This is a genomic window from Xanthomonas sp. NCPPB 4037, from assembly GCF_041475695.2.
Lineage (GTDB): Bacteria > Pseudomonadota > Gammaproteobacteria > Xanthomonadales > Xanthomonadaceae > Xanthomonas > Xanthomonas campestris.
Window position 1 is genome coordinate 797,329 of record NZ_CM191261.1, and the last position, 57,069, is coordinate 854,397.

50 protein-coding genes and 1 other RNA gene (1 of these 51 only partly in view) are annotated in these 57,069 nt (G+C 62.1%); 29 read left to right on the top strand and 22 right to left on the bottom strand.

The genetic code is table 11. The features are described from left to right. Positions 1–121: 121 nt before the first annotated feature. On the bottom strand, positions 122–1,255 hold the full coding sequence (locus ACCQ01_RS03570; RefSeq protein WP_115000054.1) for a PilT/PilU family type 4a pilus ATPase: 1,134 nt from the start codon (positions 1,253–1,255) through the stop codon (positions 122–124). A 98-nt stretch (positions 1,256–1,353) separates the two neighbouring features. On the opposite strand from ACCQ01_RS03570, the gene ACCQ01_RS03575 reads away from it, so the two are divergent. The 14 genes from ACCQ01_RS03575 to ACCQ01_RS03640 all read left to right on the top strand — a co-directional run bounded on the left by ACCQ01_RS03575 (position 1,354) and on the right by ACCQ01_RS03640 (position 17,496). Then, complete coding sequence (locus tag ACCQ01_RS03575) at positions 1,354–1,737, top strand: DUF4398 domain-containing protein (RefSeq protein ID WP_011035838.1); 384 nt, start codon at positions 1,354–1,356, stop codon at positions 1,735–1,737. Beyond that, on the top strand, positions 1,734–2,624 hold the full coding sequence (locus ACCQ01_RS03580; RefSeq protein ID WP_228431474.1) for a coiled-coil domain-containing protein: 891 nt from the start codon (positions 1,734–1,736) through the stop codon (positions 2,622–2,624). The genes ACCQ01_RS03575 and ACCQ01_RS03580 overlap by 4 nt, the downstream gene beginning before the upstream one ends. A gap of 341 nt (positions 2,625–2,965) precedes the next feature. Further along, positions 2,966–3,184, top strand: a complete 219-nt coding sequence (locus ACCQ01_RS03585; RefSeq protein WP_019237985.1) for an HP1242/YdcH family protein — start codon at positions 2,966–2,968, stop codon at positions 3,182–3,184. A gap of 231 nt (positions 3,185–3,415) precedes the next feature. Continuing rightward, entirely contained in the window at positions 3,416–4,786 is a 1,371-nt protein-coding gene (locus ACCQ01_RS03590; RefSeq protein ID WP_011035841.1) for a pyridoxal-phosphate dependent enzyme, read from the top strand. A 93-nt stretch (positions 4,787–4,879) separates the two neighbouring features. Beyond that, a complete protein-coding gene (locus ACCQ01_RS03595; RefSeq protein WP_228431475.1) occupies positions 4,880–6,079 on the top strand; it encodes a cystathionine gamma-synthase in 1,200 nt (399 codons plus the stop codon). Further along, complete coding sequence (locus ACCQ01_RS03600; RefSeq protein ID WP_372358855.1) at positions 6,076–7,455, top strand: glycosyltransferase family 4 protein; 1,380 nt, start codon at positions 6,076–6,078, stop codon at positions 7,453–7,455. The genes ACCQ01_RS03595 and ACCQ01_RS03600 overlap by 4 nt, the downstream gene beginning before the upstream one ends. A 92-nt stretch (positions 7,456–7,547) precedes the next feature. Beyond that, positions 7,548–8,333, top strand: coding sequence for an ABC transporter permease (locus tag ACCQ01_RS03605; RefSeq protein ID WP_043922091.1), 786 nt, complete (start codon positions 7,548–7,550; stop codon positions 8,331–8,333). Then, positions 8,330–9,616 (top strand): ABC transporter ATP-binding protein, encoded by a 1,287-nt coding sequence (locus ACCQ01_RS03610; protein WP_228431477.1) that lies wholly within the window; start codon positions 8,330–8,332, stop codon positions 9,614–9,616. The genes ACCQ01_RS03605 and ACCQ01_RS03610 overlap by 4 nt, the downstream gene beginning before the upstream one ends. 39 nt (positions 9,617–9,655) lie before the next feature. Further along, positions 9,656–11,944 carry a methyltransferase domain-containing protein gene (locus tag ACCQ01_RS03615; protein ID WP_228431478.1) on the top strand — a complete coding sequence of 763 codons (2,289 nt, stop codon included), beginning with the start codon at positions 9,656–9,658 and terminating at the stop codon, positions 11,942–11,944. A 49-nt stretch (positions 11,945–11,993) separates the two neighbouring features. Further along, complete coding sequence (locus tag ACCQ01_RS03620; protein WP_228431479.1) at positions 11,994–13,055, top strand: glycosyltransferase family 4 protein; 1,062 nt, start codon at positions 11,994–11,996, stop codon at positions 13,053–13,055. Between the two features lie 20 nt (positions 13,056–13,075). Then, positions 13,076–14,824, top strand: coding sequence for a glycosyltransferase (locus ACCQ01_RS03625; protein WP_228431625.1), 1,749 nt, complete (start codon positions 13,076–13,078; stop codon positions 14,822–14,824). Positions 14,825–14,871: 47 nt separating this feature from the next. Further along, positions 14,872–15,459: a glycosyltransferase gene (locus tag ACCQ01_RS03630; RefSeq protein ID WP_228431480.1), complete on the top strand. Its 588-nt coding sequence runs from the start codon at positions 14,872–14,874 to the stop codon at positions 15,457–15,459. A 77-nt stretch (positions 15,460–15,536) separates the two neighbouring features. After that, positions 15,537–16,571, top strand: a complete 1,035-nt coding sequence (gmd, locus tag ACCQ01_RS03635; RefSeq protein ID WP_228431481.1) for a GDP-mannose 4,6-dehydratase — start codon at positions 15,537–15,539, stop codon at positions 16,569–16,571. Continuing rightward, positions 16,555–17,496 carry an NAD-dependent epimerase/dehydratase family protein gene (locus tag ACCQ01_RS03640; protein ID WP_228431482.1) on the top strand — a complete coding sequence of 314 codons (942 nt, stop codon included), beginning with the start codon at positions 16,555–16,557 and terminating at the stop codon, positions 17,494–17,496. Before gmd ends, ACCQ01_RS03640 begins: the two co-directional genes overlap by 17 nt. An 899-nt stretch (positions 17,497–18,395) precedes the next feature. Here ACCQ01_RS03640 and ACCQ01_RS03645 read toward each other — a convergent pair. The 6 genes from ACCQ01_RS03645 to ACCQ01_RS03670 form a co-directional block, all read right to left on the bottom strand. Beyond that, positions 18,396–20,576 carry a hypothetical protein gene (locus ACCQ01_RS03645; RefSeq protein ID WP_228431483.1) on the bottom strand — a complete coding sequence of 727 codons (2,181 nt, stop codon included), beginning with the start codon at positions 20,574–20,576 and terminating at the stop codon, positions 18,396–18,398. 40 nt (positions 20,577–20,616) lie between these two features. Further along, positions 20,617–21,033 (bottom strand): GtrA family protein, encoded by a 417-nt coding sequence (locus tag ACCQ01_RS03650; protein ID WP_228431484.1) that lies wholly within the window; start codon positions 21,031–21,033, stop codon positions 20,617–20,619. Further along, positions 21,030–21,980 (bottom strand): glycosyltransferase family 2 protein, encoded by a 951-nt coding sequence (locus ACCQ01_RS03655; protein ID WP_228431485.1) that lies wholly within the window; start codon positions 21,978–21,980, stop codon positions 21,030–21,032. Before ACCQ01_RS03655 ends, ACCQ01_RS03650 begins: the two co-directional genes overlap by 4 nt. After that, positions 21,970–22,668 carry an NAD-dependent epimerase/dehydratase family protein gene (locus ACCQ01_RS03660; RefSeq protein ID WP_228431486.1) on the bottom strand — a complete coding sequence of 233 codons (699 nt, stop codon included), beginning with the start codon at positions 22,666–22,668 and terminating at the stop codon, positions 21,970–21,972. Before ACCQ01_RS03660 ends, ACCQ01_RS03655 begins: the two co-directional genes overlap by 11 nt. 206 nt (positions 22,669–22,874) lie before the next feature. Beyond that, entirely contained in the window at positions 22,875–23,819 is a 945-nt protein-coding gene (locus tag ACCQ01_RS03665) for an electron transfer flavoprotein subunit alpha/FixB family protein (protein WP_228431487.1), read from the bottom strand. Further along, positions 23,819–24,565 (bottom strand): electron transfer flavoprotein subunit beta/FixA family protein, encoded by a 747-nt coding sequence (locus tag ACCQ01_RS03670; protein ID WP_228431488.1) that lies wholly within the window; start codon positions 24,563–24,565, stop codon positions 23,819–23,821. The genes ACCQ01_RS03665 and ACCQ01_RS03670 overlap by 1 nt, the downstream gene beginning before the upstream one ends. A 229-nt stretch (positions 24,566–24,794) precedes the next feature. Here ACCQ01_RS03670 and rfbB point away from each other — a divergent pair, with 229 nt between their 5' ends. From rfbB to rfbD, 4 genes are all read left to right on the top strand, one after another. Beyond that, positions 24,795–25,850: a dTDP-glucose 4,6-dehydratase gene (gene rfbB, locus ACCQ01_RS03675; protein ID WP_228431489.1), complete on the top strand. Its 1,056-nt coding sequence runs from the start codon at positions 24,795–24,797 to the stop codon at positions 25,848–25,850. 63 nt (positions 25,851–25,913) lie between these two features. Then, positions 25,914–26,801: a glucose-1-phosphate thymidylyltransferase RfbA gene (gene rfbA / locus ACCQ01_RS03680; protein WP_228431490.1), complete on the top strand. Its 888-nt coding sequence runs from the start codon at positions 25,914–25,916 to the stop codon at positions 26,799–26,801. Continuing rightward, positions 26,798–27,355, top strand: coding sequence for a dTDP-4-dehydrorhamnose 3,5-epimerase (gene rfbC / locus ACCQ01_RS03685; RefSeq protein WP_228431491.1), 558 nt, complete (start codon positions 26,798–26,800; stop codon positions 27,353–27,355). Before rfbA ends, rfbC begins: the two co-directional genes overlap by 4 nt. Next, positions 27,352–28,287, top strand: coding sequence for a dTDP-4-dehydrorhamnose reductase (rfbD, locus tag ACCQ01_RS03690; RefSeq protein ID WP_228431492.1), 936 nt, complete (start codon positions 27,352–27,354; stop codon positions 28,285–28,287). Before rfbC ends, rfbD begins: the two co-directional genes overlap by 4 nt. 65 nt (positions 28,288–28,352) lie before the next feature. Here the strand turns inward: rfbD and ACCQ01_RS03695 are convergent, their stop codons facing one another. Beyond that, entirely contained in the window at positions 28,353–29,756 is a 1,404-nt protein-coding gene (locus ACCQ01_RS03695) for a mannose-1-phosphate guanylyltransferase/mannose-6-phosphate isomerase (protein ID WP_115555349.1), read from the bottom strand. A 47-nt stretch (positions 29,757–29,803) separates the two neighbouring features. After that, positions 29,804–31,150: a phosphohexomutase domain-containing protein gene (locus tag ACCQ01_RS03700; RefSeq protein WP_228431493.1), complete on the bottom strand. Its 1,347-nt coding sequence runs from the start codon at positions 31,148–31,150 to the stop codon at positions 29,804–29,806. Positions 31,151–31,284: 134 nt separating this feature from the next. On the opposite strand from ACCQ01_RS03700, the gene ACCQ01_RS03705 reads away from it, so the two are divergent. Both ACCQ01_RS03705 and ACCQ01_RS03710 read left to right on the top strand, forming a co-directional pair. Beyond that, positions 31,285–32,013 (top strand): CoA transferase subunit A, encoded by a 729-nt coding sequence (locus tag ACCQ01_RS03705; RefSeq protein ID WP_115000098.1) that lies wholly within the window; start codon positions 31,285–31,287, stop codon positions 32,011–32,013. Next, a complete protein-coding gene (locus tag ACCQ01_RS03710) occupies positions 32,013–32,645 on the top strand; it encodes a CoA transferase subunit B (protein ID WP_228431494.1) in 633 nt (210 codons plus the stop codon). The genes ACCQ01_RS03705 and ACCQ01_RS03710 overlap by 1 nt, the downstream gene beginning before the upstream one ends. Positions 32,646–32,677: 32 nt before the next feature. Here ACCQ01_RS03710 and ACCQ01_RS03715 read toward each other — a convergent pair whose 3' ends face one another. Both ACCQ01_RS03715 and ACCQ01_RS03720 read right to left on the bottom strand, forming a co-directional pair. After that, positions 32,678–35,503 (bottom strand): rhamnan synthesis F family protein, encoded by a 2,826-nt coding sequence (locus ACCQ01_RS03715; protein WP_228431495.1) that lies wholly within the window; start codon positions 35,501–35,503, stop codon positions 32,678–32,680. 22 nt (positions 35,504–35,525) lie between these two features. Continuing rightward, entirely contained in the window at positions 35,526–37,175 is a 1,650-nt protein-coding gene (locus tag ACCQ01_RS03720; protein WP_228431496.1) for an electron transfer flavoprotein-ubiquinone oxidoreductase, read from the bottom strand. 125 nt (positions 37,176–37,300) lie between these two features. Here ACCQ01_RS03720 and ACCQ01_RS03725 point away from each other — a divergent pair, with 125 nt between their 5' ends. Further along, positions 37,301–37,894, top strand: coding sequence for an alpha-ketoglutarate-dependent dioxygenase AlkB family protein (locus ACCQ01_RS03725; RefSeq protein ID WP_228431497.1), 594 nt, complete (start codon positions 37,301–37,303; stop codon positions 37,892–37,894). A gap of 535 nt (positions 37,895–38,429) precedes the next feature. Continuing rightward, positions 38,430–38,505: non-coding RNA, sX9 sRNA (locus ACCQ01_RS03730), on the top strand. A 22-nt stretch (positions 38,506–38,527) separates the two neighbouring features. Here ACCQ01_RS03730 and ACCQ01_RS03735 read toward each other — a convergent pair. From ACCQ01_RS03735 to ACCQ01_RS03750, 4 genes are all read right to left on the bottom strand, one after another. Next, positions 38,528–39,172, bottom strand: a complete 645-nt coding sequence (locus tag ACCQ01_RS03735) for an ABC-type transport auxiliary lipoprotein family protein (protein ID WP_115576465.1) — start codon at positions 39,170–39,172, stop codon at positions 38,528–38,530. Beyond that, a complete protein-coding gene (locus tag ACCQ01_RS03740; RefSeq protein WP_228431498.1) occupies positions 39,169–40,095 on the bottom strand; it encodes an MlaD family protein in 927 nt (308 codons plus the stop codon). The genes ACCQ01_RS03735 and ACCQ01_RS03740 overlap by 4 nt, the downstream gene beginning before the upstream one ends. Before the next feature lie 2 nt (positions 40,096–40,097). Then, on the bottom strand, positions 40,098–40,934 hold the full coding sequence (locus ACCQ01_RS03745; RefSeq protein ID WP_076036444.1) for an ABC transporter ATP-binding protein: 837 nt from the start codon (positions 40,932–40,934) through the stop codon (positions 40,098–40,100). A gap of 82 nt (positions 40,935–41,016) precedes the next feature. Beyond that, positions 41,017–42,129: an MlaE family ABC transporter permease gene (locus ACCQ01_RS03750; protein ID WP_103702055.1), complete on the bottom strand. Its 1,113-nt coding sequence runs from the start codon at positions 42,127–42,129 to the stop codon at positions 41,017–41,019. A gap of 165 nt (positions 42,130–42,294) precedes the next feature. Between ACCQ01_RS03750 and ACCQ01_RS03755 the strand changes: the two genes are divergently transcribed. Then, complete coding sequence (locus ACCQ01_RS03755) at positions 42,295–43,554, top strand: threonine/serine exporter family protein (RefSeq protein WP_228431499.1); 1,260 nt, start codon at positions 42,295–42,297, stop codon at positions 43,552–43,554. Positions 43,555–43,616: 62 nt separating this feature from the next. Here ACCQ01_RS03755 and ACCQ01_RS03760 read toward each other — a convergent pair whose 3' ends face one another. The 3 genes from ACCQ01_RS03760 to ACCQ01_RS03770 all read right to left on the bottom strand — a co-directional run bounded on the left by ACCQ01_RS03760 (position 43,617) and on the right by ACCQ01_RS03770 (position 46,568). Next, positions 43,617–44,084 (bottom strand): H-NS histone family protein, encoded by a 468-nt coding sequence (locus ACCQ01_RS03760; RefSeq protein ID WP_011035880.1) that lies wholly within the window; start codon positions 44,082–44,084, stop codon positions 43,617–43,619. Positions 44,085–44,361: 277 nt separating this feature from the next. Beyond that, complete coding sequence (locus ACCQ01_RS03765) at positions 44,362–46,056, bottom strand: proline--tRNA ligase (protein WP_228431500.1); 1,695 nt, start codon at positions 46,054–46,056, stop codon at positions 44,362–44,364. Between the two features lie 113 nt (positions 46,057–46,169). Continuing rightward, entirely contained in the window at positions 46,170–46,568 is a 399-nt protein-coding gene (locus ACCQ01_RS03770; protein WP_161963211.1) for a DUF4124 domain-containing protein, read from the bottom strand. A gap of 135 nt (positions 46,569–46,703) precedes the next feature. On the opposite strand from ACCQ01_RS03770, the gene pssA reads away from it, so the two are divergent. The 6 genes from pssA (at position 46,704) to ACCQ01_RS03800 (ending at position 51,969) form a co-directional block, all read left to right on the top strand. Next, positions 46,704–47,477, top strand: a complete 774-nt coding sequence (gene pssA / locus ACCQ01_RS03775; RefSeq protein WP_042596438.1) for a CDP-diacylglycerol--serine O-phosphatidyltransferase — start codon at positions 46,704–46,706, stop codon at positions 47,475–47,477. Then, positions 47,474–47,941 (top strand): alanine acetyltransferase, encoded by a 468-nt coding sequence (locus tag ACCQ01_RS03780; RefSeq protein WP_228431501.1) that lies wholly within the window; start codon positions 47,474–47,476, stop codon positions 47,939–47,941. The genes pssA and ACCQ01_RS03780 overlap by 4 nt, the downstream gene beginning before the upstream one ends. Then, positions 47,938–48,420, top strand: a complete 483-nt coding sequence (gene rimI / locus ACCQ01_RS03785) for a ribosomal protein S18-alanine N-acetyltransferase (protein ID WP_042596436.1) — start codon at positions 47,938–47,940, stop codon at positions 48,418–48,420. The genes ACCQ01_RS03780 and rimI overlap by 4 nt, the downstream gene beginning before the upstream one ends. A 687-nt stretch (positions 48,421–49,107) precedes the next feature. Beyond that, positions 49,108–50,241: a pectate lyase family protein gene (locus ACCQ01_RS03790; protein ID WP_228431502.1), complete on the top strand. Its 1,134-nt coding sequence runs from the start codon at positions 49,108–49,110 to the stop codon at positions 50,239–50,241. Positions 50,242–50,477: 236 nt separating this feature from the next. Further along, positions 50,478–51,617, top strand: a complete 1,140-nt coding sequence (locus ACCQ01_RS03795) for a pectate lyase family protein (protein ID WP_228431503.1) — start codon at positions 50,478–50,480, stop codon at positions 51,615–51,617. Positions 51,618–51,813: 196 nt separating this feature from the next. Continuing rightward, on the top strand, positions 51,814–51,969 hold the full coding sequence (locus tag ACCQ01_RS03800) for a hypothetical protein (protein WP_228431504.1): 156 nt from the start codon (positions 51,814–51,816) through the stop codon (positions 51,967–51,969). A gap of 161 nt (positions 51,970–52,130) precedes the next feature. Here the strand turns inward: ACCQ01_RS03800 and ACCQ01_RS03805 are convergent, their stop codons facing one another. The 4 genes from ACCQ01_RS03805 to ACCQ01_RS03820 form a co-directional block, all read right to left on the bottom strand. After that, the gene (locus ACCQ01_RS03805) at positions 52,131–54,965 is read right to left on the bottom strand and encodes a valine--tRNA ligase (RefSeq protein ID WP_228431505.1); all 2,835 of its coding nucleotides are present in this window, start codon (positions 54,963–54,965) and stop codon (positions 52,131–52,133) included. Between the two features lie 208 nt (positions 54,966–55,173). Then, a complete protein-coding gene (locus ACCQ01_RS03810; protein WP_103702043.1) occupies positions 55,174–55,599 on the bottom strand; it encodes a DNA polymerase III subunit chi in 426 nt (141 codons plus the stop codon). A 7-nt stretch (positions 55,600–55,606) separates the two neighbouring features. Further along, a complete protein-coding gene (locus tag ACCQ01_RS03815; protein WP_228431506.1) occupies positions 55,607–55,969 on the bottom strand; it encodes a hypothetical protein in 363 nt (120 codons plus the stop codon). After that, positions 55,969–57,069, bottom strand: partial view of a leucyl aminopeptidase gene (locus tag ACCQ01_RS03820; protein ID WP_228431507.1) — the 3' portion only. Its footprint extends 372 nt past the window's final position; the window shows 1,101 of its 1,473 coding nt (coding positions 373–1,473); its start codon lies beyond the right edge, outside the window — the gene reads right to left on this strand; its stop codon occupies positions 55,969–55,971. Before ACCQ01_RS03820 ends, ACCQ01_RS03815 begins: the two co-directional genes overlap by 1 nt.

Genomic DNA, 57,069 nt, shown 5'->3' on the forward strand with positions numbered 1-57,069 from the left:
ACCGCGCCCTCGACCGACCAGGCGTTTTGCTCTGGACTTCTCACTGCATCCAGCAAGATGCGACCAATAAAACCACTGCGCTCACCGCCAGGCAGGCGCACGCTACATTTTGTTGGTCGTTCTAAATAAACCCATGGCTGATCTTCGGCGCCGAGGCCGACTCGTAGTCGGCATACGGATCGTGCTCGCCGGAGCCGCCTTCGGAAAGACGGAATTTCAGCGCCAGGCCGTCGCGCGAGTCGGCCGCGCGCAGCGCTTCCTCCTGCTCGATCTCGCCGGTCTTGACCATCCGGAACAGGCACTGGTCGAAGGTCTGCATGCCTTCTTCCAGCGACTCCTCCATTGCCTGCTTGACCTCGTGCACCTGCCCGCGACGTAGCAGGTCGCGGATCATCGGCGTGTTGAGCAGCACCTCGGTGGCCGGGCGGCGGCGCCCGTCCAGGCCTTTGACCAGGCGCTGGGACACCACCGCGCGCAAATTCAGCGCCAGGTTCATCAGCACGTTCTTGTGCGCACTTTCCGGGAAGAAGTTGAGGATGCGCTCGATGGTCTGGTCGGCGTTGTTGGAGTGCAGCGTCGCCAGGCACAGGTGACCGGTTTCGGCGAAGGCGATCGCCGCCTCCATGGTTTCGGCGTCCAGGATCTCGCCGATCAGGATCACGTCGGGCGCCTCGCGCATCGCGTTCTTCAGCGCGCTCTGGAAGGCGTGCGTGTCCAGGCCCACCTCGCGCTGGTTCACGATCGACATCTTGTGCTTGTGCAGGTACTCGATCGGGTCCTCGATGGTGAGGATGTGCCCGGTCGTGGTGCTGTTGCGGTGGTCGATCATCGAGGCCAGCGAGGTCGACTTGCCCGAGCCGGTCGAACCAACCACCAGCACCAGCCCGCGCGGGGTCATGATGACGTCCTTGAGCACCTGCGGCAGGTTGAGCTCCTCGATGCTCGGGATCCGGCTGCGGATGGCACGGATCACCATGCCCACTTCGCCGCGCTGCTTGAACACGTTCACGCGGAAGCGCCCGGCGTCGGGCAGGGCGATGGCCATGTTGAGTTCCAGCTCGCGCTCGAACTGCGGCACCTGGCCTTCGTCCATCAATGAGTAAGCGATTTTCTTGACCATCCCCGGCGGCAACCCCGTATTGCCGAGCGGGTAAAGCTTGCCTTCGATCTTGATGTACACCGGCGCGCCGGTGGTCAAGAACATGTCCGAGGCATTCTTTTCGGTCATCAGCTTCAGGAAGTAGCCGATATCCATGCGCAATGGTTCCCCAACAAACAGCAGCGTCTCGTTGCAAGTCCGCCGCAGGCTTCCGACAATGGCCGTGCTCGAGACTTCTCGCTACGGCTCCCCTAATGACGGCTAGCTTCGCATACTTGCGGCGATCCCTGTATGGCATCGCCTGTTTCATGGTTCTCTCCGCTCCCGCCGCCGCCCAGGTGGCGCCGGAGCTCACTGCCGCCGAACAGGCCGTGCAACGCGCCACCCAGGCCGATGCCGACCAATACGCCCCTGATCTGGTCAATCTGGCCCGCCAGGAACTGATGCAGGCCCAGCAGGCGCAACTGGACAAGCGCCAGCGCAAGCAGGTGCCACAGATCGCCCTGCGCGCCGCCGCCGATGCCGACCTGGCCAAGGCACGCAGCGAAGAGGCGGTGGTCAGCGCCCAGCTGGAGCAACGCCGCAAGGAAGTGGCGCAACTGCAGAACAGCCTCAACACCGGGGAGGGCGGCCGATGAAACTGCGTCCCTTCCTCTATATCGGTGTGCTGAGCCTGGCCACGCTGCCGTCGCTGGCGATGGCGGCCAAGGACGACCCGCAGGCCGATGCGCTCAACCGCCGGCTGGCTGTGTTGCAGAACGGTCCGCAGACCAGTGACCTGGCCCGCTACGAGCGCCTGCAGGCGCAACAGACCGTGGCGGCCCTGGCCGAAGCCAAGCGCCGCGACCGCGATGAGCTGGTGTTCCTGGCCGACCGCCGGGTCGAGATTGCCGAGCTCACCGCCCGCACCGCACTGGCCCGGCGCGAGCTGGACCGTCTGGAAGGCACCCGCAACGACTTGCTGATCGAAGCCAGCCGTCGCGATGCCTCCCGCGCCCGGCAGGAGGCCGAACGCCTGCGGGTGCAGGCGCAGATCCAGGCCGAGGAAGCCGAGCGCATGCGCCAGGCGGCCGAGCAGGAAACCCTGGCGCGCCAGGATGCCGAGCTGGCCCTGACCAGCGTGGCCGGCAAGCAGACCGCCAAGCTCAACGCGGCCCAGCAAAAGGCCCTGCAGCTCGCCCACGAAGAGGCCGAACTGGTGGCCGGGGCCAAGCTGCCGTCGTCCAAGGTCGATGGCCGCGGCGAAGTGTTCTCGCTCGGCAGCGACGCCTTTGGCGGCAAGACGGCTCTGGCCGGTGCCGGGTCCGGGCAGGCCAAAGCCCTGGCCGAGTACCTGCAGATCGGCAAGAAGGGCCGGGTCACCATCGTCGGCTACGACAGCGACGCGGCCACGGCCAAGAAGCGTGCCGAAGCGCTTCGCGATGCCCTGGTCGCCGGTGGCGTTGCCGCCGCGCGCTTGCAGGTCAGTGGCACCAAGGGCGCCGCCAGCAAGTCGCGTGCGGCTGAGGTCGTTGTGCTGCCGTAGGCCAAGTGGTTGAAGTTAAGGTCTTTTAACCGGCGGATGACGCCCGGTTGAACCGCGGTCACTGATTGACGCGGGGAACGGCAAAAGCAGCCGTTTCGGCCTTGAACGCCCCCCGCGACCGGCGTAGGGTCGTACCTCCAGGCAGCAACTCCGCCGCCTGGAAAAGTACGGAGGGCCGGGCCAGTGACGCAGAGGCACGCAGCGACGCAACACGGTGGAATGGTTGGTGGTGGTTCCGCCCATTTGTCGGCCTTTGCAACGCGTTGGTCTTCCATCCCCAAGCTGCGCCCCGTGCCTTCGCTGGCCGGGGCGTTCTTGTTTTAAGTGAAGGAGGTAACGCCATGTTCGAAGGGCAACCGCAGACCGAAATCGACGCATTGATGAAGTCCGATCCCGAGTTCAAGCAGCTCTACCAACGGCACAAGCTCTTGAACAAGAAATGCATGGATGCCGAACTCGGGGTGCTCCCGATCGACGACGTGACCTTAGGCCAGATGAAACGCGAGAAATTGCAGGCCAAAGAGAAACTCACCCGGATGTACGACCAACTCACGCACTGATCCTCTCCCACCGCTAAGAACAAGTTCACCGTCGCGGGCGGTGGCGGCCTCCTCGTCGGCTTGCCACCGTCCGCGTCGCCTTTTCTGGCAGCCGCTCGTTGCAGGGCAGGGCGTCGGATTTACACCCGTGTTCATCGGCGCGCTCAATCGCTTTCTGCCTGAATGAGCATTCCCCGGCGGTTCGTCGGATAATGACCGGTCTAGCCCGCGCGGCGCAGCGACGATATCCCGATGGCGATCCATTCCTCCGTACTCGAACTGATTGGCAATACGCCGATCGTCAAGGCCCAGCGCCTGGACACCGGTGTCTGCGAACTGTTCCTCAAGCTGGAGGCATCCAATCCGGGCGGCTCGATCAAGGACCGCATCGGCTTGTCGATGATCGAAGCGGCCGAGCAGCGCGGCGACCTGAAGCCCGGCGCCACCCTGGTGGAAGGCACGGCCGGCAACACTGGCCTGGGCCTGGCGCTGGTCGCGCAGCAGAAGGGCTACCGCTTGATCCTGGTGGTGCCGGACAAGATGAGCCGCGAGAAGATCTTCAATCTCAAGGCGATGGGCGCCGATGTGGTGCTGACCCGCTCGGACGTGGCCAAGGGGCACCCGGAGTATTACCAGGACCTGGCCGCCAAGATCGCCTCGGAGACCCCGGGCGCCTACTTCATCAATCAGTTCGGCAACCCGGACAACCCGGCCGCGCATGAGTTCGGTACCGGGCCGGAAATCCTGGCGCAGATGGATGGCCAGCTGGACGCGATCGTGTTCGGCTGCGGCAGCTCCGGCACCATGACCGGCCTGTCGCGCGCCTTCGCCACCGCTTCGCCGCAGACCGAGCTGGTGCTGGCCGATCCGGTGGGCTCGATCCTGACCCAGTACATCGAAGAGGGTACGGTGAGCGAGAAGTCTGGCAGCTGGTTGGTCGAAGGCATCGGCGAGGACTTCCTGCCGGATATCTCCGATTTCTCGCGGGTCAAGAAGGCCTATTCGATCAGCGATGCGGAAAGCTTCCACACCGCGCGCGAGCTGCTGGCCAAGGAGGGCATCCTCGGCGGCTCGTCCACTGGCACGCTGCTGGCCGCAGCGCTGAAGTACTGCCGCGAGCAGACCACGCCCAAGCGCGTGCTGGTGTTCGTCTGCGATACCGGCAACAAGTACCTGTCGAAGATGTACAACGACTACTGGATGCTGGACAACGGCTTCCTGGAGCGCGAACAACACGGCGACCTGCGTGACCTGATCCTGCGCCCGTACAACAAGCGCGACACCGTGGTGGTGGGTCCCAAGGACCTGCTGACCACCGCCTACCAGCGCATGAAGCTGTACGACGTCTCGCAGTTGCCGGTGATCGATAATGGCGAGCTGGTCGGCATCGTCGATGAGAGCGATGTGCTGCTGCATGTGTATGGCGACGAAGCACGGTTCCGCGACCCGATCTCCACTGCAATGGTCAGCAAGCTCGACCGTCTGGACGTGGCCTCGCCGATCGAAGCGCTGCTGCCGGTGTTCGATCGCGGCCAGGTCGCCATCGTCATGGACGGCAACCAGTTCCTGGGCCTGATTACCCGTATCGACCTGCTCAACTACCTGCGCCGCCGCGTGCAGTAATGCGTGCCGCCGCCGTGCGTGCTCGCATGAGACGCACGGCATGGGCCATTCAGGCCTGCTTGCTACAATCCGCCACTTTTTCCGGGAACCTCCATGTCCAACCGCACCGCAAACAGCCACGATGGCGAGCGCGCGCTGTCGCTCGCAACGCTGGCGATCCATGGTGGACAGTCGCCGGACCCCAGCACCGGGGCGGTGATGCCACCGATCTACGCGACGTCCACCTATGCGCAGTCCAGCCCGGGCGAGCATCAGGGCTTTGAGTACTCGCGGACCCACAACCCCACGCGTTTTGCCTACGAACGCTGTGTTGCCGTGCTGGAAGGCGGCACCCGCGGGTTTGCCTTCGCCTCCGGCATGGCCGCGACCTCCACGGTGATGGAATTGCTGGACGCCGGCAGCCACGTGGTGGCGACCGATGACCTGTACGGCGGCTCGTTCCGCCTGTTCGAGCGTGTGCGTCGCCGCACCGCCGGCCTGGACTTCAGTTTCGTCGACCTCACCGACCCGGCCGCGTTCGAGGCCGCGATCCGCCCGATCACCAAGATGGTCTGGATCGAAACCCCGACCAACCCGATGCTCAAGCTGATCGACATCGCCGCCATTGCGGCGATCGCGCGCAAGCACGGCCTGCTGGTGGTGGTGGACAACACCTTCGCCTCGCCGATGCTGCAGCGCCCGCTGGAGCTGGGCGCCGACCTGGTGGTGCATTCGGCCACCAAATACCTCAACGGCCACTCGGACATGGTGGGCGGCATCGCCGTGGTCGGCGAAAACGCCGACCTCGCCGAACAGATGGCCTTCCTGCAGAACTCGATCGGCGGCGTACAAGGCCCGTTCGACAGCTTCCTGGCCCTGCGCGGGCTCAAGACCCTGCCGCTGCGCATGCGCGCGCACTGCGAAAACGCGCTGGCCCTGGCGCAGTGGCTGGAGACCCACCCGGCGATCGAAAAAGTGATCTACCCAGGCCTGGCCTCGCACCCGCAGCACGCACTCGCCAAGCAGCAGATGTCCGGCTTCGGCGGCATCGTCTCGATCGTCCTCAAGGGCGGCTTCGAGGCAGCCAAGCGTTTCTGCGAAAAGACCGAACTGTTCACCCTGGCCGAATCGCTGGGCGGCGTGGAAAGTTTGGTCAATCATCCCGCCGTCATGACCCATGCCTCAATTCCCGTGGCCCGCCGCGAACAGCTTGGCATCAGCGATGCGCTGGTGCGGCTGAGTGTGGGGGTTGAGGATGTGGGGGATTTGCGGGGGGATTTGGAGCGTGCCCTTGAGGCGTCTCGTTCTTCATGACTGCGTCGCCGCAACGACAGGACGTGTTCGCGTATTGGCGGAGCGGGCTGGCCGGCCTTCGCCTGCAGTCGTGGGTACGCCAACAGTCCTGGTTGCAGCGTATCTATCGCGTTTTCCCGCAGCGTTGGCGCGACCGCGTCTCTTCCACGCTGTCAGCCCGCTCTTTGGTTCAAACGCGGTTTCAGCGCACCGCCGCCTGGGAGCTGCGCGCGAAAGGCGCTGACGCTTCCTTGCCGATGGACGCTGATTTTTCCGTCACCCGGATTCCATCGGTGGGGATCAACATTGTCGGCTATCTCCGTGGCGAATTCGGGCTGGCGGAGAGCGCAAGGATGTATGCACGTGCGCTGATCAGCGCGGGCGTTCCCCTGTCGTTGTATGACCTGGACATGGGGCTTGCGCACTCCTGGGACGACCGGAGTCTGGATGGTCTCATCGACCAGCGCATGCCGCACCAGGTCACCGTCGTCTTCGTCAACCCCGACTACCTCCAAGCCGCGTTCGAGAAGATCGGCCGGGCCCACATGGACGGGCATTACGTCATTGCGTGCTGGTTCTGGGAGCTTGAAGTGATTCCGCCAAGTTGGCTGAGTGCCATTGCGCTGGTGGACGAGATCATGGTGGCCTCACGATTCATCGAGGATGCGTTCCGCAGCGTGACCGACAAACCGATCATGCGACTTCCGCTGCCGCTGTCTGACCAGCCTGATAGCGGCTTGCAGAGACAGGACTTCGGGCTGGACCCGCAAACCTTCGTCTTTCTTTTCACTTTTGATTTCCACTCCTTCGTGGCCAGGAAAAATCCCCAGGCCGTGGTCAATGCATTCAGGCATGCGTTTCCCGACGATCGCAACGATGTGCGTCTGGTCGTGAAGTCGAGCAATGGGCACATGTACCCCGAACAGATGGCGGAACTCCTGAGCCTGGTCGCGGCTGACAAGCGGATTCTGCTGCGGGACGAGGTGATCGACAGGAGGCATGTGCGCGCGCTGCAGCGATGCTGTGACGTATATGTATCGCTGCATCGGGCCGAAGGCTTCGGGTTGGGGCTTGCCGAGTGCATGTCACTCGGTAAGCCGGTCATTGCAACGGGCTGGTCGGGCAACATGGAGTTCATGACGGACAGCAACTCCTGCCTCGTAGACTACGACCTGGTGCCGGTTGCGGGGCGATATCCGGAGTCGGATGGCGCGCGCTGGGCAGAGCCGAGCATCGCATCTGCCGCAGCTGCGATGCGTCGGCTTGCGGACGACCCGTTACAGGCGCGGCGGCTGGGCGAAGCAGCCAGGGCCGATATCTGCACAAGGCTTGCTCCCCGAAGCGTAGCGGAGCACCTGCTGGCAAGGGCTGCGAAGGTGGTCGCGTCAACGCACTGACGGCGACTGGTTTTGTCGATCCTGTGATGTAGCGATATGGGTACCCCGCTTCACCAAGGTAGTGAACACTTTCAGAGGTAGCAACGTTGGACATGATCCGGTCCGTATGGGCCTTCCGATACTTCATCCTGTCGTCGATCAGGAATGACCTGCGTCTGCGCTTCCTGCGCAGCAAACTCGGCGCATTGTGGATGATCATCCACCCGCTCATGCAGGTGCTGATCTTTGCGACGATTCTTTCCGAGGTGCTGGCCGCGAAGCTGCCAGGCGTCAATAACAAGTTTGCTTACGCCCTGTATCTGATGGCCGGAACGCTTTGCTGGACCCTGTTTGCCGAATGCATTGGCAAGTGTGTTTCATTGTTCGTGGATAACGGCAATCTGATGAAGAAGCAGGCCTTCCCGCGGATATGTCTCCCACTCATTGCTGGCGGCACCGTCATGGTGAACAACCTGCTGCTGTTCCTGGCAATCATCATCGTGTTCGCGATTCTGGGGCACACCTTGGGCCCGCAGGCAGCCTGGCTGCCGTTGCTGATGCTGCTGACGTTGGCTTTCGCGATGTCGATCGGATTGCTGCTCGGCGTCTTAAATGTCTTCGTGCGTGACATCGGGCAGGTCGTGCCGGTCGTTCTGCAGGCAATGTTCTGGGTGACGCCTATCGTTTACACCATCGATATCCTTCCCGCGCAGACCCAGGAACTCTTCAAGCTCAATCCGCTGTTCCCGCTTGTCAGCGCTTATCAGGGAGTACTTCTTTACGGGCGTTCCCCGGAGTGGATCGAGCTTGTCCCGCTCATGCTGGCGACCCTCGTCCTGTGTGTCCTGTCGTTGGTCGTTTTTCGCCGCGCGAGTGCCGAAATGGTGGATGCCCTATGAGCCCTGTGTTGATGGTTGAGGGGCTTGGGAAGTCCTACCGTGTCTGGGGTAGCGAGTGGCTACGCGCTGCCAGCTGGTTCGGGTTGAAGGTCAAGCCGCGAGAGGAGCACTGGGTTCTGCGGAATGTCGGGTTTTCGGTCGCTCCGGGTGAGTCGATCGGGATCATGGGGCGCAATGGTGCCGGAAAGAGCACATTGCTCAAGCTGATCACCGGTACCTCGCAACCTACCGAAGGACGCATCATCCGGCATGGCCGTATCGCCGCGATTCTCGAGCTCGGCATGGGTTTCAATCCGGACCTGAGTGGCCGGGAGAATGCCAGACATTCTGCCGGGCTCATGGGTTACACATTGGAACAAATCGACAAGGTATTGCCCGAGATACAGGAGTTTGCCGAGATCGGAGAGTACTTCGATGAGCCGGTACGCACCTACTCAAGCGGTATGCAGGTGCGCGTCGCGTTTGCGGTGGCCACCGCATTTCGGCCCGATGTACTCATCGTCGACGAAGCATTGTCGGTGGGCGATGCGTATTTTCAGGCGAAGTGCTTCAAGCGCATCCAGTCTTACAAGGACGAGGGCATGACGCTCATCCTCGTCAGTCACGCGGTCGGAGATGTCGTCAAACACTGCGATCGTGCCATTTTGATCAAGGACGGTAGCGTGCATGCCGATGGGCCCTCGCGTGAGGTCTCCAACCTTTATCTGGACGAGTTGTTCGGCAAGAAGCCTGCATCGCTTCAGGTACAGGCCGACGATGCACCAGGCCAGATGCACGCTGGCGATGAGGATATCTTTCATACGCGCCCTTACTACAATGCCGGTGAACATCGCTGGGGGCAGGGCGGTGCGCGAATACTCGATTATGTCGTTGTCAGCGGCGGGGAGGAGTTTCCTGCTCGCGTAGAGAGCGGTGCCAGGACGGTGTTTTACGTCAAGATCACCTTCGATCAGGATTTTGACAGTGTAGTGCCCGGGTTTTTGATTAAAACCCTCGAGGGTCTATTCCTCTACGGCACCAACTCCTTCCTTTCCAGTGAGGGGCGGTCCGGGATTTCGGTAAAAGCGGGACAGGTCATCGTCTGCAAGTTCAGCATGCCTCTCGACCTCAATGAAGCGAACTATCTGGTCTCGCTCGGCATTTCCAGTGGTGACCCGCTTGTGGAATTGACGCCGCTGGATCGTCGTTACGACGCCATCGTGCTGAACGTCGCAAGAGGGATGCAATTCTGGGGGATGATGGACCTCAAGGCCGATTTCGAAATCGTAGAAGCGTTGTCATGACGGCGTCAGGATCTACCATCACATCAGAGAACATCAGTCATGACTGAAACAATGCATCTTGGCGCGCGCGTGGCCGCTCTTCCTGAGAAATATCAGCCGATTTTCGGACACCCCGAGCTTTCGGAGGGAAGTTCGCGCGGCTGCGAAGACAGGTTTGTGCTGATTCGCGAATGTGCGCAAAGGCTCCAGGGAGAGCTTGGTCGCCCACTGCGGGTGCTGGATCTCGGCTGCGCCCAGGGATTTTTTTCATTGAGCCTGGCGGCCGAGGGGCATCAGGTCCACGGTGTGGATTTTCTGGATCTCAATGTCGATGTGTGTCAGGCGTTGGCCCAGGAGCACCCGACGTTCGCTGCGTCATTCGAGCACGGGACCGTGGAAGATGTTATCGCGCGGCTTGATCCAGACCAGTACGACCTTGTCCTGGGGCTGAGTGTCTTCCATCATCTTGTGCATTCCCAGGGAATTGCGCGGGTGGCGGGATTATGCCGCAAGCTCTCCGAGGTCACCGACGCCGGGATCTTCGAGCTGGCATTGCGTGAGGAACCCCTGTATTGGGGGCCGTCGCTGCCGCACGACCCCGCAGAGTTGTTGACCGATTATGCTTTCACCAGATTGCTGGCGAGGCAGGCAACTCACTTGTCTTCTATTTCCAGGCCGCTGTACTTTGCCAGCAGCAAGTTCTGGTACGTGGGCGAGGCTGTCGGCAGGTTCAGTTCCTGGTCGGGCGAGTCGCATGCCTATGGACGCGGAACGCACCAGTACAGCAGGCGCTATTATTTCGGCGACAAGGTGTTCGTCAAGAAAATGACGATGGGCATCGGTGGGCGCGCCGAAATCAATTGGCAGGAATTCAATAACGAGGTCGAGTTTCTCAGAAATCCTCCTGCATCGTATCCCGTACCACGGCTGATTGCGGCCTTGGACGATGCATCGGATTTGTTCCTCGTCAGGGAGATGTCCAGCGGACGCCTGCTTTCGGAGTTGATCGACGACGGCTCGCCCTACGATCCGGACAAAGTAGTGTCCGAATTGCTTGAGCAATTGGTAATGCTCGAGCGCGTGGGTCTTTATCACAATGACGTGCGTTGCTGGAATGTTCTGATTTCGCAGGAAGGCAAGGCCATTCTGATCGACTACGGCGCCATTTCTGCCGAAGCCACCGATTGCTCCTGGCTTGGCGACTTGTTGTTGTCCTTCCTGATTACGATCAAGGAGATCCTGCAACGTCGCATTGTTCCGGCCAGTCCCGGTCGGGAGCCGGCTTTGGACTTCATGACGCTTCCTCCTCGTTATCGCAATGCCTTCATCCAGGCATTTGGGGGAGACCAGGCACGCTGGACGTTTGCAGAGCTGCAAGAGTGCCTGGCGCGCTCTGAACCGGTTGCATTGCATGCGCCCGAGTGGACATCGCTTTACAGCCACATGCAACAGGCGTTGCTGAGCTACAACACGCGCCTTGGCGCCCTCTATACGCAGAACGAGCATGACCGTGTTGAGCTTGCGGCACGCGCATCCTTGATTGAGCGCCTGCAGGTGGGTGCTCAGCAGGCCCAGGACAAACTTGCAACCCTTCAGCTGGAAGCAGAGACGGCCGATAACCGCTACCGCGATCTGGAAAAGGTGAGTAGCGAACTGCAGGAGTGGGCAAAAGATCTGGAAAAGCGCACTGCCGAAGCCGAGGACAGGGAGAAACAGCTCAACAAGGGCATGGCCGATCGGGAGGCCGAGAACGCAAGGCTCGTCTCGCAGATTTCGGTGCTCGAGTCCGAGCTGGAAGAGCGTCAACGCGTTCGTGAACTGTCGGAACTGCTTGCCGCTGACCTCAGTCGACTGGTCGAAGAGCGCGATGGTATGCAGGTCAGCATGTCGGAGATGGAGCGCGTCAACACGCAGCAGCAGTCAACCATCGACGAACTGCAGGCGAAAATTGTTTCTCTGGTTCAGCGCGTCAATAGGTCGGAGACTGCCGGCGCCGCGGACGCACGCAGGGTGAAGGAGCTGCAGCTGGATCTGTCCCATCGCTTGCAGGCCCTCGAGGACGCACGTAGCCGCATTCGTGAACTTGAGTTGGCAGTGGATATGCTGGAGGGCCAGATCGGAGAGCTTCATACGAGCCGCTCATGGCGTGTGACAGCACCTTTGAGATGGGTCACCATGAAGGTGACCAAGCGTGGCGGACCTCTCGTGGTTCATGCACCGCAGCGGCTGGAGCGCACAGAGCCTGTGCTTGCGGAGGATGAGGTGGTAACGCCCGCCGATGTGGCCATCGACAAGCAGCTGGCAGCGCTGGATCAGTTGGGTAGCCGGATCAGGAAATCGAAGAAATAAGGACAGGGATTGCCATGTACCGGCAAGGACATCATGAAGGGGAATGTAAGTGAAGAGAGTTATTGTGCTTGGCGCGCAAGTGCCGTTTGTCAGAGGCGGTGCGGAGCTGCTCAACGAAGAGCTTGTCAAGCAGATCAATCTGTGGGGAAAGCAGCGCCAGGTCGTCGCAGAACTGGTGCAGCTACCCTATAAGTGGTATCCAGAAACAGAAATTCTGTCTTCCATGCTGGCATGGAGGTTATTGAATTTGAACGAAAGCAATGGGCAGAAAATCGATCTGTGCATTTGCACCAAGTACCCGACGTATGCGGCCTCGCATACCAACAAGGCGCTTTGGCTGGTGCATCAGCATCGAGTGCTTTATGACCTGGAACGCACGCGCTTCGATCAGCCCCACCTGACCGCGAAGGATTCGGCGGTGCGTGACGCCCTGCGGGCGTCCGATCGGGAGCTGCTGGCGGAGATCGAGCCTCGGTATACCATTTCTCAAACAGTTACCGATCGGCTGCAGCAATACAGCGGTCTGGGCTCGGAGGTTCTCTATCCGCCGTCCAAGCTGGCGCCATTCATCACCTCGGGAGACTACGGCGACTACGTGCTGTGTATCGGTCGTCTTGAGGTGATGAAGCGTCCCGACCTGCTGATCCGGGCCGCGAAGCATGTCCCCCATGCCAAGGTTGTCATCGCCGGAACCGGTGCCAGCGAGTATGCCCTCTCTCTGGCACCGCTGATCCGCGAGCTGGGCCTGACGGATCGCGTCGAGCTTGCAGGTTTCGTGGAAGACGAGAAGCTGCTTGAGCTGATTGCCAACTGCCGTGCGGTCTTCTACTCGCCGGTGGATGAGGATTACGGTTTTGCGACGCTGGAAAGCTTCGCCGCCTACAAGCCGGTCATTACGGTGAACGATAGCGGTGAGGTTGGCAGGATCGTCGAGTCCACCGGTAGCGGTTGGGTCACAAGTCCTACACCGGAGGCGATCGCTGAAAGCCTGCTCGATTGTTATGCGAAAGGACCGGCGCAACTGCGTGCATTGGCTGAGGCTGGTCAGCACATGAGTACTTCCATTACCTGGGATCGCGTGATAAGCAATCTGGTGGAGAGCCGGCTTTGAGTACGCCGTTTCGCGTCGCGATGGTCGGGCCGCATCCTCCCGAGCGCTCAGGCATTGCAGAGTACACGGCAGGCCTGTCGAACCTGCTGCGAGATCAAGGGCTGCAGGTCGATGCGATTGCCCATGCCGATCTCGTTAGCCTCGGGGTGAACGACACCGTCCGCAGACTGCGTGAAGCGGATGCGATCGTTTACCAGATGGGTAACCATCCAGCATTCCATGGATGGATGCTTCCGTTGATGGCGGCAGCGCCGGGAATCGTGCATCTGCACGACCTTGTATTGCATCATATGGCTGCTGGAGTTCTGAACGAGGAAGGCCGCCTTCTCAACGGCGACTATTTCAATCTGCTGGAAAAGTGGTATTCCAGCACTGATGTCAGAACCGCCAAACTGGCGCTTCGTAGCGGATCGCCTGTCTGGAATCGCGAAGATGTGGTGCGTTTCCCGCTGCATCAAGTGGCTACCAAGCTGGCCATTGAGGTAGTGGTGCACTCCCGATATGCAGCCGATCAAATCGACAAGGACTTTCCCTGGCTCCCAGTGACGGTGGTGCCGCAGTTGTACCCGACGGTTGCTCAGCATCGCATACGTGGCAATCTGCGCACCATCGCGTTGCTGGGCGGTGGGCATACGAATCGTCGCTTCGATTGGATTGTGCAGGCGCTGTCGGCGATCGACTACGAGCTGAATGGCCCGATTACGTTGGAAATCGCTGGGCAGGTAGAGGCAGCCGTACTCGATCAGCTGGAGGGTATTGCAGGTCTGCGCAACGTGCAGCTAATCAATCATGGTCATCTCGACGACGATCAGTTCAGTAAGGTATTCGAGCGTGCGGATCTGATGATTGCCCTGCGCCAGCCAACGATGGGCGAGGCTTCGGCTGTCGTATGCAAAGCGATGCAGGCGGGCCTCCCCGTCATCGTATCGGATCACGGTTGGTATGCAGAGCTGCCCGCTTCGGTAAAAAAAGTCGCGCCGGATGAAGGATGCCCGGACGCTCTGGCAGCGTTGCTGCGTCAATTGACGCTCGACCCTGCAACCTATGCCGCTTGGGCCGAAGAGTGTTCCGATGCATCAGGACGGCTGGCGCTTGATCCTTATGCCGCCGCTGAAGGATATGCGCGGCTGCTGAGACGCCATCGGATTGTTTCGGATTTCAAGGACTGTGTGGCTGATGCGGTCGCAAGCCTGAAGGTCGACATCGATTCTCCGCTTGCCGAGGAGCTGCATCGAATCGACGCGCTGAGCAGCCTGCGCGGGGATCGCTGGGTTAACCCAGCCCTGGCAGCATTGAAGGATCAGGAGCTGGATTCGCATGCGCGTGTGGTTGGGGCAACAGTGGGACCCTATCCCTACAGTGAGCCGTTGCCGGAAGAGGCCTTTCAGGGGCAGGCTGCTGTTGCTGAGCAGGAGGTGCTGGTTGCCGAGCCGTCCAGCATAATCTCCTTGCGTGTCGAATTGACCAACAACAGCGAATACTCCTGGTTCAGTCCGCTCGGTCACGCATTGCGGCCGTTCGGCATTTATCTTGGACACTTCTGGGTTAATGCCGAAACACCGACGGCGGTAGCCGAACAACCTCGCCATTTTATTCACGATGCGGTCGCGCCGATGTCTTCTGCAGTTCACGATTTCACAGTCCGTGCTCCGGCAGTCGCAGGTGACTACTACCTGGAGATTGATCTAGTCCAGGAGTCGGTCTGCTGGTTCAAAAGCCGTGGCTTTTCACCGGCCCGACTTCTCATTCGAGTAGAAGCCGCTCAATAATGAGCGGCGTGCTCATCCATCACAGGTCCTTATCCATGAAAAATAGTATGAAATCTCCTGTTTCCTTCGGCTCCGTTGCCGTCCTGGCAACGGTGATTGCTTTCACCGGCTGCTCGAAGGCCCCGGAGGCAGAACAGCCAGTGAAGGCCGAACCCCAGCAGGCTGCCCAGACCACCGAAGCAGGCGGCATGTCGACTCCGTTGACGCAAGAGCAGGTTGGCGCACGCTACGCAATTGCCTCGGAGCCGGTACTGGCCAATAACGGCGAGCTGGTACGGGTTGCAGTGTCTGTCACCAATTCGGGCAAGGTCGCCATCAACTCAAAGGGCACACTGCCGGTCAATCTCGCCATCTCCCTGGTGGATGATTCCGGCAATGTCTCGAACCGGGACTTCCTGCGCGCTCCGCTTCCTGCCGAGGGCATTCCGGCGGGTGGCTCCGCTGAAGTGGTCGCAGATGTGCCCAGCCAGGCAGTGATTGGGAAAACGCTGCGATTCGGCCTCGTCCAGGAATCGGTGGCGTGGTACAGCGACTTCAAGGTGGATTCGCTCGATTATGGCCCTCTGACTTCGTGCCAGGACCAGGGCAAGGAAACGGTTTGTGGTGCGGGCGGAAAGCCTTTGGCCACGCGCTGAGACTCAATGATCATCGGAACGAGCCGCGTTCAATCTCGGCTTGATTCCGGAACTTATAAGTAACCAAGAGAGGGATGATGAAAACTGCGTTGATTACCGGCATTTCCGGCCAAGACGGTGCCTACCTGGCCCAGCTGTTGTTGGATAAGGGCTACCGCGTGTTCGGTACATACCGCCGTACCAGTTCGGTCAATTTCTGGCGGATCGAAGAGGTGGGAATTGCAAATCACCCTAATTTACACCTGATCGAGTACGACCTTACCGACCTCGGTTCGAGTATCCGTATGCTCGAAAGCACGGGCGCCACCGAGGTTTACAATCTGGCGGCTCAAAGTTTCGTGGGCGTATCGTTCGATCAGCCGACGACGACCGCGCACATCACCGGCATCGGCCCGGTCCACCTGCTGGAAGCCATTCGGCAGGTGAACAAGGACATCCGGTTTTACCAGGCCTCGACATCGGAAATGTTCGGCAAGGTGCAGGCGGTCCCGCAGATCGAAAGCACGCCGTTCTATCCTCGCAGCCCTTATGGCGTTGCCAAGCTGTACGCGCATTGGATGACGGTCAATTACCGTGAGAGCTATGGCATCTTCGGCTCCAGCGGGATTCTGTTCAACCATGAAAGCCCGCTGCGTGGCCGCGAATTTGTAACACGCAAGATCACCGACTCGGTAGCCAAGATCAAACTTGGACGCTTGGAATGCCTGGAGCTGGGCAATCTGGATGCCAAGCGCGATTGGGGTTTTGCGCGCGAGTACGTGGAGGGGATGTGGCGCATGCTTCAGGCCGATGAGCCAGATACCTTTGTTCTGGCGACAAATCGCACGGAAACCGTCCGTGATTTTGTCAGCATGGCTTTCAAGGGGTCCGGAATTGACGTCGAATTCCGCGGCAAAGATGCAGATGAAACTGCAGTGGATGTCGCTACCGGCAAGGTGGTGATGCGCATCAATGCGAAATTCCACCGTCCCGCAGAAGTGGATCTGTTGATCGGCGATCCCGAGAAGGCAACGCGCGTCCTCGGCTGGAAGCCTGAAACCACGCTGGAGCAGCTCTGCCAGATGATGGTCGAGGCCGATCTCAAGAGGAACGCGCATGGCTTCTCGTTCTGATCTGAACGGTAAGCGGGTTCTAGTCACTGGCGCGTCCGGTTTCACCGGCCGCTATGTGGCTGATGAGCTAAAAAATCTAGGCTGCGAAGTACTGGGGCTTGGCGGCTCTGATCACTCCGCACCGGACTGGGCTAGCGGCCTGGCCTCTGTCGACCTTCATTATCAAGTCAACCTGCTCGATCAGGATGCCTTGCGTGAGGTGCTGAAAACTACCCGTCCGGACATTATCATTCACTTGGCTGCGCTTGCGTTTGTAGGTCACGGGAGTGCAGATGATTTCTACAATGTAAATTTGATCGGCACGCGTCATTTGCTGCAGGCAGTGGAAGAGGCTGAAATTTCTCTCGAGCGGCTCCTCATCGCCAGCAGTGCCAATGTTTATGGCAACTCCTCGGAAGGGCGTTTGGATGAGTCGGTTGCTCCGGCACCAACAAACGATTACGCCATCAGCAAGCTGAGCATGGAGTACGTGGTTCGGCTTTGGCAGGGGCGGTTGCCTGTCACCGTAGTCAGACCATTCAACTACACGGGTAAGGGGCAGTCGGAAAACTTCCTCATTCCCAAGATTGTCTCGCACTTTGTCAGGCGAGAGCCACAGATTGAGTTGGGAAATCTGGATGTGTCGCGTGACTTCGGTGACGTGAGGGCAGTGGCATCGGCCTATGGCAAGCTGTTGCAATCAGCCGATGCCATCGGTCGTACAGTCAATGTGTGCTCCGGAACGGCTTATTCCCTTCGGGAAGTGATCGACCTGTGCACACAGATCACTGGCCGCTCGTTGGAAGTCTCTGTAAACCCGAAGTTTGTGCGTAGCAATGAAGTCAAGATGCTATGCGGCGATAATCGATTGCTGCAGGAGCTTACCGGGAGCTGGACGTCTCCGCCGTTGCGGAAAACCCTGGAATGGATGCTCGAAGAAGGCTGAGTGAAGCTCGGCCTCGCGAAATGCTGGCAGCTAGCTGGCTTCGTGATCTATCTACGCGTATGCGACGCACAGAAGTCTGAGGTGCGGTGACTGATGGGGCCAGACAGCCTACGTCACGTTGGGTACGACGTGACGTAGGTTGCTTGGTAGACATGCGATCAATGGTCGATCTGAGATACATGATTCCGCGGCGTGCGCTGTCAACCATGTGCAGAGGCGCGCACCTGATACGGGTCAGGTAACGCAAGGCCTGATTGCAATTGCTGGCTTGCCCGCCCACGGCCAGTGACTGCTAGGGCGTGCGGCCCAACAGCTGCATGGACCTGAGTGAAATGCCCAGAGCGCGCGCGTCCGAAGATATTCCGAGCTCGACTGGTGAGGCTGGACGATCGAAGTGCAGTTCGATCCTGACTTCATCGCCAGCCGCCAATTTTGGCAGGGAAATAGTGATCAGTTGCGGCTCTGGAGCCGATGCTGTGAGGGTTTGGTGCTGCCAGTTGCCACCATTCACACGAATACTAACATCCATGGATTGGCGTCGTGGAGCCCAAAGGCCACCAGCCTGCATGACCAGTCGAGCGCCTGCGTTTGCCGACGTTTCCATCCGCATTAAAAGGCCTGCATCCTCGCCGACGGACCATACTCCGAAGGGTTCATCTGTTGACCAGCCATTTGTCAGAAATGGCCTCAGGTCAGCAGGACCTATCCTATCACCTGCGGAAATAACCACGGGCCTGGTTGAAGCAGCATCCACGGGGGACTCGGTCTCTCTTGCCGTACAGCCAGGAAGTAACAGGCATAAGATGGAAGCTAGAAGTGCAGCCTTAATGTCGCGATTGATGGCAATCATTTTGAACTCCGTATGCCAGTTGTGCTAAAGCGATGCATATTTCGTTCAGTTAGTCAGTCGGCTCGATCGGAGCGAATTTGATCCAATCGAACGCCATGCCGAATCCAGAAGAGTGATTATCGACTGGAAGCAGGAAGGTGGCCCTGTTGTTGCCATCCTTCAGGGAGGACGAGGGCAATTCTCCATAAAACTCATTAGAAGTGAGCCAGCGGACCGGGACCACATGGCCGTTTACTGAAATCGCAAGCTTCTCAGGGTGTATGCCGGGGGCGATGGACATGACCTTTCCCCGAACTCGATAAACCCGGCCAGTTGGTTTTAGCTGGAATTGAAGCCATGGGTTCTCAACGACGGTCCACGAGAATGAAGCATGTTCCATAGGTCCTTCATGTTGCCACTGGGCATCCTGCCATCCGCGTCCCGGCGCAGGCACGTCCAAATTCCACCAGCGGCCGAAATCCCACCTAAAGCCTGCCTCCCGTTCCCTGTGGCGGAACTGATCGAAAGCCAGAGGCCAGGGAGACGGCGCGAGCATGGCGCGATAGCGCCGCGAAAGGGCGTCGTTGCGCAACGAAAGCTCGTCTTTACGCGCACCGCTTAGCGGTACAACGCCCTCTTCGGGAATGCGCACGATCTGAGTCCTGCTCTTGTCTGCGCGATACAGAACGCTTTGCGGCCGCGACGTATAGTCTGGCCCATCAATGGCTGGGCCTGAACTGAACTCCCAGTGGTCAGGGTATTCTGCGCATCGGCCGGTGCGGCCTCTTTCATCTGTGTGTTGCCAGTCGTTCTCAGGTTGATTGCAGATCTGTACCACGTCGATCGGCTTGCCGTACAAATAGGTTAGCGCGTTCATCATGTTTTCCCGGAGCATCCACACGCTGTTGATAAGGTGAGAGCCATCAAGAATGAGAAGATCGCGGTCGTTGGCGATATCCGGCAGGCTTACAGCTACGTCCTGGAGGACTTTGCGTTCTGTATCAGAAATCTGTGAGTAGTGATGGAACTGGAACATTTGTGCCGCCATGCCCAGTACGATCAATACGGTGCCGAACAACATTGCCAGAGTTCGACGGGCTCCAGAAAACAGCATAACCAGAGCCACCGTGGCCAATGCTCCGCCTGGAGTCGCGAAGAGGAAGGTACGTTGACTGATGCTGGTATGCGCGGGTGATGCAAGAAAGGGAAGATAGCCGACGGCGGCAAATGCCACGCCGGTAAAGAGCACCCGTAGCGACCAACGCACGCCGATTTGCTTTTCCGGGGTTGGTGCGGAAAAGGGTTCGCGTATGTAGAGGAGCAGAGCCAACGCCATCAAAGCAATAGCCGACAGGTACCAGAAGCTGCGGTACTCGACGAAGAGAATCCTTCCGGCGTCGATCCAACCGCCCACTACGCTTCGGCCGATGCCCGTGTAAAACATCACGAGGGCGCGCTCTTTAAGCAGAGCAATGCCACCCGCCTGGCTCTCTAACAGATGCCCTTGGTAGGTCGAGCCAGTCTTGGCAACGTAGTAGATGTAGGCTAAACAAGCCAATATGCCTATGCACCAGACCAGCGAAACATACCAGCGACGGAGGGGAAGTCTGACCGTCTCCACCAATCCCAATCGGCACCAGAGCAACAGCAGAGGCAAGATGGCGTATGCCAATGCCACTTCATAGATCAGCGTGGCAACAACCAACATTGCGGTAGAAACAAGCGATACCAGGATCGCCCTGCTCTTGCCCATCAGTTGACTTCCATATGCGTGCACTATCCCTGTCACGCCCGCAAATGCCAGCAAGACAGACCAGTTGATATGGAAGGAGCGGAACGACAGCTGCATTGTATCTGCGGGATAAATGACCACCAGCAGCGCCAACAACACGGCATAGAGCCGCGAGCGCAGCAGCCACCACCCCAGGATTCCGCCGCAAACACCCTTCAACACCAAGGCCAGCATCTGCAACAGATGCATGGCGAAAAAGGAGTTTGGCGATAGTTGGTACGCGATCGCATTCGGCAACAGCATGAGAGGCCGCATGCGGTGACTGGGAAGCGGCCCGCCCTCACCAACCACGTAGAACACGCCGTGGCGAGTGAACAGGTTCAGAAGATCCCATTCCTCAATATGTCCTATCATGTTGAAGCCGAAGGGAAGCCAAAGCAGCATGACGATCGCTGTGGAGCAAGCGATGAACAACATGGTGCGTTGGGAAGCGTCGTTGCGGATAAGGGGATTGGACATTCGATGGTTTGTTTGGTTGCAGTTGCGGCGTAGGTTGGATTTAGACGTGATCGCGACGTCGGTCCCGGTTGAAGACCCAGAAATTCATCACGAGAAACACCACGACAGGCACGACGAAGGCCGAGAACGCAATGCCCCACGCATAATGCAAGTGCAGACTGTTCACAGCTACGCCCATCCCGATGATCGACAAGGCAAGGTTGAAGCTGTGCAGCAAAATGAAGCGCAAGCCTTCCGAACTCAGATGTCCAGAGGACACGAACGTGAAGCTGCGGTGCGCGACGAAATTGATTGGCACCAACACCAGGTAGCAGAGCGCCGTCGCTATAGTCGGCTGCATGCCGAGCTTTGATACAGCCAACCAGGTGAGCGCACTGAAGGCCACAGTACTGGCGCCGCCAACGATGCAAAAGCGCAAAAAGCGTGCGGCCAGGGCGCGGTGGCGCTGCGGTATCACTGCACGTTCTCTTGCTCTTGGCCTACGTTGAGCTGTTGGCCCTTTATGTATTGGGGACGATTGCTGACGTTTAGCAGCACGCGCCCTACGTACTCGCCCACCACACCCAGTGCGAGTAGCTGGATGCCACCCATGATCAATACCGCGACGATCAATGAGGTCCAGCCGATGACGGTGTGCGGCCAAAGCAGCTTCTGCAGGATCAGCACGATGGCGCACAGAAAGCCGAGGCCGGAAGAGACAATTCCTGTCAGCGACGCGACCCGTAATGGTGTGATCGAGAAGCTTGTAGCCATCTGCATCCACAGTGAGATCGACTTGCGCAGGCTGTATCCAGACTTGCCATCGCTTCGGGCGTGGTGCTCCGCTTCAATGGTGGTGATATTGCTGGTGCTCTGAACGATAAGGCCATCGACATAGACGAAGGGGCCGCCGTAGCGCAATATCTCGTCACGAACTTCGCTGATCAAGCCGCGGAATGGCGAAAGATACAGCCCGCGAGGTTTGGCGAGCAGCCACGACGCCATGCGGTCATTGAACTGGCTGCCGAGGCGCTTCCAGAGAGCGTGCCGCCGGCTTTTGAACTGCACGTAGCAAACATCGGCTCCACTTCGCAGCTCCGCCACGACGCGCCCGATGTCGGACGGCGAGTGCTGCAGATCGTCATCCATGGTGACGATGTAGTGGCCGCGTGCCACACCGAATCCAGCCATCAATGCATTGTGCTGCCCCGCGTTCTTGCGCAGGCGGACTCCCTTCAACCAGGGCCGGGAGGCGCATAGCCCTGTTATGACCTGCCAGGAATTATCCGGGCTGCAGTCGTACACCAGTACGACTTCGAACTTGTCGGTGAGCGCAGTCAGCGACTCTTCGAGTTTCTCGACAAGCGTGGGTAGGATGGTGGCGCTGCCATAGACCGGGATGACGACGGAAATATCAGGTTGCATCGCTCGTTCCGTAGTATTTGCGGATCAGCCTGGCGATGTATCCGGGAGAGGAATCAATGCCGGTGGCAGTTGCATAACGAACAAATGGTGACGAATCAGGCGTGGCACCACCGCCTCGGTCCACAAAGTCGATGGTTGTCTTCTTGCCCAGCGTGGCCTCCAGCATCGAGACCAGCTCAAGCATGGTGACGTTCTCCGGCGGAGCCAGATCCAGCACGGAATTGATCTCCAGGCGATTCTCAATCAGATGAAGGGTCAATCGGGCGACATCTTCCACGTCGATTAGGCAGCGCACTGCCTTGACCCAGATACGCAACGGCTCTGCGTTGCGGATACCACTAGCGAGATAGTTGGACAGGGTGTGAGGGTTGTCGGTGTGTCCCACAACTTGAGGCAGGCGCAGAATCAGAGACTCGTCCCGCTCCGCGATCAGCTGTTCCATTTTCAGCTTATGGCGGACGTAATGGGTTTCGGCACGGTCGGGGTCTGTCACGCTACAGGTGCTGAAGTAGACGAACCGGCCCTGCGCGTCGTCCAGGGCCTTGACAAGCAGACGTGCTTCCCTTGCGAATGCCGCAGGATCGGTCTCAGATGAATTGGACACCCCGGAGGCGAACACCGTGGAGTTGAGCTCAGCGAGCCTATCTGCTGCGAAGGATCTGGCCAGCAGGCCATTACCGATGATCACTTAAGTACCGCTTCCCATTTATCTACTTTATCCCTACACAGCGCCGTGTAACTACACAACCGCCGGCAATACGATCGCCCCAGGTCATCGCCTGCTTCGCTGTGGCGTTTCCCAGCAGGCATGAAAACGGCGAGTAGTGTCGCCGCCGCGCTGACGGTGCATTATACCGTCAGCTGTGAAGGCCATCGTAATCCTGGGCGTAGCCGTTAGCCCAATGCCTTTTCCAACTCCGGCAGCAACGTAAACAAATCCCCCACCAACCCGATATCTGCAATCTCAAAGATCGGCGATTCCGGATCCTTGTTGATTGCCACGATGGTGCCGGCGTCCTTGATGCCGGTCAGATGCTGGATCGCCCCGCTGATGCCGATGGCCACATACAACTCGGGAGCGATGATCTTGCCGGTCTGGCCGACCTGCAGTTCGTTGGGCACATAACCGGCATCCACCGCAGCACGCGAAGCGCCCACAGCGGCGCCGAGTTTGTCGGCCAGGCTGTAGATGTGCTTGAAGTTTTCGGCCGAACCGACGCCGCGGCCGCCGGAGACCACGCGCTTGGCGCTCTGCAGATCAGGGCGGTCGGACGTGCCGGCGGCCAGTTCGATGAAGCGGGTGTGGGTCGGCAGTGCAGCATCGATGGTAACGGACTCGACCGCTGCGCTTCCGCCAGCTGCTGCTTCCGGCCACGAGGCGCTGCGGACCGTGGCAACCACGATTTGGTCGGCCGGTGCCTTCACGGTGATGATCGCGTTGCCCGCATAGATCGGGCGCTTGAACGTGTAGGCATCTTCGACCGACATCAGGTCGGAGATCTGGTTCACGCCCAGCAGTGCGGCCACGACCGGCATCAGGTCCTTGCCGAACGTGGTGGAGGGACCAAACACGTGCGTGTAGCCCTGGCCGGCAAGCTGGGCGATCTGCGGGCCAAACACCTGGGCGATGGCATGGTCGTTTGCCGGGTTAGCTACCGCGAGCACGCGGCTGACGCCGGTCAATTGGGCTGCCTGGGCGGCCACCGCAGCCGTATCAGCGGCCAGGACGACGATGTCGATCGCGTCCGCAGACACCGTCAGCGCTGCGCTGAGGGTCTTGGCGGTGGCGGCGTTGAGCTGGCCATTGAGGTGTTCGGCGACAACGAGAATCTTGGCCATTACAGCAACCCCTTCTGCTTGAGTGCGGCCACCAGTTCGGCGGCATCCTTCACCATCACGCCGCGGCTGCGCTTGGCCGGCGCTGCGTAGTGCGTGGTGGTCAGACTGTCGTGGGAGTCAACGGCCAGGTCTGCAAAGGCCAGCGTTTCCAGCGGCTTGCTCTTGGCCTTCATGATGTCCGGCAGCTTGATGAAACGCGGCTCGTTCAGGCGCAGGTCGGTGGTGATCACCGCCGGCAGGTCCACTTCCAGCGTTTCCAGGCCGGCGTCGACCTCGCGCGTCACCGTGGCCTTGCCATTGGCGACCACCAGCTTGCCGGCGAAGGTCGCCTGCGGGCGGCCCCACAACGTGGCGAGCATCTGGCCGGTCTGGTTGGCGTCGTCGTCGATGGCCTGCTTGCCCAGGATGACCAGGTCTGGCTGTTCCTTCTCGACCAGCTTGAGCAGGGTGCGCGCGGCGGTCAGCGGCTGGATCGCCGCATCGGTGACGACGTGGATGGCGCGATTGGCGCCCATGGCCAGGCCATTGCGCAGATGTGCTGCGGCATCGGCCGGCGCCAGGGTGGCGACCACGACCTCGGTGGCAATACCGGCATCGCGCAGGCGCAACGCCTCTTCGAGGGCAATTTCGTCGAACGGGTTCGGCGAGAGCTTGACGCCCTCGGTGACCACGCCGGAGCCATCCGGCTTGACCTGAATGCGGACGTTGTAGTCCACCACGCGCTTGTAGGCGACGAGGATTTTCATCGTGTACGAGATCCTTCAGCTATTGCGGGAAGGCCCGGCCGCGGCGGCAGGCTCGGGAGTGGGCCCATTCTAACCGGGGAGGCTGCACCATGCGATGGCGTATGGATGCTGCGGTGCATCAGGTAAGCCGGTGCAGAGTCTCGCGCTAAGGCTGGATAATGCCTGGACCGTATATCCTGTGTCGTTTGAAAATGCAGCGCGTCTGGCGCGCGACCAGGAGGGGTAGACAGTGGCGACTTGGCTAGTAACCGGCGGTGCCGGCTTCATCGGCGGCAATTTTGTTCTTGAGGCGGTCTCCCGCGGGATCCGCGTGATCAACCTGGACGCGCTGACCTACGCAGGAAATCTGAACACGTTGGCATCGCTGGAGGGCAACGCCGACCACGTGTTCGTCAAGGGCGAGATCGGCGACGGGGCGCTCGTTACCCGCCTGCTGCAGGAACACCAGCCCGATGCGGTGCTGAATTTCGCCGCGGAAAGCCATGTGGACCGCTCGATCGAAGGCCCGGGCGCCTTCATTCAGACCAACGTGGTCGGCACCCTGGCGTTGCTTGAGGCCGTTCGCGACTATTGGAAGGCATTGCCGGACGGGCGCCGCGATGCGTTCCGTTTTCTGCACGTCTCCACCGACGAGGTGTACGGCACGCTCGGCGAGACCGGCAAGTTCACCGAAACCACGCCTTACGCGCCGAATTCGCCGTATTCCGCCTCCAAGGCGGCCTCGGATCATCTGGTGCGGGCGTTCCACCACACCTACGGGCTGCCGGTGCTGACCACCAATTGTTCGAACAATTATGGCCCGTACCACTTCCCGGAAAAACTCATTCCGTTGGTGATCGCCAAGGCCCTGGCCGGCGAGCCGCTGCCGGTCTACGGGGACGGCAAGCAGGTGCGTGACTGGCTGTTTGTCAGCGATCATTGCGAAGCGATCCGTACCGTGCTGGCCAAGGGCAAGGTCGGCGAGACCTACAACGTGGGCGGCAATTCCGAGCGCCAGAACATCGAGGTCGTGCAGGCAATCTGCGCGCTGCTGGATGAGCGTCGGCCGCGCGAAGATGGCAAGCCGCGCGCCAGCCAGATCACCTATGTAACAGACCGGCCGGGGCACGATCGCCGTTATGCGATCGATGCGTCCAAGCTGAAGGATGAGTTGGGATGGGAGCCTGCCTACACCTTCGATCAAGGCATCGCATTGACGGTGGACTGGTATCTGACCAACCAAACCTGGGTCCAAGGCGTGCTGGATGGTAGCTATCGACTGGAACGCATCGGCGCAGCGGTTTAACGCGCGCACCCCCGGCACGAGCCCGCGCGTTTTGGTGCAGGCTGTCGCAAAGGAATATCTGTGATGACACAACGTAAAGGCATCATCCTGGCGGGTGGCTCCGGCACCCGGCTGTACCCCATCACCAAGGGCGTCAGCAAACAGCTGCTCCCGGTGTACGACAAGCCGATGATCTATTACCCGCTGAGCGTGCTGATGCTCGCGGGCATTCGGGACGTCTTGATTATCAATACGCCGCATGAGCAGGTTTTGTTCAAATCGCTGCTCGGCGATGGCTCCCAGTGGGGCATGCGCATCGAGTATGCCGTACAGCCTAGTCCGGATGGTCTTGCCCAGGCGTATTTAATTGGCGCCGACTTTGTCGATGGCAAGCCGAGCTGTCTCGTCCTGGGCGACAATATTTTTCACGGTCATGGGCTGACGGGACTGCTGCAAGGTGCCGACGCCCGTCAGGACGGGGCAACGGTGTTTGGCTACTGGGTCAATGATCCCGAGCGATACGGAGTTGCAGAGTTCGATTCGAAGGGTAAGGTCATCGACCTTGAAGAGAAGCCCGCTGTCCCACGTTCCAACTATGCAGTGACTGGTTTGTACTTTTATGATGAAAAGGCGGTTGAATATGCGGCCGCGCTTAAGCCATCACCGCGGGGAGAGCTGGAAATCACAGATTTGAACCGCCGCTATCTCCAGGAAGGTGCGCTGCACCTGCAGCCCCTGGGGCGAGGGTATGCGTGGCTGGATACCGGTACACATCAATCGCTGCATGAAGCTTCAAACTTCATCGAGACCATTCAGGCCCGGCAAGGGTTGCAGGTCTGCTGCCCCGAGGAAATTGCATTTGGTCAGGGCTGGATAGATTCTGCGCAATTGCAGGCGCTGGCAGCACCACTGCTGAAGAATGATTACGGCAAATATCTCCACGAACTCGCACTTCGGGGAAAGATGCATTGAAACTCTTAAAGACTGATCTCCCGGGCTGTATCGTCATAGAGCCCGCTGTGTTCGGTGACGAGCGCGGGGTCTTCTATGAAACATGGAATGCCGAGCGTTTTGGCGGCAACGGGCTGCCTGACAGATTCGTGCAGAGCAATATCTCGACATCTGCCAAAGGAGTTCTACGTGGGCTTCACTATCAGTGGCCCCGTCCGCAGGGCAAACTGGTAAGTGTGCTCGAAGGCGAAGTATATGACGTCGCTGTGGACGTCCGGCGGGGTTCGCCTCACTTCGGCCGCTGGACTGCGGTGCTGCTCAGTGCAGAAAACAAGCGTCAAGTTTGGATTCCGGAAGGTTTCGCACACGGGTTTGCGGTACTGTCAGAGCGAGCGCTGTTTAGCTATTTGTGCACTGATGTTTATGTAAAGGAGGCTGATGCAGGCGTACGTTGGAACGATGCAGCGATTGGGATCGACTGGCCGATCAGTGACCCGCTGCTCTCGGCCAAGGACGCGGCTGCGCCGTTCCTCGATGAGGTGCCTGCTGACCGCCTGCCGGTCTTTACGCCTTGACGGCACTGGTCTTTGGCGGCAATGGGCAGGTCGGAAGTGAGCTGCTGCGTGCACTCGCGGCCAACGGCAAGGTAATCGCGACCACGCGCAGCGGTCAGCTGCCTGATGGTACTGCCTGCGAAGTGGCGGATTTCAATGAGCCCGACACGCTGAGCGCGCTGCTTGATCGTTTGCAGCCGTCCTGCGTGGTCAATGCTGCCGCGTACACCGCGGTCGATCGTGCCGAGCAGGAGCGTGAGAGCGCGCAGTGGGCCAATGCGCAGTCGCCCGCGGTGATTGCGGCATGGTGTGCCGCCAACACTGTGCCGCTGGTGCATTACTCCACCGACTACGTGTTCGATGGCCAGGGCACGGCGCCGTATCCCGAAGATGCGCCCACCGCGCCGTTGGGTGTCTATGGTGAGACCAAGCTGGCCGGCGAACAGGCCATCCGTGCATCGGGCGCGCAGCATCTGATCCTGCGCACGGCGTGGGTGTATGCCTCGCATGGCACGAACTTCCTGCGCACGATGCTGCGTGTCGGTGCGGACCGCGACGAGCTGCGTGTGGTGGCCGATCAGGTCGGCACGCCGACACCGGCGGCCTTGATTGCCGATGTCACCGCGCAGCTGCTGCAGCAGCGCACGGCAGACACCTCGGGCACCTGGCATCTGACCGCCGCCGGGCAGACCACCTGGCATGGCTTTGCCGAAGCGATCTTCGAAGAGGCAGTGGCTGCAGGATTGCTGGTGCGCGCGCCGCGCGTGGTGCCGATCACCACGGCCGAGTACCCGACGCCCGCGCAACGCCCGGCCTACTCGCGCCTGTCGATTGACAAACTGCAGCAGGACTTCGACATCGTGTTGCCCGAGTGGCGGGTTGGCTTGCAGCGGGTGATTGCCGAGCTGGTGCTGCAAGGCACTAAGGAGGCGATTCAGCCGGTCGAAGACTGAAAAAGCAAAGAGCCGGGACATCCCGGCTCTTTGCTTATGCGATCACAGTCACCTGTAACGAACCATCACGCCCGCCCGTAGGTATCCTCGAAGCGAACGATATCGTCTTCGCCCAGATAGCTGCCGGACTGCACCTCGATCAGTTCAAGCGGCAATTTACCCGGGTTACGCAGGCGATGCGTGACACCCAGCGGAATGTACGTGCTTTGATTTTCGGTGAGCAGCAGAACTTCGTCGCCGCGTGTGACCTCGGCGGTACCGCTTACGACGATCCAGTGTTCGGCGCGGTGATGATGCATCTGCAAACTGAGGACCGCGCCCGGCTTCACGGTGATGCGTTTGACCTGATGGCGGCTGCCATTATCAATGGAATCGTACGCGCCCCACGGACGGTAGACCTTGCGGTGCCAGGTAGCCTCGGAGCGGCCGCTGGACTTGATCTGTCCCACCACATCCTTGACCTCCTGAATGCGTTCACGGTGACCAACCAGCACGGCATCCGGTGTTTCCACCACGACCACGTCCTCCAGGCCGACCATGGCGATCAGGCGCGAGCCGTAGGCATAGGTATTACGGCAGTCGATCTGAATCACATCGCCGTGATGCGCATTGCCGGCGCTGTCCTGTTCGGAAACCTCCAGCAAGGCGGACCAGGAGCCAACGTCGTTCCAGCCGGCATCCAGCGGTACGACCACCGCATCGGCGGTTTTTTCCATGACGGCGTAGTCGATCGAATCCGATGGGCTTGCGGCAAACGCGTCCTTATCCAGGCGAGTGAAGTCGGCATCACGCTTGGCGAGTTCCCATGCCTTGCTGCTAGCCTCGGCGATTGCCGGCTGGAACTTGCGTAGCTCCTCCAGATAACGCGACGCCCGGAACAGGAACATGCCGCTGTTCCAGTAGTAGTCTCCAGAGGCAAGGTAACCCTCGGCCGTGGCCAGGTCCGGCTTTTCGACGAATCGTTCGACCGCACTGACGCCAGTGCCTGCGCCGGCCTTGATATAGCCATAGCCGGTTTCCGGCGCAGTTGGCTTGATACCGAAGGTCACCAGCTTGCCTTCATCTGCCGCAGCTGCGGCCAAGGTGACCGCCGCCTGAAAGGCCGCCTCATCGCGGATCACGTGGTCGGAAGGCAACACCAGCAGGAGTGGGTCTGCACCGTTGCGCATGGCTTCCAGCGCGGCGACTGCGATTGCCGGTGCGGTATTGCGACCCTTCGGCTCCAGCAGGATTGCCGAAGGCTTGACGCCAAATTGCTGCAGCTGCTCTGCGGCGATGAAGCGGTGTTCCTCATTGGCCACCACGATCGGCGCGTGGTTGGCCACCGGTGCTGCGCGGTGCCAGGTGGCCTGCAGCATCGTCTGTTCGCCAACCAGGGGCAGGAACTGCTTGGGGTAGGTCTCGCGCGACAGCGGCCACAGGCGTGTGCCGGAGCCGCCGGAAAGAATGATCGGAAGGACATCGCTCATGAGCGGGGGAGACTCCAGTGCGTCAAAAGGTGGGGGAGAATGGTAGATCAGCCGCGCAGCAAAGCGGAAATTTCCTGCGTACGCGTTTCCAGCAGTGCGGCATCGCCGCGCGTTTCCACGTTCAGACGCAGCAGCGGCTCGGTGTTGGAGCTGCGCAGGTTGAAGCGCCATTGCCCGAAGTCGGCGCTGATGCCGTCGGTGTAATCCAGCTCCGGTGACTGATCACCGTAATGCGCCATCACGCGTGCGACCGCGGCCTTCGCGTCGTCGACCTTGAAGTTGATCTCGCCGCTGCAGGGGAACTTCTGCATGCGCGCTTCGACCAGGTCCGCCAGCGAACGGCCCGATTGCGAGACCAGCTCGGCGATCAGCAGCCACGGAATCATGCCGGAGTCGGCGTAGGCGAATTCGCGGAAGTAATGGTGCGCGCTCATTTCGCCACCATAGACGGCGTTCTCGCTGCGCATCTTTTCCTTGATGAAGGCGTGGCCACTCTTGCACAGCACCGGAATGCCGCCGGAGTCTTCCACCATCTCCACCGTGTTCCAGGTCAGGCGCGGGTCGTGCACGACCTTGCCGCCGGGCTGCTTGGCCAGGATGGCTTGCGCCAGCAGGCCGACCAGGTAATAGCCCTCGATGAAGCGGCCAGTGTGATCGAAGAAGAAGCAACGATCGAAGTCGCCATCCCAGGCAATCCCGAAATCTGCGCCGTGTTCCTTGACCGCCTTGGCGGTGGCGTCGCGGTTTTCCGGCAGCAGCGGGTTGGGGATGCCGTTGGGGAAGTTGCCATCGGGCTCGTGGAAGACGCGCACGAATTCGAATGGCAGATGCGGTGCCAGCAGGTCGACGATCAGACCGGCGCCGCCGTTGCCGGCGTTGACCACCAGCTTGAGCGGCTTGAGCGTGCTGCGGTCCACGTAGCTGAGCAGGTGCTCCAGATACGCGGTCTTGTCGGTGCGGCTGTGCTCGGCAGCGGTGGGCTCGCCTGCGGCGGCAGTATCGGCCGCGACCGTGTCGCGGATGGCGAACAGGCCGGTATCGGAGCTGATCGGCCGCGCCTGCTCACGCACCAACTTCATGCCGTTGTAGTCCATCGGGTTGTGGCTGGCGGTGACGATCACGCCGCCAGCGGCCTTGAGGTGATCGGTCTGGAAATAGACCTCCTCGGTGCCACACAGGCCAATGTCGATCACCTCGCGGCCGCTGGCACGCAGGCCGGCAGACAGGGCCTCCTGCAGTGCCGGGCTCGCCAGGCGCACGTCGTGGCCCAGGACCACGGGCCCTTGATCCAGCTGCGCCGCCAGTGCCACGCCGATGCGGCGGGCCAAGTCCTCGTTGAGTTCATCCGGCACGCGGCCGCGAATATCGTAGGCCTTGAAGGCGGGTAGCGTCATGGGCAATTCCTCGGGTGGGGGACAGCCGAGTTTAGCGGCTGTGCCGTGTCTTGGGTGTGGCGGAATTGCGACCGAGGACAGGGAACAGTCAGCGGCTAGAATGCCCGCTTCGCATCAGCGAGGTGAGGGCGGTGATGAACCAAGTTGCAAGGGGGGCGGGCGCCAAGCGCTATGCCGATGCCAAGGCGGCGCTGGCCGGTGTGGTGGCCGATGGACAAACGTTGGCGGTTGGCGGCTTCGGGCTGTGCGGCATTCCGGAAGCCTTGATCGCCGCGCTGCGCGACAGCACGGTGAGCGGCCTGACGGTGATTTCGAACAATGCGGGCGTGGATGGCTTCGGCCTGGGCCAATTGCTGGCGACCCGCCAGATCCGCAAGATGATTTCGTCCTACGTGGGCGAGAACAAGGAATTCGAACGCCAATATCTGGCCGGCGAACTCGAGCTGGAATTCAACCCGCAGGGCACGCTGGCCGAGCGCCTGCGTGCGGGCGGTGCGGGCATTCCCGCGTTCTACACCGCCACCGGCTACGGCACCATCGTGGCCGAGGGCAAGGAGACGCGAGAATTCGATGGCAAGCATTACGTGTTGGAAACCGCGTTGCAGGCCGACGTTGCCCTGATCAAGGCGTGGCGCGCCGACACCGCCGGCAACCTGGTGTTCCGCAAGACCGCGCGCAATTTCAATCCGGCCTGTGCCATGGCCGGGCGCGTCTGCATCGCCGAGGTGGAGGAGATTGTCGAGCTCGGTGCGATCGATCCGGATCAGGTGCATCTGCCCGGCATTTATGTCGACCGCCTGGTACTCAACGCCATACCGGAAAAACGCATCGAACAGCGCACCGTGCGCCAGGGAGACAAGTAATGGCCTGGACCCGCGATCAGATGGCGGCGCGCGCCGCGCGCGAACTCACCGATGGCGCCTACGTCAACCTGGGCATCGGCCTGCCCACGCTGGTGGCCAACCACATTCCCGATGGCGTGGACGTGTGGTTGCAATCGGAAAACGGCTTGCTCGGCATCGGCCCGTTTCCCGGCGAAGACGAAGTGGACGCGGACCTCATCAATGCTGGCAAGCAGACCGTGACCGCACGCGCGGGTGCCAGCTATTTCGGCAGCCACGATTCGTTCGCGATGATCCGCGGTGGACACATCGACCTGGCGATCCTCGGCGCGATGCAGGTCACCGACCGCGGCGACCTTGCCAACTGGATGGTGCCGGGCAAGATGGTCAAGGGCATGGGCGGCGCGATGGACCTGGTGGCCGGCGTCAAGCGCGTGGTCGTGCTGATGGAACACGTGGCCAAGGACGGCACGCACAAGATCCTGCCGCAATGCGACCTGCCGCTGACCGGCGTGGGCGTGGTCGATCGCATCATCACCGACCTGGCGGTGTTCGACGTCACCGCTGATGGATTGGTACTGGTGGAGGTCGCTGATGAGGTGCTCGTCGAAGATGTTCAAGCAAAAACGGGAGTCGCATTCAGGACCGCCTGACCTGTGAGTCCATCCGGCGCGGTAGCGTGAGTTCAACCAGCGGCTACCGCGCCGCGACCGGTAAACTGGTCATCTAGTTGCAGGCTCGCCAACCAGGGGGCGTCCCAGCATCCGGAGCCGATGCACGTCAGTGGAACCTGAATCGATTTTCGATCGAACTCGAGTAGATGGCTTTCCTCCTGCGCCACGTTGCAGACGTCCCTTATGAAGGACAAGGCCCCCTCATGCACCTGGGCAATCGTTGACCATTGGCTTTGAGAATGTTCGGCGTCTGCGTACCTCGGAATCGGACCTTCGACGCCAGCGGCAAAATAGGCGAACTGTGCAGACGGCGCGGTGAGTAATGTTTCCAGCAGAAGATCGTGGCGCAAAATCGCCGACTGACCTGGATCGCCATCGCTACGGCCATCAAAATAGCGTGCGGCGGCCCAGCTATCCGATCCAACTTTGCTGGCACGATAATTCAATGCAAAGTAGGCGCCTCCCAGTGGTTGGCCAGTCAATCTCGCCAGGTTGGCCTGAATGCTTCCCGAGTAGCCGATGTCCGCGACCATCGTGTTGCTACCGTGTGTCATCGTTTTCCAGTACTCGAGATAGGCCTGCCTTTCAATGGCAGCAAGCGTCAATAGTTCGTCTGATGCCGGCAATAACAAACGGAGTAGCTCGTCGCGCATCTCGGGCAGATAGACATCGCCCTGCATCACCGCTGATCCCAACCGGCTTTCGAGCAGTTCTGCTGCGCGGCGACCCAGGCGGGCGTGTATCAGGCCGTGCAGTGGCCCGGTATATGTACTGTCCAGCAGTTGGGCAAGGTCATCGAAAACATTCAACGACGGGGTGCCGGTGCCGCGTCGCGACGCCAGCAGATAATTTCCCTGAAGATGACTCAATGCGGGGCAGCACTGTTGCAATTGCTGGAATCCCTGCTCAAGCAGGTAGCCCTCCCGGCTCAGAAATAAGATCGTTTCCACCTTGTGCTGCTGCGCAAGGCGGACTAGCCAGGTCAGGTAGTCGAACACCAATGGGCCGAGCACTACATAGCCTAACTGCGCCGGTGATAGTGTCGGTCGCGGGATAAGCAGCTCCGGCTGCCGGTCGACGAGATCGGCGAACCTGTTGGCAAGCAGCCCGAGCCACAACTGGTCCTGCCAGCGTGTCGCTGCACCCTGCGCTGGCCTCAAGGGCCTGAGCGCAGGAACGACCTCCAACAGCGCAGACGGACGCAACACGTGAACCGGCGTCAACAGGTTGTGGTTCAGAGGGCGCTGCACATCGGCATGTTCGTTGTCGCCAATGTGCAGCCATCGCGCCTGCGTTATGTTTTCGATACCTGGCAGGCGGTTCCAGGCACTGTCGTCATCCTTGCGCCAGCCAGTCTCGCAGGAGACATACCATGCGTCGGGGAGCGCAGCGACATCAGAAGGCAGAATGTTTTTTAGCGTCTTGCTGTCCAGATACATGTCCGACAATGCGACCATTCGTATGCCCCGGCGCTTCAACGTTTGCGCCGCCTCGATGACGCCCTTACGAGGCCTCAATAGCCGTTCTTCGACTTCAATTTCCATGGACTGCAGGAGGTCGATGGGAAATTTATCGGCACCGCTCAGCCCCGCCAGCGTGTGATAGATCCCAGGCAGGTCAACGTCCTTGCCAAGGTTATGGCGGGCTTTCGATTCGGCAAGCTCACGGTACTCAGCGAACGTTTCCAAACCCAGCCGGTCAGCCACTAGATGCGCAAGATAGGCCCGGGCTCCCGTGTGAAACAGGAACGGTCGCAGCACCAAGGTGTCGAAAACATCCAGAGAAATCAATTTTGCTTCGATCGCTGAGAGCGTCATGCGTGACGAAATCGGCATGTCCAACGCAGCTTGCCAATTGCGTTCGCCCTCGCTGCTGAGCGCCAGCGTGCCATCCGCAGGCAGGATGCCGTAGCAGTAGTTGTGGCGGTGCGCAGCCACCGCAAACATTCGCTCTATTGCATGGTGCAAGGTGCCATCGATCTGGCCATGTTCAACGGGGAAATCCTTCAGCTCGAGCCCTAGTGAATAGAGCGGTCGCAATGCGTCGACCCTTGCCCAAAGCATTGATCCGGCAGGGAAGTCGATGTAGTCAGTAGGGCTGATATCGAAACCCAACCGTTGGGCCAATTCACGACATGCGCCAAAGTTACTGAGCCAGGTGTGTGCCCACAAGGGCATGCCCGCATGGCTTTCCGGATAGAGGATGCCGAGGCGGGGATTGGCTTGAAACATACCGAGTATCCACGCAATACGCTCCCGACTCCCCAGCAGTGACGACAGCAGATAACGCCGCCACGTGTCCTGCTCCCGGCCTGTATACAGTGACTTTTTTGTGTGCAAATGACCAATCACGTCCAGAGCGAGGATCTGTTCGCGGAACGCCACAAGAAACGGTGCGATATCGCGCCCGCGATTGGGAACGATCTGCAGTTCCAGATGGTTGACATTGGGAAGCCGCGAAAAGCGATCACTTGCTTGCCGCCTTGTCGTGTCATCGACGACGGAGACCAGCAAGTCATAGCTGACAGGCATGTGCTGCAGTGACTGTGCAAATTCCTCGATCAGGTCGGCATAGAACACGTGCACCATCAGACCGACTTTCAGCTGTAGCTGCGCCGGCGGCACTGGCGAATGGAACTCATGCTTTTCGAAAACGGGCCTGGCCGGCTCTTGTCGGCCTCCTGCGGCTTTTACCCGCATCACGAATCCATTGATGCCGAGCGCGCGGATTGCCTTCAATGCACGCACGGCAACCGCCAGCGTTCCAGAAATGCCGCCGCCATGGAGCTGGACCGACCGGCGAGCCGCACCGATCAGCTTGGAGAGACGGCTAGTCATGCCGAGGCCGGGGGGCGCCGAGTCACAGGTTCTGGTAGTTCGGCCCAGAACCACCCTCCGGGGTGACCCAGTTGATGATTTCGTAGGGGTCTTTGATGTCGCAGGTCTTGCAGTGCACGCAGTTGGCGGCGTTGATCTGCAGGCGCTTGCCGGAGGGGCTGGTGGTGTCTGCGACCATTTCGTAGACGTTGGCCGGGCAGAAGCGGGTGCAGGGGTTGTTGTATTCCTCCACACAGCGGGTGGCGCAGATGCTGGTGTCGAGCACCTGCAGATGCACCGGTTGGTCTTCGTCGTGTTCGGTGGCGGCGAAGTAGACCGCCTGCAGCCGGTCGCGTGGGGCGAGTTCGCGCTGGACGTAGCCGCGTTTAGGCTGTTCGTACTCGCCGAGTTTGTGCATGGCCGACCAATCCGGCTTGTTTTTCAGTGTCCACGGCGAGGCGCCTTTGAGCGCGGTTTCCCAGGCGGCATTGAGCATGCCCAGCCACAGGCCCTTCTTGAAGCCGGGCTTGATGTTGCGCACCTGCTTGAGTTCGGCCATGGCGTCAGAGGCGCGCAGCTTGGCGTCGAATCCCTGTGGGGCCAGCTGCGATTGCACCAAGTGCTCGGCGGCCAGCATGCCGCTGCGGATCGCCTGATGGGTGCCCTTGATCTTGGGCACGTTGAGCAGGCCGGCGGTGTCGCCGATCAGCAGCGCACCGGGCATTTCCACCTTGGGCAGCGATTGCCAACCGCCGGTGACGATGGCGCGCGCGCCGGCCGACAGGATGCTGCCGCCCTCCAGCAGGGGCTTGATCAGCGCGTGGTTCTTCCATTGCTGGAAAGCCTCCCACGGCTGGTAGTTGGGGTCGCTGTAGTCCAGCCCGCTGACGTAGCCCAGCGCGATCTGGTTGTTGTCCAGGTGATACAGGAAGCTGCCGCCATAGGTGCGGTTGTCGGCCGGCCAGCCGAGCGTGTGCACGATCTTGCCGGGGCTGACGCGGCCCTCGGGCACCTGCCACAGTTCCTTGATGCCGATCGAATAGCCCTGCGGGTCGACATCGGCAGTCAGGTCGAAGCGCTTGAGCAGGCGCTTGGTGAGATGGCCACGCGCGCCTTCGGCCAGCACGGTGACCTTGGCGCGGATGTCGATACCGGCGGTGTAGCCGGGCTTGTGCGACCCATCCTTGGCCACGCCCATATCGCCGATGCGCACGCCCACTACCTGGCCGCTGTCATCGTGCAGGGTTTCGGCGGCGGCAAAGCCGGGGTAGATCTCCACGCCCAGGGCTTCGGCCTGCGGGGCGAGCCAGGCGCACATGGCGCCCAGGCTGACGATGAAGTTGCCATGGTTGCGCATGCCTGGCGGCACCACCGGGAATTTGCGCGCGCTGTCCTTGCCGAGAAGCCAGAATTCGTCCTCGGTGGCGGCCACGCAGATCGGCGGCGGGTTGTCGCGCCAGCCCGGCAGCAAGGCATCCAGCGGGCCGGGTTCGATCACCGCGCCGGAGAGGATGTGCGCGCCGATGGTGCTAGATTTTTCGATCACGCACACGCTCAACGCGGGGTTGAGCTGTTTGAGCCGGATCGCGAACGACAGCCCGGCCGGACCGGCACCGACGGTGACGACGTCGTACTCCATCATGTCGCGCTCGACCGTCTCTGACGCTTGCGCGCCGATTCCCGCTTCCGACATTGCTCCGCTCCCGTTGGCTCGATGGCTGGGGTGCATTTTCCGGGATTGCATGGGATGGCGGCAAATCGTGTTGATTCATCCGCCGCTGCCGGTGCGCCCGGGCACACGCATGCTAGCGTTTGCGCATGAACATACGCGTTGCACTGCCGGGAGCTCAGGTCCACTGGTGTCGCGGCTGGTTGCAGGCTGCGCACGCCGATGCGCTGATGCAGGCGCTGCTGGACCAGGTGCAGTGGGAGGTCCATCGCATCCGCATGTTCGGGCGGGTGGTGGATTCGCCGCGTCTGAGCAGCTGGATCGGCGATGCGGATGCCAGCTATCGCTACTCGGGCACGCAGTTTGCTCCGCAGCCGTGGCTGGAGGCGCTGCAGCCAGTGCGTACGCGTCTGCAGGATGAGACCGGCTCCCCGTTCAACAGCGTGCTGGTCAACCGCTACCGCAGCGGAGCCGACGCGATGGGCTGGCATAGCGACGACGAGCCGGAGCTGGGCGCGCAACCGGTGATCGCATCGCTAAGCCTGGGCGCGGCGCGGCGGTTCGCCTTCAAGCATCGGCACGATCCGACGCTGAAGCAGACCTTGGAACTCGGCCACGGCGATCTGCTGCTGATGGGCGGCGATACCCAGCGTTACTACAAACACGCCTTGCCGCGCACCGTAAAGCCGGTCGGCGAGCGCATCAATTTGACCTTTCGCCAGATTGCGATGCGCGTGTCCTAGCGACAGGAGCGGCTCACGAAACATGGCGAGCGGTCGCCTTCGATGAGCGCAGTTTTTGTGTCGGCAGCATCTTGCTGGATGCAGTCAGAAGTGAAGGTCGAACGCTGAGTGGGTCGAGGGCGCGGTGCCCTCACCGCTCGCGGGACACGCCGCAAGTACGTCCATGTAGGCTCGGCGGCGGCATCCATGCCGCCACACGGTCCCGCAAGCGGCGAGGACACCGCGCCAGAGAGTTTGTCGGTAGCTGGATGAAAGCCGGTCATCTCGCGACTTGCGTTGGCTTGCGGGCAGAGTTCGCAGAACACGATAGCTGGCGAATTAGAAGTACGTCATGCATTGCTGCAACCGTGCACACCGACCATCTCGATTGGTTCTTGCTCGCCCACTGTCGCGGGACCTTGCGCGGAATGGATGCCGCGTAAGGGCCTACAGGGACGTACTTGCGGCGTGTCCTGCGATGGTGGGCGGGCAATGGCCCTGCAGCCAGACCGCAGCTCAGCCGCTCTGCGGCAGCCCTTAGGCTGGCGCGGACGGCATGTGCCACTCGTGCACTCCGGTTTCCACGCACCATCCGCCCCCACCTAACGACTGCTCGCTAGGTAGTGTTAGCCGCTCCAAGTCTGTCGCTTGCGCTTACAACGCACGCGGCAAAGTCTGGCTGTCCTGCTGACCGGTGATCAGGGTCCAACCCACCAGCTCGCTGGTGACCTGGGTCAGGGCCTGCTCGAACGCGGCCGCAACCGCAGCGGTGTCGGTGCTGCTTGAGGGGCGGGCCACGGTGAACGTACGCGACGCCACCACGCGCTGATCGGAGGAATGCAGCAGCTTGGCGTTGAGCTCGATGGTGGCCGCTGGCAGCGACTGGCCGGCGTAGTCGGACTCGAAGCGGCGCACGTCGATCGCCAGTTTGTAGTCCGAGCGGATCCCGGCGCCGATGCGCGCAACCGCGGCGATCTTGCCGGAGTCTTCGAAGGCGCGGACCACGCTGTCTTCCAGCATGTCGGTGGCCGGTTGCGCCCAGCCGGCGCCGTGATAGACCTGCAATTCGCCCGGGGTCGGGCGCACATTGATGCGCGGGCTGTCGATGATGCGCGCGGCGCTGGGCTTGGCCACCGAGAGCTGCCAGCTCACCTGCGGCCACGCCGGATTGGGCGTGACGCGCACGGTGGGGGCGTAGATCGTGGCCGGTTTCTGGTCGCCACCGGTCAGGACCGAGCAGCCGCCCAGCGCCAGCAACGAGACGCACAGCAGGGGACGCAACAGGCGCATGGCAGTCATTTCGGTTCGAACTCCTTGGGTGCGTCGCGGCCGAGCAGGTAGCGCGCAGGGTTGTTGTCCAGTTTGTCGCTGACCCGGCGCAGATCGCGGATCAGGCCGCGCAAATCGGTGAGTGTGGGGCCCAGCTGGCCCAGGCCGTCGTTGGCAAAACTATTGATGGCCGCGCGGTTCTCGCCAAGGATGTTGTCAGCGTTGCCGGCGGCCGAGTCCAGCTTGACCAGGGTCGCGTCGAGTTTTTCCAGGATGCCGGGCAGCTGCTGCACCAGGTTCTGGTCCAGCCGTTTGATGGTGCCGTTGGTGGTGGTCAGGGTGGTGTCCAGATTGCGCGCGGCATCGCGCGCGCTGACGATCAGCGCCTGCATGCCTTCGTCGCGATCGGCGATGCCGCCGCTGATCTTTTCCAGGTTCTGCAGTGTGGCGGTGATGCTGGCCACGTTCTTGTCCGAGAGCATCTGGTCCATGCGCTCGACGATGCGATTGGCGGTGTCGGTAATGTTCTGCAGTGCCGACGGCGTGGTCTGGATGATCGGCGCGTCGCTCTTGTCGATGGTGGTCAGCGACGGTGCTTCGGGCGTGCCGCCGGAGAGCTGGATGATCGACGGGCCGGTCAGGCTGGTGATGGCCAGCTTGGCGCGGGTGTCGCTCTTGATCGGCGTGGTGGAGTTCACCCGCACATGCGCCACGACTTGGCGCGGGTCGTTCGGCGCCAGCGTCAGTTCGGTGATCGAGCCCACCGCGATGCCGTTGTACTGCACCGGGCTGCCGACCGACAGGCCAGTCACCGCCTCGCGGAACACCACCCGGTATTGCTGCCAGGTGCGGTCGGAGGAGTATTTGGCGGCCCACAGCCCGAACAGCAGCAAGGCCAGGCCGGCCACGATGGTGAAGGCGCCGATCAGGACGTAATTGGCTTTGGTTTCCATGCTCAGGCGGTCTCGGTGGAGGCGGTCTTGGCCTGGCGCGCGGCGCGCGCGCGGGGGCCGTGAAAATATTCCTGGATCCAGGGGTGATCGACCTGTTCGATCTCGGCCAGCGGGGCGTTGGCGATCACCTTGCGATCGGCCAGCACCGCGATGCGGTCGCAGATGGCGTACAGCGTATCCAGGTCGTGGGTAATCAGGAACACGGTCAGGCCCAGGGCCTGCTGCAATGTGCGAATCAGCCGGTCGAAGGCGGCCGCGCCGATTGGATCCAGCCCGGCGGTGGGCTCGTCCAGGAACAGCAGCGGCGGGTCCAGTGCCAGCGCCCGCGCCAGTCCGGCGCGCTTGCGCATGCCGCCGGACAATTGCGAGGGCAGCTTGTCCAGCGCGTCGGCGGGCAGGCCGGCCAGCTTGATCTTCAACAGCGCCAGTTCGAAATACCAGCGCTCGGGGAATTCGCCGTGATGCTCCTTCAGCGGCACCTGCACGTTCTCGCCGACGGTCATCGAGGAAAACAGCGCGCCATCCTGAAACAGCACACCGGTGTTGCGGGTGATGTGCTGGCGATCGACAAAACGGCCCGAGCGCGCATCCGCGCCCAGCACCTGGATGCTGCCGGCGTCGGGTTCGCGCAGGCCCAGGATGCTGCGCATCAACACCGACTTGCCGGTGCCAGAGCCGCCGACCACGCCCAGGATCTCGCCGCGGCGCACGTCCAGGTCGAGCTCTTCGTGGACGACCTGGCTGCCGAACCGGTTGGTCAGCCCACGCACCGAGATCGCCAGCTGGTCGTCGTCGGTTTCGGGTTCGGGAGTGGTGATTTGGGATTCGGGATTGGTCACAGCAGGCCTCTCGCGAGCGCGGAGACGCCCGCGCGTGTGCTTTGCACGAAGCCCGAATCCCCAATGTCGAATCTCGGCCTCATCACCACCCCATCTTCATGAACCACAACGCCGCAATCGCATCGAGGATGATGACCAAGGAAATCGTCTGCACCACCGAAGAAGTGGTGCGTTCGCCCACCGACTGCGCGGTGCCGCTCACCTTCAAACCTTCCAGGCAGCCGATCAGGCCGATCACCAGCGCAAACAGCGGCGCCTTCGACAGGCCGACCAGGAAGTGCCGCAGCTGGATGGTGTCGTGCATGCGTGCCAGATACATCTGCGGCGGAATGTCCAGATCGAACGCGCCCACGGTGACGCCACCGGCCAGGCCGGCGATCATCGCGATGAAGGTCAGCAGCGGCAGGGTGAAGATCAGCGCGAGCAGGCGCGGGATCACCAGCAGATCGATCGGATCCAGGCCCAGGGTGCGGATGGCATCCACTTCCTCGCGGGATTTCATCGCGCCGATTTGCGCGGTGAACGCGCTGGCGGTGCGGCCGGCCAGGACAATGGCGGTGAGCAACACGGCAAATTCGCGCAGGAACGCGATCGACACCAGTTCCACCACATAAATCTCCGCGCCGAAGTCGCGCAGGATCGTCGAGCCCAAAAACGCGATCACCGCGCCCACCAGATAAGACAGCAGCACCACCAGCGGCACCGCATCCAGCCCCACCTGTTCCATGTGGTGCACGGTGGAGGTGAGCCGGAAACGGCGTGGTTCGTGGATCAGTCGCCCGATCTTGACCAGGTTCTCGCCCAGGAAGCTGTTGAGCTCCAGGATGCCCTGGCCCACGCCGTGGGTGGTGCGGCCCAGGCGGTCGAGCGCTGCGACAAAGCCGTAATCGCGCTTGGGCTTGGGGCGCTCGTCGTTGAGCTCCTCGATGGTGCACACCAGTGCCTGGTGCTCGTCGCGGAAATCGATGGCGTCTTCTTTCAGGCCCATGCGGCTGGCAAAGCGCAGCAGCTGCAGCACACCGGCCGAATCCAGTTGCTGGATGCCACGCGCGTCGATGCGGCGCACCCCGTCGGGAACGGCTTGCAGCAGCTCGGCCTGGGGCAGGGCGGTGGCCAGGACCCAACTGCCGGCGAGGCGTACCTCGGCATGGTCCTGCGAGTCTTGTTCGATGCGTGGCGGTTGCGGTTTGATCATGGGCGGCCTGTCCGTGGCGTCAGCATACAGTGGCTGGCGTGAGCGAATGATGGGGAGTGACTGCGCGCATGGCGACAGCCACCGGCGATGGCGACCACGGGCCACGCGTGCTGCGCATACACTGGCGTCCTCGCCCAGGCGCCGCTTCGATCCGACCCGCCACGCATGTCTGCTGCCACCGTTGTTCCATCGTCCGCCGGCGCAACCTACGCGCAACGTGTCGCCTTCGTGTCGGAAATCGCCGGGCGCCTGCATTCCTATGGCACCACCGCGCAGCGGCTGGAGGCGGCGGTGATTGGCCTGTCGCAGAAACTGGGGCTGGATTGCGAGCCCTGGTCCAATCCCACCGGCATCATCCTGAGCTTCAGCGACCCCACCAAGTCGATCGGCTCCAGTGACATCACCCGCGTGATCCGCCTGGCGCCGGGCGAGAACGACCTCTACAAACTCAGCGTCGCCGACTACGTGGCCGACAGCGTCGCCAACGGGCGCATGAGTATTGCCCAGGGGCACACGGCCCTGCGCCGTCTTGACCGCGAGACGGACCGGCGCGGCAAGGCCCTGCAGGTGCTGGCATTCGGCCTGGCCGCGGCCGGGGTGGCCGGGCTGTGGAAGCTGCCGTGGCTGGACATCGCCACCGCTGGGGTGATCGGCATGTCGATCGGGCTGCTCACTCAGTACACCGACAAGCGCCCGGCCACCAAGGAGGCCGGCGAAGCACTGGCCGGGCTGCTGGCCGGCGTGGTCGCTGCGCTGGTGGCCTCGCTGGTCGGCCCGCTCCATCTCAATACAGTGATCATTGCCTCGCTGGTGGTGCTGCTGCCCGGTATGTCGCTGACCAACGCGTTCAACGAGTTGGCCAGCCAGCATTGGGTGTCGGGCACGGCGCGCCTGGCCGGTGCGGTCACCACGGTGCTCAAGCTCACCGTGGGCGCGGTGATTGCGGTGACGTTGACCCAGTTGGTGGGCTTGAACCCGCAGGTCGCCGCGGTGCGCCCACAGGCCGGCTGGGTGGAATGGGCCTCGCTGCTGGTGGCCGCGTACGCGTTCGCGGTGCTGTTCAAGGCCAATCGCCGCGATTATCTGTGGATCATGGCGGCGGCCATGTCCGGGTATGTCATCGCGCGCTATGCAGGGCATGCCTGGGGTGGGCCGGCCGGCGTGTTCGCATCGGCGATGGCATTGACCGCTGCCGGAAATCTGTTTGGACGTGTGGTGCAAAAACCCGGTGCGCTGATCCGGCTGCCGGGCATCATCATGCTGGTGCCCGGTAGCACCAGTTTGCGCGGGTTTTTGACCCTGGTGCAGCAGCAGGACGTCACCGTCGGCCAAGCCGCGCTATTGGCGGTCACCAATATCGTGATGGCTTTGGTGGCCGGATTGCTGTTTGGCAATCTGCTGATCCCGGCCCGCAAGAATTTATGACAGGCCCGAACGGCGCCCAATAAAAAACGCCGGCAGTGCCGGCGTTTTTTATTTGCCTCGAATCACGCAGCCTTGGCTTTCTTGGTCGCGCGCTTGGTGGCAGTTTTGCGCGTGGCCTTCTTGGCGGTGGCCTTCTTTGCCGGTTTTGCGCCGCCGTCCTTCTTGATCAGGAAGTCTTCGACCTTCTTGCCGGCAGCGGTCAATTCAGCCAGCCAGCGCGGCTGCTTGCCGCGGCCGGTCCAGGTTTCCTGTGCATTGGCGGGGTTGCGGTATTTCGGTGCAACCTTGCCCAGCTTGCGTCCGGCACGCGGACCCGGCTTGCCGGCGGCGGCCGGACGGCCCGGGCCGGCACTGGCGGCGGCGCCGAACAATTCTTCAATGGAATAACCCTGGGCTTTCGCGGCGCGGGTCAATTGGGTCCGCACCTTGGCAATCGGCGCGCGCTTGGCGACCACCGTCTGCTGCTTCTTTGCATTCTTGATCAGTGCGCCCAACTGCTTGGCCGACAGGCCGGTGAGATCGATCGACATCACTACTCCGGAAAATGAGAGGGGAATTAAGAGCAACTAACAAAACGGCGACATATTCGAATGGCAGGCGCGGCCTGCCATCGGTTTTCTCTGGAGCGCGTCCATGCGAAATCCTGCGCACCATCCCAAACCGCACGTCACGCTTTGTTAGTTGCTCTCGGAATGCCATTCCGTGGCAGCGCCAGCCATCATAATGACAGAAAACCCATATGACAAATGCGCCGAATTACTTCGGCGCAGTGCGTTCATCCAGCGGGAGGATATTGCCCGGGTTTGATCAGTACCCAAGCCGGGAGAATAACCCGGCCTTATCCAGGTTTTCTGCCGCTTCGGCGGTGCGGGCGCGATATTCAAAAGTCCCGGCCGCCAATCCACGCTCGGACACCACCACGCGGTGCGGAATGCCCAGCAGTTCCATATCGGCAAACATGGCGCCCGGGCGCAGGCCGCGATCGTCCAGCGCCGCGTCGATGCCGGCGGCGATCAATTCCTCCAGCAAGTCACCGGCCGCGGCAGCCACCTGCGCGTCCTGCTTGGGGTTGATCACGCACACCACCACCTTCCACGGCGCCATCGGCGCGGGCCAGACGATGCCGGCGTCGTCGTGGTTCTGTTCGATCGCCGCCGCCACGATGCGCGAGATGCCGATGCCGTAGCAGCCCATCTTCATCACCGCGGCCTTGCCGTTTTCATCCAGCACGGTGGCCTGCAGCGCTTCGGCGTATTTGCTGCCGAGCTGGAACACATGGCCCACCTCGATGCCGCGGGTCAGGCGCAGCTCGCCGCCGTCGCTGGCACGGTCGCCGTCGACGACATTGCGCACGTCGGCCACGGTGTCCGGTTCGGGCAGGTCGCGGCCCCAGTTGACCCCGGTCAGGTGCACGCCTACCGCGTTGGCACCGACCACGAAATCGGCCATGGCCGCGACGTCGCGATCGGCGATGATGCGAATCGGCTGGACCGGCTGCACTGGGCCAAGGAAGCCGGGCTCGCTGCCCAGGTGCTGACGGATCTCGCTTTCATTGGCCAGCCGGTAGTCGGCCATGCCGGCGACCTTGGCCAGCTTGATCTCGTTGACGGCGTGATCGCCACGCACCAGCACCAGCACGAAGCCGGCGGTGGTCATCACCGCGATCGACTTCACCGTGCGCTGCAGCGGCAGGCCCAGCAACTGGGCCACGTCTTCGCAGGTCTTCTGGGTGGGTGTGTCCACGCGCTGCAGGGTCTCGCCGGCAGCCGGGCGCGGTGCGGGCAGGGCGGCGCTGGCGGTTTCCACATTGGCCGCGTAGTCCGAGCCGGTGGAGAACGCCAGCGAGTCCTCGCCCGATTCGGCGATGACATGGAATTCCTGCGAGGCATCACCGCCGATTGCGCCGGAGTCGGCCTGCACCGCGCGGAACTCCAGCCCCAGCCGGGTGAAGATGCGGATGTAGGCGGCCCGCATGTTGTCGTACTCGCGCGCCATGTCCGCATCGGTGAGATGGAACGAATAGGCGTCCTTCATCAGGAACTCGCGTGCACGCATCACGCCGAAACGCGGGCGGATTTCATCGCGGAACTTGGTCTGGATCTGGTAGAAATTCAGCGGCAGCTGCTTGTAGCTGTTGATTTCCTGACGCGCGAACTCGGCCGCGGCTTCTTCGGCGGTCGGGGTGTAGCAGAACTCCTGTTCCTTGCGGTCCTTGATCTTCAGCAATTGCCCGCCGAACTTTTCCCAGCGGCCGGTCGCGTCCCACAGCTCGCGCGGCTGGATGGTGGGGAACAGCACTTCCACCGCCCCGGCGCGGTTCATTTCCTCGCGCACGATGGCCTCGACCTTGCGCAGCACGCGCAAGCCCAGCGGCGACCAGGTGTACAGCCCGGAGGCCAGCTTGCGGATCATGCCCGCGCGCAGCATCAGACGGTGGCTGACCAGCTCGGCGTCGGCCGGGGTTTCCTTGGTGGTGTGCAGGTGGAACTGGGAAAGACGCATCGGGCTTCGCTTGAGGCGGAAAGCCGATAGTTTGCCAGTGTCGTGCCCTGCAGGTCATCGGCGATGACCCGGCGGCGCGTTGCGTGCACCGGCGCTTGGCCGGTGCGCAGTGCTCAGGTGGTTGGGCCGCCGGCCGGTGCAGGCTTGCAATAGGCCTTGGCGGCGGCCTCGGCCAGATTGCGCTGCGCGGCGCGCGTTTCCGGGTCCAGCGGGGTGCCAGGCTTGCCGTCGCCGGCGCCCATGGTCACTTCGCCCTTGCCGCTGAGCAGCTCCAGATTGCGGCGTGCGGTGAGGCAGTCGGCCGATTCGGGCGCAGCCGTTTCCGGGGCGGCGATGGCGGCGGTGCCGCTGCGCGCGTCGATCCGGCGCGACTCGTAGCGTTGGCCGGTCGGGGGCGGGGTCTCGGTGTAGTGGGTCACGCCCTTGGCGTCCTTCCACTTGTATAGATCGGTGGCGCCGGCGGCGGCGCTGACCAGCATCAACAGGGCGCAGAGCCCGGACGACAGGTGCATGAGGCTTCCCCTAGATGATTCCCGCGGCGATTGCAGCATTCAGCGACCGCCGTGGCAAGTGATCGATGGGCCGGCAGGGCGCATCAGGCCGGGCTGCGCTACCGCCGGACGGACCTCAGGCCCTACACTTGCCGGATGGATGAAATGAGACCGCCCCCGCGTTCGCGCACGATCTACCTGCTGCCGAACCTGTTCACCACCGCCGGGTTGTTCTCCGGCTTCTACGCCATCATTGCTGCCGCCAACGGCCAGTTCGTGCAGGCCAGCATGGCGGTGTTCGTGGCCGCGGTGATGGACGGGCTGGATGGCCGCGTGGCGCGCCTGACCAACACCAGCAGCGAATTCGGCGTGCAATACGACTCGCTGGCCGACCTGGTCAGCTTCGGCATGGCGCCGGCGCTGGTGATGTATCACTGGTCGCTGTCGGCGCTGAAGTTCGACAGCAGCGTGATGGGCCGGGTCGGCTGGTCGGCGGCGTTTCTGTATGCGGCCTGCGCCGCGCTGCGGCTGGCGCGCTTCAACACCCAGGTCGGTGTGGTCGACAAGCGCTGGTTCATCGGCCTGGCCAGCCCGGCCGCGGCCGGCTTGATGATGTCCTTCGTATGGGCCTTCGCCGACGACAGCCTGGGCCTGGATGGCGAGCAGCTGCGCTATGTGGCGCTGGGCGTCACGGTGGTGTCGGCGTTGCTGATGGTCAGCCGGATCCGGTTCTGGAGCTTCAAGGGCGGCGAACGCGGCCCGCGTGCGGACCGGGTGCCGTTCCTGGCGCTGGCGATCGCGGCGGTGGTCATCGCGCTGCTGGTCATCGACCCGGCACGCTCGCTGCTGGTGATCGGCGTGCTGTACGCCTTGTCCGGCCCGGTGATGTGGCTGTGGCGGCGCGGACGCAGGACGCCCGAGCTGCCATGAGCGAGATGGCCGTCGCGCCGGTGTGGTCGGACCTGCAGGTGAGCTGCCTGCAGGCGATGGGCCACACCGTGTATCTGGACCGCGACACGGTGGAGGCCGAGCCGGCGCCTGCCGTGGCCGAGGCGCCGGCACCGGTGCGAGAACCTGCGCGCCCACAACACGCCGCGCCTGCGCCCAGCGCAGCACCTGCCGCACGCCGCAGCGCACCGGCTGCACCGTCCGAGCCACCTGCTGATGTCAGCGTTCGTCCGTCCGCGCCTGCCACACCGCGGCGTGGCCGTGTGGGCATGCCCGACAGATTGCAGATTGCCTTGTTGCGTGCATCCGGCTGCAATCCCGGCGATCCGCAGACCCAGGCGTTGATGGCCTCGTGGCCGCTGGCCGAATTGCGCGGCAACCCGGCCGCCAAGCGCGCGCTGTGGCCGCAGCTGCGCGCCCTGCGCCGGCGCCAGGGCCCGGCGTGAGCGCCATGAACGCGCCGATGCCCACAGCCCTGCGCGCCATGCGTGAGAGCGACCTGGACGCGGTGATGGACATCGAGCGCCGCGCGTATCCGTTTCCGTGGACGCGCAGCATTTTTCGCGATTGCCTGCAGGCCGGCTACCCGGGCTGGGTGATGGAGCAGGCCGGGCAGATCATTGGCTACGGCGTGATCAGCATTGCTGCCGACGAGGCGCATGTGCTCAACGTCTGCATTGCACCGGAAGCACAGTCGCAAGGACACGGCCGTGTGTTGCTGCGCGCGCTGATCAAGGCGGCCTGCGACCGCGGCGCGCGGCGCGCGTTTCTGGAAGTGCGCCCGTCCAATCCGTCGGCGATTGCCTTGTACCACTCCGAAGGGTTCAACGAGATCGGGCGACGTCCGCGCTACTACCCCGCGCACACCGGGCGCGAAGATGCCCTGGTGATGGCGATCGAGTTGTTCTTCGAAGGCATCTCCTGACCGATCGTGTGGCGCGCAGACTCTGCGACGCCCTAGTGTGACTGACTGATTGAAAGCTGGCCGCGCGGTTGCGTGTGCGTTGACGCTCGGCACCGTCATTGAACGTGCATGCAGGTGTACGCGCTTGCGCGGCATGCGTGTGTGCATGCGTCACAGCGGACGCTGCGAACGCAACATGCACGCGGCCACTTCTGCTCATCATGCGACGCACGCCTGATTGATGCGCCGCGGTATTGGAGGTGTGTGCGCATGATCGATCACTGCGCTGCACATCGCACAGAAGTGCACGTCACCGGTACGCGTATTGCTGCGTTTGTGCGGTCTCCAGCGCTCAGTGATGTGTCCTGATCGCTCTGCTTGATGTGCCCTCTCACATGCGCGATCACACATCGTGCTTGCGCTGCTGCACGCCACCACGCGCTGCACGTCATGTTGCATTGCAGTGTCCTCGCTGCTGTCTCTGCGTGTCTGCGTCATCGCGTTTTGTCTTCTCTTGAATGTCCCGCAAGCGTTTGCGTGACTGCGCGTGCACATCGACACATCGCCTAGATACAACCGATTGCGATGCTCCTAGTATCCGTGTCGCGGAAACTGAAAAGTACACAGCTGAAAAGTATGTTCCGCGCGCTCTAGTCGAGCGATGTGCCGCTGCGCGGTGCGTCGAACTTATCCGAGGGAGACATCAAGATGAAGCCGAAATTCTCAACGGCGGCCGCCGCGTCGCTGTTTGTCGGGTCGTTGCTGGTGATTGGCGTTGCCAGCGCCGATCCTGCACTGGAAGTTGCCACGACAGGCTGGGCCACGCAGAACGGTGGCACCAAGGGCGGCTCCAAAGCCGCGGCCGCCAATATCTATACGGTCAAGAGCGCTGCCGAGCTGAAAGCTGCGTTGAAAGCCAGCGTGGGTAGCAACGGACGCATCATCAAGATCAGCGGCGTGATCGACGTCAGCGAAGGCAAGGCCTACAGCACCACGGCCGACATGAAGAGCCGCGCGCGTCTGGACATCCCCACCAAGACCACCTTGATCGGCATCACCAGTAACGCGGAAATCCGCGAAGGCTACATGTACGTCAAGGCGAACGACGTCATCATCCGCAACATCACCATCGAAAATCCGTGGGATCCGCAGCCGGTCTGGGATCCGGACGATGGCAGCGCGGGCAACTGGAACTCCGAGTACGACGGGTTGACCGTGGAAGGCGCCAGCAACGTGTGGGTGGACCACGTGACCTTCACCGATGGCCGCCGTACCGATGACCAGAACGGCACCGCCAACGGCCGCCCGAAGCAACACCACGATGGTGCGATGGACGTCAAGAAAGGCGCCAACTACGTGACCATTTCGTACTCGGTGTTCAAGCTGCACGAGAAGAACGATTTGATCGGCTCCAGCGACAGCGCCTCCAGCACCGACAGCGGCAAGCTCAAGGTGACCATCCACAACACCATGTTCCAGGACATCTCCGCACGTGCGCCGCGTGTGCGCTTCGGTCAGGTGCACCTGTACAACAACTACCACGTCGGCAGCACCAGCAATAAGGTGTATCCGTTCTCGCATGCGCATGGTGTCGGCAAGGAATCGAAGATCTTTTCCGAGCGCAACGCATTCGAAATCAGCGGCGTGAGCAGCTGCGACAAGATCGCTGCCGACTACGGCGGCAGCGTGTACCGCGATCAGGGCTCGTTGCTCAACGGCAAGGCGCTGTCGTGCTCGTGGAATACCAACATCGGTTGGACGCCGCCGTACACCTACAACCTGCTGTCGGCCGACAAGGTCGCCGCTGACGTCAAGGCAAAAGCAGGTGCCGGAAAGCTGTAAGCGTTCCCACGTGCAGTGCCCGGCAACGGGCACTGCCGTGATGGGTTGCAGCTATGCCGAGGGTGCACGTGCAGCATAGCGAAAATATACGTTTCAATAATTTACATAACCGATAGCATCGGTCGTGTCCGCTAGGGGACTGGCCGATTCGGCCTGGGCGGATGCAGTGCTGTCACGGGGAGCGCGTCGCGCATGCGACGTGTCATTGCATCACTCATTCAAGAGAATTCAACACCATGTCGAATGCATCGACAGTTGTGGGTCGTACGGTTGTGGGCGTCGTTCTGGGCGCTGCGTTGTTGTCGGGCACCGCGTATGCGGCAGACCCTGCACTGGAAGTGGCCACCACCGGCTGGGCCACCCAGAACGGCGGCACCAAGGGCGGCTCCAAGGCGGCGGCAGACATTTACACCGTCACCAACGCGGCCCAGCTCAAGGCGGCCTTGAAGGCCAAGGCCGGCAGCAACGGCCGCATCATCAAGATCAAGGGTGTCATCGACATCAGCGAAGGCAAGGCCTACACCAAGACCTCGGACATGAAGAGCCGTGGCCGCCTGGATGTGCCGACCAAGACCAGCCTGATCGGCGTCGGCACCAATGCCGAAATCCGCGAAGGCTTTTTCTACGTCAAGGCCAACGACGTCATCGTGCGCAATCTCACCATCGAGAATCCGTGGGATCCGGAGCCGGTGTGGGATGCCGACGACGGCGATGCAGGCAACTGGAATTCCGAGTACGACGGCCTCACCGTGGAAGGCGCCAGCAACGTGTGGGTGGACCATGTGACCTTCACCGACGGCCGTCGCACTGATGACCAGAACGGCACCGCCAACGGCCGCCCCAAGCAGCATCATGATGGTGCGATGGACGTCAAGAAGGGCGCCAACTACGTGACCATTTCGTATTCGGTGTTCAAGTCGCACGAGAAGAACAGCTTGATCGGCTCCAGCGACAGCGCATCGAGCACCGACTCCGGCAAGCTCAAGGTCACCATCCACAACACCTTGTTCCAAGACATTGCCGCACGTGCGCCGCGCGTACGCTTCGGCCAGGTGCATCTGTACAACAACTACCACCTCGGCAGCACCAGCAATAAGGTGTACCCGTTCTCGCATGCGCATGGCGTGGCCAAGGAGTCGAAGATCTTCTCCGAGAACAATGCCTTCGACATCAGCGGCGTGAGCAGCTGCACCAAGATTGCTGGCGACTACAAGGGCAGCGTGTACCGCGACCAGGGCTCGTTGATCAACGGCAAGGCACTGACCTGCAGCTGGAACAGCAACATCGGCTGGAAGCCGCCGTATACCTACAACATCCTGCCGGCCAACAAGGTGGCAGCGGACGTCAAGGCCAAGGCTGGCGCCGGCAAGCTGTAACGCCGAGCGCATCCTGCACCGCTGCGTCATGCAGCGGTGCGGACGCAGCACACAGCGCCTGCAGCGATGCAGGCGTTGTGCGTTGTGTGCAATGGCGTGTTTGCTGTGCTGATGGCTCGCGCGAGACGCCGCGCAGCGTGGGTAACAAAGCCGCCCCGGATTCTTGTTTAACAACGCGCACGGCCTGGCGATTCAGTTGGCGCTGTTGTCGGAGCGCCACGTGTTCCGGATCGGCGGGACCCGTGATTGCAAGGATGGAGTGCAGGGCATCGGCGGTCGCACCGATCTCGATCGCGTGGAGCAGATCAACGGCGCGCCGATGGTGTGCATGCTCACTACCGCGATCGGCTGAAGCCGCGTGAGGCTTACAGCCGGTTGCGGACCGCGGCCGTGGCTGCGGCTGTGCTGGCGGATAGGAGAGCCGGAGTGCTTTAACCGGTAAATGCCGCAGCCGAATGGCTGCGGACAGTGCATGCATCAAACGCCTGCGCCATGTGGCGCAGGCGTCGTGCTTCAGAGCTTGGCGCGCTGCTCGCGCAGCCCGGTCAGCTGGGTGGTCCAGTCGTTCAAGCGTGCGCGTTCCTGCTCGACCACGGCCGCTGGTGCGTTCTGCACGAAGGTGGCGTTGCCGAGCTTGCCGTTGCACTTGCCGATCTCGCTCTCCACGCGCTTGATCTCCTTGTCCAGGCGGGTGCGTTCGGCATCCATGTCGACCAGGCCTTCCAGCGGCACAAGCAAGGTGAGCTCGCCCACGATAGCAGCGGCGGCCGGCGGAGCCTCCTGGTTGGCGGCCAGCCAGTCGATGGCTTCCAGCTTCAGCAGAAACGCCAGCTGCGAGGCGAAACGCGCCACGCGCGCACGGTCGTCACTGCTGCCGGCCTGCAGCCACAGGCGCACCTGCTTGGATGGCGGCACGTTCAATTCGCTGCGCACGCGGCGCAGTGCCGAGACCATCGCCTTGAGCCATTCGATATCGGCTTCTGCACCGGCGTAACCGCTGGTGTCGACATCGCCACGCTGCGGAAAGGCTTGCAGCGAGATCGTGTCACCGGTGATGCCCAGGCGCGGCGCCACCTGCTGCCACAGTTCTTCGGTCACGAACGGGGTGAGCGGATGCAGCAGCCGCAGCAGCGCTTCCAGCACGTAGAGCAGCGTGTGGCGGGTGCTGTCGGCGGCGTCCTGCACCGCGCCGTTGAGCGCAGGCTTGGCCAGTTCGACAAACCAATCGCAGAACGCATTCCAGGCGAATTCGTACAGCGTTTGCGCGAGCAGGTCGAACCGGTAGTTGGCGTAATGCACCTGCGCTTCTGCGGCTACCGCGTCCAGACGCGCCAGGATCCACCGTTCGGTTTCGGTCTGCGGCTGCGGCACGCCGCTGAACTGCGCGCCCTCGGTGTTCATCAATACGAAGCGCGTGGCATTCCACAGCTTGTTGCAGAAATTCTTGTAACCCTCGGCGCGGCCCAGATCGAACTTGATGTCGCGGCCATGCGTGGCGAGTGCGGCGATGGTGAAACGCAGCGCGTCGGCGCCGTGGGCGATGATGCCGTCCGGGAATTCCTTGCGTGTGGCCTTTTCGATTTTTTCGGCCATGCGTGGCTGCATCAGGCCGCTGGTGCGCTTGGCCACCAGGTCTTCGATGCTGATGCCGTCGATGATGTCGAGCGGATCGAGCACGTTGCCCTTGGACTTGGACATCTTCTGGCCCTGCGCATCGCGGATCAGGCCGGTGATATAGACATCGCGGAACGGCACCTGGCCGGTGAAGCTGTCGGTGGCCATGATCATGCGCGCCACCCAGAAGAAGATGATGTCGAACCCGGTGACCAGTACCGACGACGGCAAGTAGCGCGCGAAACCGCGCTCATCCATCGCCTGCGCATCCGGCCAGCCCAATGTGGAGAACGGCCACAGCTGCGAGGAGAACCAGGTTTCCAGCACGTCGCTGTCCTGATGCAAGGCAACCTCCGCACCCAGAGCATGCGTGGCGCGCACCTGCGCTTCGTCGTGGCCGACATAGCACTTGCCCGCCTCGTCGAACCACGCCGGAATGCGGTGGCCCCACCACAGCTGACGGCTGATGCACCAATCCTGGATGTTTTCCATCCAGTGGCGATAGGTGTTGATCCAGTTCGGCGGCACGAACTTGACCTGGCCGCTTTCCACCAGCTCCAGGCCGCGCTTGGCCAGCGCATCCATCTTCACGAACCACTGGTCGGTGAGATACGGCTCGATCACTTGGCCGGTACGGTCGCCGCGCGGCACCTGCAGCTTGTGGGGTTTGGTTTCCACCAACAGCCCCAGGTCTTCCAGCTCGGACAGCACCAGCTTGCGCGCGTCGTAACGATCCAGACCGCGGTAGCGCTCCGGTGCGTTGTCGTTGATGGCGGCGGTGACGGTGAACAGGTTGATCAGCGGCAAGTCATGCCGCACGCCCACCTGGTAATCGTTGAAGTCATGCGCCGGTGTGACCTTGACCACGCCGGTGCCGAACGCGCGGTCCACGTAATCGTCGGTGATCACCGGCACCAGACGGCCGGTCAGCGGCAACACGATCTGTGCGGCATGCAGCGTGGCGTAGCGCGCATCGTCCGGATGCACCATCACCGCGGTATCGCCGAGCATGGTTTCCGGGCGCGTGGTGGCGACCACCAGGTAATCGCGGGTTTCGCGCAGGGTCTCGACGCCATCGGCATCGTGCTCGACGTGTTCGTAGGTCACACCGTCGGCGAGCGGGTAGCGGATCGACCACAAAAAGCCGTCTTCTTCGACGTTTTCCACTTCCAGATCGGAGATGGCGGTCTTCAGCACCGGGTCCCAGTTGACCAGACGTTGACCACGGTAGATCAGGCCCTGTTCGTACCAGCGCACGAACGCCTCGGTGACCGCGGCCGAGGGCTGCGGATCCATGGTGAAGGTGCTGCGCGACCAATCGCTGGAGGTGCCCAGCCGGCGCATCTGGCGCTCGATGGTGTCGCCGGATTGCGCCTTCCATTCCCACACCTTGGCGATGAAGCCCTCACGCCCCAGCGTGTCGCGCGTTTCGCCCTTGCCTTCCAGCGCGAGGTTGCGCGAGACCACCATTTCCGTGGCGATGCCGGCATGGTCGGTGCCCACCTGCCACAAGGTGTCGTAGCCGCGCATGCGGTGGTAACGCACCAGCGCATCCATCAAGGTCTGCTGGAACGCATGCCCCATGTGCAGCGTGCCGGTCACGTTCGGCGGCGGCAGCAACACGGTGTAAGGCTCGCCGCTGCCGGACGGCTTGAAATGCCCGGCCGACTCCCACTGTGCGTACAAGCGCGATTCGAACGAGGAGGGGTCGTAGCTGGAGGCGAGGGTGGTCATAGAGGGGCTGGGATTCGTTGATTCGGGATTCGGGATTTGTTGAGTCATGGGGCCGGTAGAGATCGCTGGCAAGCCATTGCATCAACCTCAGCGGTGGCGCTGTGGAACGGAGATTGGCTGTTGGGATGCGTCGTTGGTAAGGACTTGTGGATGCGCGCAAAACCGCTCCTGCAAATCCCCAATCCCAACTCCCCAATCTCCGCCCCTCTCACATGTCGTATTTCGTGAGCTCCAGGCCCAGCGCCTTGTACTGCTTCCAGCGGTCGCGCAGTGGTTCGCGGGCGGCGGGGTCGGCGGGGACCACTTCCAGCACGCGGTCGCAGGCGCCCAGGTACGGATCGTCGCGCAGGTTGATCACCAGCGGGCGGGACGGGGCGTCGAAGTCGGGTGCGGCGATCAGGACCGGCGCCAGCTCGTCTTCCTCGTCGGTGCCGCCGATCTGGTGCGGGATGTAGGCCTCGTCATCGAAGGACCACAGCAGGTCGTCCAGCGCTTCGGCCTGGTCGGCGTCGCGTGCCAGGATCAGCGTCGACAGGTTGGCGTCGTAGGCCTTGCGCGCCAGCTCGCAGACCAGCCGCAGCGGTTCGTTGAGGAAGCGCGGCTTGGCGATCAGATAGAAGTCGGCACGGGGCATGGTCAGGTCACGAAACGGAAGGGAAAACGGATTCGGCAAGGATGCTGCCGAGTGTGAACAGCAGGCCGGACGCCAGTATCGCCAGCAGGAACCCGCCGGTGGCGCGCAGGCGTCGGCCCGCAGGCCGCGAGCGATACAGGTAGATGGGGATGAAGATCAGCCAGGCCAGCACCATCCCGAGGTTGAGCCACATCGGGCGGCGGAAGCCCTGCCGGCGGCTGTCGGCCGCCAGCCACACGAAGATCAACGCCAGCAGCAACGCGAACCGCACCAGGTCGCTGCCGGGGCCGGTCCAGCCAGGGAGCGCGCTGGTGACCCCGTCCGCCAGGGCGAAGCCGGCGAGCAGGGCCAGTGCAGCGCGCGGCGACATCAGGCCGTGCGGTCCAGCAACCACTGGGTCAGCAGGCCGACCGGGCGGCCGGTGGCCATGCCGCGCTTGCCTTCGTCGCTGGCCACGCCGGCGATGTCCAGATGCGCCCAGCGCTGGTTTTCGGTGAAGCGCGACAGGAAGCAGCCGGCGGTGATCGCGCCACCCCAGCGGCCGCCGATGTTGTAGACGTCGGCAAAGGTGGAGTCCAGCAGGCCCTGGTATTCGTCCCACAGCGGCAGGCGCCAGGCGCGGTCGAACACGTGCTCGCCGGCGGCCAGCAGTTCATTGGCCAGATCGTCGTGCTTGCTCATCAGCCCGGCGGTCTGGTGGCCCAGGGCCACCATGCAGGCGCCGGTCAGCGTGGCCACGTCCACCAGCGCTTCCGGATTGAAGCGCTCGGCGTAGGTCAGCGCATCGCACAGGATCAGGCGGCCTTCGGCGTCGGTGTTGCCAACCTCGATGGTCTTGCCGGACATGCTGGTGATCACGTCCGAGGGACGATAGGCATTGCCGTCGATGGCGTTTTCCACCGCCGGCACCACCACCACCAGGTTGATCGGCAGCTCGGCCTTGACCGTGGCCACGAAGGTGCCGATGACGTTGGCGCCACCGCACATGTCGTACTTCATTTCCTCGATGCCACCCTGGGTCTTCAGGTTGACGCCACCGGTATCGAAGGTGATGCCCTTGCCGACCAGCACGTATGGGCGCGCCTCGCCGCCGCCGTTCCACTTCAGCACGATCAGGCGCGGGCGGTTGGCCGAGCCACGCGCCACCGACAGCAGCGAGCCCATGCCCAGCGCTTCCATCTGCTGCTCGTCCAGGATCTCGGCCTCGGCGCCGGGGAACTTGCCGGCGAAGGCGGCCGCCGTGTCGGCCAGGTAGGCGGGGGTGCAGTAGTTCGGCGGCAGGTTGCCCAGCTCGCGGGCGAACTCCACGCCTTCGGCGGTGGCAATGCCGACGGCCAGGGCGCGGGCGTCGTCGCCGGCGATCGCCAGGGTGGTCAGACCGGTGTCGTCCACCTTCTTCTTGCCCAGCGTGGCGGTGTAGCGGTAGGCGGCATGGTCGCTGACGATGACGGCCTGGCGGATGTTCCAGGC

What these genes read in the sequence shown, in the direction of transcription:
- ACCQ01_RS03570 (WP_115000054.1), bottom strand. Translation starts at nt 1,255, where the DNA reads ATGGATATCGGCTACTTCCTGAAGCTGATGACCGAAAAGAATGCCTCG.
- ACCQ01_RS03575 (WP_011035838.1), top strand. Translation starts at nt 1,354, where the DNA reads ATGACGGCTAGCTTCGCATACTTGCGGCGATCCCTGTATGGCATCGCC.
- ACCQ01_RS03580 (WP_228431474.1), top strand. Translation starts at nt 1,734, where the DNA reads ATGAAACTGCGTCCCTTCCTCTATATCGGTGTGCTGAGCCTGGCCACG.
- ACCQ01_RS03585 (WP_019237985.1), top strand. Translation starts at nt 2,966, where the DNA reads ATGTTCGAAGGGCAACCGCAGACCGAAATCGACGCATTGATGAAGTCC.
- ACCQ01_RS03590 (WP_011035841.1), top strand. Translation starts at nt 3,416, where the DNA reads ATGGCGATCCATTCCTCCGTACTCGAACTGATTGGCAATACGCCGATC.
- ACCQ01_RS03595 (WP_228431475.1), top strand. Translation starts at nt 4,880, where the DNA reads ATGTCCAACCGCACCGCAAACAGCCACGATGGCGAGCGCGCGCTGTCG.
- ACCQ01_RS03600 (WP_372358855.1), top strand. Translation starts at nt 6,076, where the DNA reads ATGACTGCGTCGCCGCAACGACAGGACGTGTTCGCGTATTGGCGGAGC.
- ACCQ01_RS03605 (WP_043922091.1), top strand. Translation starts at nt 7,548, where the DNA reads ATGATCCGGTCCGTATGGGCCTTCCGATACTTCATCCTGTCGTCGATC.
- ACCQ01_RS03610 (WP_228431477.1), top strand. Translation starts at nt 8,330, where the DNA reads ATGAGCCCTGTGTTGATGGTTGAGGGGCTTGGGAAGTCCTACCGTGTC.
- ACCQ01_RS03615 (WP_228431478.1), top strand. Translation starts at nt 9,656, where the DNA reads ATGACTGAAACAATGCATCTTGGCGCGCGCGTGGCCGCTCTTCCTGAG.
- ACCQ01_RS03625 (WP_228431625.1), top strand. Translation starts at nt 13,076, where the DNA reads ATGGTCGGGCCGCATCCTCCCGAGCGCTCAGGCATTGCAGAGTACACG.
- ACCQ01_RS03630 (WP_228431480.1), top strand. Translation starts at nt 14,872, where the DNA reads ATGAAATCTCCTGTTTCCTTCGGCTCCGTTGCCGTCCTGGCAACGGTG.
- gmd (WP_228431481.1), top strand. Translation starts at nt 15,537, where the DNA reads ATGAAAACTGCGTTGATTACCGGCATTTCCGGCCAAGACGGTGCCTAC.
- ACCQ01_RS03640 (WP_228431482.1), top strand. Translation starts at nt 16,555, where the DNA reads ATGGCTTCTCGTTCTGATCTGAACGGTAAGCGGGTTCTAGTCACTGGC.
- ACCQ01_RS03645 (WP_228431483.1), bottom strand. Translation starts at nt 20,576, where the DNA reads ATGTCCAATCCCCTTATCCGCAACGACGCTTCCCAACGCACCATGTTG.
- ACCQ01_RS03655 (WP_228431485.1), bottom strand. Translation starts at nt 21,980, where the DNA reads ATGCAACCTGATATTTCCGTCGTCATCCCGGTCTATGGCAGCGCCACC.
- ACCQ01_RS03665 (WP_228431487.1), bottom strand. Translation starts at nt 23,819, where the DNA reads ATGGCCAAGATTCTCGTTGTCGCCGAACACCTCAATGGCCAGCTCAAC.
- ACCQ01_RS03670 (WP_228431488.1), bottom strand. Translation starts at nt 24,565, where the DNA reads ATGAAAATCCTCGTCGCCTACAAGCGCGTGGTGGACTACAACGTCCGC.
- rfbA (WP_228431490.1), top strand. Translation starts at nt 25,914, where the DNA reads ATGACACAACGTAAAGGCATCATCCTGGCGGGTGGCTCCGGCACCCGG.
- ACCQ01_RS03695 (WP_115555349.1), bottom strand. Translation starts at nt 29,756, where the DNA reads ATGAGCGATGTCCTTCCGATCATTCTTTCCGGCGGCTCCGGCACACGC.
- ACCQ01_RS03700 (WP_228431493.1), bottom strand. Translation starts at nt 31,150, where the DNA reads ATGACGCTACCCGCCTTCAAGGCCTACGATATTCGCGGCCGCGTGCCG.
- ACCQ01_RS03705 (WP_115000098.1), top strand. Translation starts at nt 31,285, where the DNA reads ATGAACCAAGTTGCAAGGGGGGCGGGCGCCAAGCGCTATGCCGATGCC.
- ACCQ01_RS03710 (WP_228431494.1), top strand. Translation starts at nt 32,013, where the DNA reads ATGGCCTGGACCCGCGATCAGATGGCGGCGCGCGCCGCGCGCGAACTC.
- ACCQ01_RS03715 (WP_228431495.1), bottom strand. Translation starts at nt 35,503, where the DNA reads ATGACTAGCCGTCTCTCCAAGCTGATCGGTGCGGCTCGCCGGTCGGTC.
- ACCQ01_RS03720 (WP_228431496.1), bottom strand. Translation starts at nt 37,175, where the DNA reads ATGTCGGAAGCGGGAATCGGCGCGCAAGCGTCAGAGACGGTCGAGCGC.
- ACCQ01_RS03725 (WP_228431497.1), top strand. Translation starts at nt 37,301, where the DNA reads ATGAACATACGCGTTGCACTGCCGGGAGCTCAGGTCCACTGGTGTCGC.
- ACCQ01_RS03735 (WP_115576465.1), bottom strand. Translation starts at nt 39,172, where the DNA reads ATGACTGCCATGCGCCTGTTGCGTCCCCTGCTGTGCGTCTCGTTGCTG.
- ACCQ01_RS03740 (WP_228431498.1), bottom strand. Translation starts at nt 40,095, where the DNA reads ATGGAAACCAAAGCCAATTACGTCCTGATCGGCGCCTTCACCATCGTG.
- ACCQ01_RS03750 (WP_103702055.1), bottom strand. Translation starts at nt 42,129, where the DNA reads ATGATCAAACCGCAACCGCCACGCATCGAACAAGACTCGCAGGACCAT.
- ACCQ01_RS03755 (WP_228431499.1), top strand. Translation starts at nt 42,295, where the DNA reads ATGTCTGCTGCCACCGTTGTTCCATCGTCCGCCGGCGCAACCTACGCG.
- ACCQ01_RS03760 (WP_011035880.1), bottom strand. Translation starts at nt 44,084, where the DNA reads ATGTCGATCGATCTCACCGGCCTGTCGGCCAAGCAGTTGGGCGCACTG.
- ACCQ01_RS03765 (WP_228431500.1), bottom strand. Translation starts at nt 46,056, where the DNA reads ATGCGTCTTTCCCAGTTCCACCTGCACACCACCAAGGAAACCCCGGCC.
- ACCQ01_RS03770 (WP_161963211.1), bottom strand. Translation starts at nt 46,568, where the DNA reads ATGCACCTGTCGTCCGGGCTCTGCGCCCTGTTGATGCTGGTCAGCGCC.
- pssA (WP_042596438.1), top strand. Translation starts at nt 46,704, where the DNA reads ATGGATGAAATGAGACCGCCCCCGCGTTCGCGCACGATCTACCTGCTG.
- ACCQ01_RS03780 (WP_228431501.1), top strand. Translation starts at nt 47,474, where the DNA reads ATGAGCGAGATGGCCGTCGCGCCGGTGTGGTCGGACCTGCAGGTGAGC.
- ACCQ01_RS03790 (WP_228431502.1), top strand. Translation starts at nt 49,108, where the DNA reads ATGAAGCCGAAATTCTCAACGGCGGCCGCCGCGTCGCTGTTTGTCGGG.
- ACCQ01_RS03795 (WP_228431503.1), top strand. Translation starts at nt 50,478, where the DNA reads ATGTCGAATGCATCGACAGTTGTGGGTCGTACGGTTGTGGGCGTCGTT.
- ACCQ01_RS03805 (WP_228431505.1), bottom strand. Translation starts at nt 54,965, where the DNA reads ATGACCACCCTCGCCTCCAGCTACGACCCCTCCTCGTTCGAATCGCGC.
- ACCQ01_RS03810 (WP_103702043.1), bottom strand. Translation starts at nt 55,599, where the DNA reads ATGCCCCGTGCCGACTTCTATCTGATCGCCAAGCCGCGCTTCCTCAAC.
- ACCQ01_RS03815 (WP_228431506.1), bottom strand. Translation starts at nt 55,969, where the DNA reads ATGTCGCCGCGCGCTGCACTGGCCCTGCTCGCCGGCTTCGCCCTGGCG.